Raw genomic sequence first — 57,671 nt, 5'->3', positions numbered from 1 at the left:
TGCTGCGCCAGCGCTCCGGCGGCCCGCAGGAGAGCGGGGTAGGCCTGGGGTCCCTCCTCCCGCACCGCGCGCCCGACGTCGGCGGTGATGAGAACGGCCAGGTTCATGCCGCCTACGTGGATCTGCTCGGGCGGGTAGGTGAAGGCGGCCTGGACCGCCGCCATCGCGGCGCCCGGTTGTCGTACTTCCAGGGGGGACGGCGGGTGGCAGTCGTCGCACCTTCGCGGCTCCAAGGGAGACAGCGCGTACCAGCCGTCCGGCAAGCCGGTCACGTTCCTGAGCGCCAGCCGTACTCTCAGGCGTGAGGTCGCGACAGGTGAGCCCGGCGGCGGATCCGTGAGCGCCTCGGCGATCGCCCGGGCAGCCGACTCCGGCAAGGGCCTGGGGTCGGCCGACACGCCGCGCGGCCCCAGACCAGCGCTGCGCCAGGAGGGCAAGAGCGGCAAGGCGACGACGGCCGAGGCGCCGGGGGCGATCGTGACGCCCGCGGGATCCGGGACGAGGGTGAGCCCATGGCCGGGCGCACGTTCGGCCAGGGCTCCCATGAGGTGCCCGGCTTCCAGCTCGGCCAGGGCCTCGGCGAGCGAGCCGTAGCCGGCGGGCAGCCGGTCCGGACGGCGCCGCAGATCCAGCCTGACCCTCCGGGCGGGGCGCGGCGAGCCGGGACCGGCCAGGGTGCGCCGGACCAGGTCGACGCGCCAGGCACTGATGCCGATCCGCAGCCAGGGCTCGATCAGGTAGGCGGCGCGCGGCGAGGGGTAGGCGCGGTGGTCGTTGAACGGGTTGTGCGGCTCCCAGCGGGTCGGGGTGAGCACGTCCGTCAGGAGCCTGGCCAGGGCGGCGCCGAAGTCACCCCAGGCCGCGAGAGAGCTCAGCGGGGTGCCTGGAACGGCGGGCGGCTCGGGCCGTACCGGGCCCTCGGAGTGCGGGCCCTTGCCCGGCCCGTGCTCGTAGACGGTGGCCAGGACGGCGGCGATGCTGTCGGCTGGTACGTCGATGCCGTCGGCCGACGGGGCAGGGGACTCCGCCACGAGAGGCTCCGTCACGGGAATGGGTGGGGTGGCAGGCGGTCGGGTCCACGTGTGGGGCGGCGGCCCAGGAGGGCGGGGACGCTCCAGAGCCGGTCCAGGCCGCGCAGGCGCCGGTTGGCGTGGCCGAAGGTCATCGGCAGCGTGCCCGGCACGATCACCTTCGCCGCACGCAGGCCCAGACGGTCGCGGATGACGGGATGGCTCTGGTCCACGGCGGCGAGCTCCAGGCCGAGCCCACGCAGATGGCCGACGTAGTGGTCGAGAACCGCCCACAGGTCGCCGCCGGGTGGAGCGGGGGCGGGCACCGGTTCCGGAGCGTCCTCCAGGAGGAACGCGTACTTCCCTGCCGCCTCCGGCAGGCCGTACACGGCGACGTGGTCCTCCATGGTGCGGATCCGGTCCGGGTCGTCGAGCAGGCGCAGCAGCCGCTCCCTCGTGTAGTCGCCCGGCGCCTGCCTGGCCCGGTCGGCGGCGGATTCGACGTCCACGGCGATCTCCGCGGCGGCCGAGACCATCGCGGCCACCGGATCGGGATGCGCTCCTGCGGCGAAGAAGGCCGCGGGCTGCCTGCCGTCCCTTCGCCGGGCCATCGCCAGGGCGACGGGGACGCCGAGATCGTTCGTGGCGTCGAGGAATTCCAGGACGTACCCACGGTGGTCGAGGCGGTCGACCAGGTGGGGCAGCAGGAGATGATCGTCCGGTACGGCGAGGCGGGGCAGCGGGGTGCCCGCGTACCAGGCCATCAGGAACGCGTCGCGCTCCGCGACCTCGAAGAAGCCGTGCAGCACCGCCTCGGCCAGGCTGTTGCCCAGCCCGCAACCGCTGGAGGTCTCAGCCACGAACCTGGCCGCGTCGCTTCGTGGCAGCCCCCAGTAGGCGACGTGCTCGGGGACGAGGAGGGGCGTGGAGCGGGTGAAGGACCAACCTTGAGCCCAGGTGGTCGGCACGTCGGGGGTGTAGGGGACCAGGGTGCGGTGGGGGTCGGTCCGGTACCGGTCGGGCTCGTGCAGGCCCAGCGTGGCGGGATCGACCGCGCGGTCCGGGCCCAGGTCGGCGAAGGCCGCCCACACCGCACCGCCTGCGCCATCCGCCCGCGCCACCCTGCCCGCGCCACCTGTGCCGGCCGCGCCGGCCAGGCCGCCGTGCGGGCGCATGCCGCTGAGTCGCTCGACCGCCTCGAACAGGGCCACCCGCTCCGACTGCGCGAAGTCCCCCGTCCGGCCGAACCCGGCCACCTGCCCGTCCGGGTCACCGGCCAGCATCGCGGCCACCGTGGGCAGGGCCAGGGAGCCGCTGCGTCTGAGACCTGCCACTGGGCCGTACCGCGAGTCGATGAGCGTGTCGTGCAGGCGTGAGCCCTCGGTCTTCGGGTTGTGGGTCCGGAAGGTGCCCGCGACGGCTGGCAGCGGTGCTCGGGCAGCGGATTCTGCGGTGGGGGACGACGTCTGTGCGACGGCCGTCGCAGCTGGGGGCGATGGCTGGGCGATGGGCTCCTCCGTCGGCCGCGGTGCGCATGTCGGGCATCCCTCGGTGCGGGGCATGACGGTGTGGTGGGTCATGGAGCCGTGGTCGGTCCGCAGGGCGTAGACGACGTCCGCGTGCTGCTCGGCGTCGGCGAGCATCGTGGCCGCCAGCTCCAGCAGAGCGGGCTGGAAAGCGGGTGATGCCACACCTCGCAGGGTGAGCCGCGGGTCGCCCACCGGGACGGCGGTCCCGAACGCGGCCAGCCGCTGGGTCTCGGCGCAGGCCAGGCAGACGCCGCCTTGGGGGCCCTGGACCGGGCCGATCAGGACCAGTGCGCCCTCGTGGCAGATCGGCAGTAACGGATGCCGTCTGCTCTTGGTGCGGGCGGCGAGCTCCTCCAGCTCGGCCAGGCGGTACCGGGTCAGGAAGAGCGCCTCGGCGTCCGTGTCGCGTAGCTCTGTCGCGCAGGAGCGGATCTTCATTGGGCGCGTCCGAGGTCGAGCGGCCGCGCCGCGCGGGCAGGGGGTATCCGGACCGCGACCAGACCCGAAATCGCCCACGGCCCGCCGACCCCGGCTTCGTCTGCTACGGGTGCAGCCGGCCTGAGCGCGGTGGCCCCGATTTCAGTGGCCTCGGCTCCAGGGGTCTCATGCTCGCCGGCCAGGGCTGCGAGGACCTGCTGAAAGCGGGCCTCGCCTTCGCGGGAACCAGACGGCCAAGCATGGTCCCGGTACCCCCAGGGAAGCGGCTGGGGCGAGGGCTGCCATGCCGGGGTCGCGCCGCAGACCGGTGGACCTTCGGCGATCGACCGGCCCGCTCGGCGCGCCTGTTCCCTCGCCGTCGCCGCGAGCAGGGCGAAGGCCGCCGCCTCGCCTGCTTCGGCTTCCACCGCCCAGCCGAGGACGCACCCGCGTGCACTCACCTGGGCATGCACCACGCCGGCCGCGAGCCGTACCACCTCGATGCTCGCCGGTACGGCCAGGCGTAGGGTCAGCGCTTTCCACCAGCGGCGCGCCGCGGGATCGTCGGCCCACTCCGCCTCCTCCACGAGCTCCACGGCCTCCACCGGTTCCAGCCGGTTGCGATGGGTGGCCAGGCGCAGGGCCAGGCCGCGGGCGTGCAGGTGATCCATGCCGATGGCCACGTCGGAGGGCCGGGCGACCGCGGACAGGGCGGCATGCAGGCGGGCGGCGTTCAGTGTGGTGCCGTAGCCCACCATCTCGCCACAGGCGGCCAGGTTGACGGGGAGCTGGGGCAGATCCTGCGCCTGTGGGGTGGGCACCAGGCCCAGCTCAGGATCGCCGAGGACGTCGAGTGCCGCCATGGCCTCCTCCCAGGAGAGCGCCTCGCGGGGTGGCTCGGCGTCGGGCCAGGGGTGATAGGCCATCCTGAGCGGGTCGAGGCGGGCGACCAGGACCGCGTGGTGCGGTGTGGGGGTCTCGCGCCCTTCCCGGGAGGGGTCGGGCAGCCCGGCCGCCGCGCACAGCAACCGGTGCACCGCAGCCCCGGCCACCAGTGCGCAAAGGACCTCGGGCGGCTCCGCGGCGGGCCCGTTCGACAGGCGGGGGGTCGCGCCGGCGGATGCCTCATTCGCCGATGCCTCGGTGGACCCGCCCGACAGGTGGTGGGCCACGGCGGCGGCCTGCGCTGCCGCCGTGTCGGCGGAGCCCGGGGGTACGGCGTAGCCGACCTCTCCCAGGCACCCGGCCACCACGGCGAGCCGGTCTGACGCCTCCAGCGTCAGCGTGGAGGCCGGCCCCGGTACGCGGCGGTAGCGCATCCCCGCTGCGGCCAGGGCGCGCTCGGCGGCGGCGGCCGGTGCGCCTGCGCCGCAGACCGTGAACACCGTCCCGGCGAGCCGGTGCCACGCGGCGGCGGGGTCGGCCGCCGAGGACTCAAGCCAGGCGGCCACCGCGATCGGCGGCAGGTCGGGGCCCGGTTCTCCCCACCCCTGCGGCACGGCCACGAGCATGTCGTGCTCGCGCAGCTGGCCGATGATCAGCTCGATGGCGCGGGCGACCGGTTCCGGGGTGCCGGATGGGGCGGCCAGCTCGGGGGCGGGCACGCCGCCCGCCAGGGCCGCGGCGAGCTGCTCCCACAGCCGCCACAGCCCGGCCCCGCCCTTGACGGTGAAGCTCGACGTCCACCCGCGTACGTGCACCCCGTCGGCGGTGGGGGCGGCGTGGACGACCGGGCGCAGCCGGAGCACCTCCGTCATCGCGCCACCGACCCGAGGGGCGCCCCGAGCTGTTCGCGCCAGCTGGTGCCCGTCACCTGCTGGACCGCGCGGGCCATCATCGAGGCGGCCAGGTACCGCTCCATGGGCGTGACGTCGCAGACGGCCAGGAGCTGGTAGAGCATGTTGGTGCCGAACCGGTAAACGGTGAAGCTACGGCCGAGCGGAGGCCGGGTGAAGTCCACCGAGCGCAGCGCCCGGTGGTATTCACTGACCTCGCGCGGGGCGCCCGGGTCCCAGCGCCGGGCGGTGCGCGGATCGTCGAGCAGGGCGGCGCGTGCGGCGTAGCCGGGTCCGAGCTCCATCACCAGGACGCCGTCGTCGTAGGCCTGCCCGGCCTCGGCGCGGGCCGCCGCGCTCCAGGCCCGCCAGGCCGACACGGCGGCGGAGGGTCGGTGTCCTTCGGCGATGCGTGCCACGAGGTCGACGGTCGCCTCGCGGTTGCGTTCCCAGGCGGTGTCGAGACCATGCCGAACCCGGCCGTCCGGGTCGTGCCAGGTGAGGAAATCCTCCACGTGCGACAGGAAGGAGTGGTAGCCGTGCTGCAGGCCGTGCGGGTACTCGTCGGCGTGCACGGTCATCGCGGTGATCGCCAGGGCGATTCGGCCGGGCGCGCTGTCGCCGTCCGATGCGAGCTGGTCCAGGGCGGTACGGCACGGCGACATGCCCCGTTCGAGCACGCGCGAACGCAGCCGTACCAGCTCGGCCGAGCCCAGCAGTCCGGCGGTCGGGGCGTGGTCGGCGGGGGTGATGGTGACGGTGTTGTCGGGAAAAATGGGCTCGTACGGCCCGGCGACCAGCTCCAGGCGCCCGGCCTCGCGCGAGTGGGCGAGTAGTTCGGCGGGGGTCTGCCGGTTGGTCGAGGGGTGGCGGCTCAGGTGGCCGCGCAACCGATCGGCGACCAGCTCTGCGGCAGCGGCCAGCTCCGCCGGGCCGGCCGCTCCGAGCGCGGAGACCGGGTCCGGCGCCTCGGCGGCCATGCCGTCCACCGAGGCATCCCGGCCGTCCGTCGAGGCGGCCATGCCGTCCGCCGGGTTCGCGGCGCTCATCGTGCCTGGGCCAAGTCGGAGGCGGACGCGCAGGTGGGGGCCGTGGAGCCAGTGGCGCTCGACGTGCCCGCGTACGCCCGCCGCGACCGCCTCCCCCAGCGCGGGAAAGACGGCCTGCCTGAGCAGCCCCGCCTTGACGGGCTCGTGGTAATAGCAGACGACGTCCAACTCGCTCATGAGGCTCTCCAGCAGGATTCGACGATGAGCTCGGTCACCGGTTCGTCCACGGTCCCCGGTACGGGCAGGGCCTCCACCAGGGCGATGTCCTCGGGGTACCGCTCCAGGTGGGCGGGCAGGCAGCGCAGGTGCAGCGCGTTGCCCAGATCGACGTACTGCGGCTTGGCCGCCCGCAGCTTGCGCAGGAACCCGGCCAGCGAGTCCACGACCGTGGACGCCTCGGCGAACAGGTGCTCGGGCAGCCCGTGGCGGGCCCGGAGGCGGGCGGCGGCGACGGCGGGATGCTCGCTCCTGAAGGCTTCGCGCAGCGCGGTGGCCGCGTCGTCGGCGAACTTCCACTTGCGGCGCTGCAGCACGACCCCGTCGTGGGTCAGCCGTCCCAGCTCCGTCACCCCGCCCGTCTCGCGCCTGCCCGCGAGGCCGGACAGTGCCGGATGCCCGCACACCAGGTCCGCGGTGAGGGGCGCGGTGCGGTCCGGTAGCGAGTAGGGCACGAGGAAGCCGAGGTAGAGCACGCTCAGGGGGCGTCCGGTGGCGCGGTCGACGACCCGGACGAGCTCGGTGTCCTCGTCGTGGAGGAGGTCGAGCTCCTCGGGCTGGAGGTCGGCCCAGCGCGGGTCCTCGCCCACCTCGCGGGCGGTGACCATGGGGTGCAGGTTGGCGTTGAAGCCCAGCACCGGGCGGTATTGCACGGTGTCGGGGCCCAGGACGCGGTGCAGCCATTCCGTCACGGCCGCCGTGGCCGAGGGGTCGAGCTGGGGCAGGAAGCGGCTGGTGAACCTGGCGAACCCGGCGTAGACGTGGTTGACCGCGAGCCCGCCGCCGGGGACGGGCTGGACGAAGTAGGAGTAGGAGACCGGCCGGGCGTGCACCCAGGCGGGCAGCAGGTCTGCGGCGGCGTCGACGGCTTCCCTGGGGATCTCGCGGTCGAGCGAGTGCGGGTCGCCGGCGGCGGAGATCAGCTCGCGCACCTGCTCGCGGGCGGCCTCGATGCCGGGGTCGCGCTGCCTGTTGCCGAGCACCTGGCTCCAGACCTGCGACATCAGCTCTGTGCAGGCGGACAGGGGCACGCGGGCGCCGCTGCCGTACAGGTCGACGAACCGCTCGGTGACCAGGCGGCGGACGAACAGGTGGTGGTCGAAGAGCATGGTCAGCGGGGTGAGCCGGGCCAGCGCGGGCAGGTCGGCGCGGCCGTGCCCGGCGCCCAGGGGCAGGGGGCGGGGGAGGGTGACGTCCTCCATGAGAACCGGCACCCCGGCCAGGTCGGCGCCCACGAGCTCGCCCGTCTCCCGCCAGTCGTCGGCCAGCGCGGCGAGCGCGGCAGGGCGGGCGGCGGCGGGCAGGCTGGAGAAGGCCGCGGTGCGCTCTCGCAGGCTCGCCAGCCGCCCGGCCAGCGAGCCGCCCGCGACCAGAAGATCAGCGACCACGCCGTCTGAAACCACGCCGCCGGCGGCCGGGGCGGTCTCCAGCCAGCGTGCCAGGGAGCCCAGCACGTCCGGGTCCTGCGGGTCGACCGGCCACGCCGGCACGATGAGCCCGACGTCGATCATCTGTCCCACGTACGCGCCCGCCGCCTGCGCGGCCGCCGGGCTGGCGATGTTGCGCGCCAGCAGTTCGGCCAGTTCCCGAGGGGTGCGTTCCCCCTGGCGCAGGTGCCGGAGGAGGAAGGCGATCGGCCCGGTGAGGGCGAGTTCGACCCGTTCCTCTCGGGCCGCGTGCACGTGGGTGGCGTCGGCCTGGGGGATGTCGCGCTGGTACACCACCCGCCCGTCGCGCTCCCGCAGGGCGGGTGCGAGCCGGTGCGGCAGGTTCACGCGTCTGCCCGGGTCTCCGAGGAGGGCGTTCAGCAGCCGTGTGACCAGGACGTGGTTGACCTGCGAGCAGGCGCGCGGCTGGGGGTCGCCGCCAGGGCGCCCGTCCCACCAGCCGAGGCCGACCGAGGTGTACCAGGACAGCGGGCTGGTCTTGGAGGTGGCGCGCAGCGCGTAGCGCAGCACGGTGGGCTCGGCCTGGCGGGCGCGCTTGTCGGGGCGCCCGGCGCACGCGGCCGTGCGGTCCACGCCGTACAGCAGGTCGCGCCCGGTGAGGGTGACGGCCTGGCGCAGTGGCTCCGCCGTACAGATGCCGGCCAGGACCTCGCGTTCCGCCGTCAGCGCGTCGCCCCATCCGGCCGCGAGCTCCTGCTCCAGCCGGGCGCGTGCGCGGGCGGCGGCCAGCCACCCGGCCAGTCCGGGCACCCTTTCTGGCAGGTCGCCGAGCCGGGCCACGAGGGACTCGCGCGGCACCCGGCCGTTGTGGACGTCGCGCCGCAGCGGCAGCACCACGGCGCGGTGGAAGTCGAGGGAGTGGCGGGCGGCACTGGCCGCGAGCGCGTCGGCCAGGCCGGGCGCGGCCGCCTCCATGGTGCGCAGCAGTCCGGCCAGCTCACGCAGGGCCGCACGCCACGGCTCGGCCGACTGGGGACGTTCGGGGTACGGCAGGGCCGCGCGCCTGACCACCGCGAAGGGCGCCAGTTCAGCGCTCGCCGTACCGCTGCCTGACGGCCTGTCCAATGTGCTGGTCATCACGCATCCTCTGTGGGTGGTCCCCCGGCCACCCGTGAGCGGCCGGGGGGTGTGAGCGGCTTCCTAGATCGGGTCGATGGAGCAGCAGGAGCTGCACGACATCGACAGGTTGGAGCAGCTGATGCCGGAGGCGCCGGTCTCGGGAAGCGCGACGCTGTCACGCATCGCCGTCACCGACAGCTCCTCCAGAGACAGCTCATCGACCTGGAAGGCGAAACTGGGCATGGCACCTTCTCTCACTCAGGTGGGTTGGATGCACGAGCAGCACGAGGAGGTGGTCAGGCACCCGGAGGCGGCGGTCTCGGGGAGGGCGACGCTGTCGCGCATCGCCGTCACCGACAGCTCCTCCAGGCTCAGATCCGTCACCTCGAAGGGGAAAGCGGTCATCGCACGCTCCCTACTGGATGACGATGCAGCAGCAGGACGAGGATGTGGCGATCGAGGTGAACGCGCTGCAGGCGGAGGCGCCGGTCTCGGGAAGCGCGACGCCGTCGCGCATCGCGGTGACCGACAGCTCCTCCAGAGCCAGGTCCTCCAGGTTGAAGGTCAGGTTCGGCATGGGGTTTCATTCCTTTCCGTACATGTGCGAGTGCGGCTGGCGGGTGGAAGGGAAGCGGCGGGCACCTCCTTCAGTCCAGGGCGCGGCGGCCGAAACCGAGCGCGCCTGCGACCGCGAACCCCGCGCCGGCCACCGCCATGACCAGCAGGCAGAGCCAGAACGCGAGGTGCGGGATCTGGGGGACCATGACCGCGCGCATGGCCTCGCTGACGTAGGTGAGCGGGTTGAGCGCGCAGACGACCTGAAACCACGGCAGCCGCTCCAGCTGCGGCCAGGGGAACTGGGTGGCCCCGGTGAACATCAGCGGCGTCAGCACCATCGCGAAGACGGTGTTGATGCCCCGGGGCGAGACCGCGGTGCCCAGGGTCATCCCGATCGCCGAGCCCACGAAGGCCCCCAGGGCCATGACGAGCAGGGCGGGCGGCACGGAGGCGAGGGCGATCTCGGTGCCCGGCAGGACGAGCAGGCCCAGCGGGATCATGACCGCTCCGGCGAGCAGGCCGCGAACCGTGCCGAAGAGCATCTTCTCGACGGCCACCAGCCAGATCGGCAGCGGCGCCAGCAGCCGGTCCTCGATCTCCCTGCTGTAGGAGAAGTCCAGCGTCAGCGGCAGCGCGGTGTTCTGCAGCCCTCCGATGAAGGCGTTGAGCGCGATGACTCCAGGCAGCAGCACCGCTCCGAAGTCGCCGCCGACGTAGCCCAGGTCGCCCAGGACCGTGCCGAAGACGAACAGGATGAACAGCGGCTGCAGCACCACCTGGGTCAGGAAGGCGGGCAGCTCGCGCCAGGTGACGACGAGGTCGCGCGTGAGGATGGCGGCGAAGGAGCGCGCCACGGGCGGCCGGGGGGTCGCGGCCCTGGCCTCGTCGATGGTGGTCATCGCAGTTCCCGTCCGGTGAGGCGGAGGAAGACGTCCTCCAGGCCGAGGCGGGCGAACTCCACCCCGGCGAGCGTGAGGTCGTGGCCGGCCAGCGCCTTGACCACGGTGGGCAGCACCTCACCGGGATCGTGCGAGGTGTACAGGCGTACGCGCCCGCCCGGCAGCTCCTCCACGCGTTCGACGGTCTCGACGGCGGCGAGCGCCGCGGCCGCCGCGCCCTCGGCCGAGTCCAGCGCGAGCGTGAGGGTGTTGCTGCCCGGCAGCTCCCTGACCAGGGCGCCGGGGGTGTCCAGCGCCAGCACCTTGCCGTGGTCCAGGATGGCGACCCGGTCGCAGAGCTTGGCCGCCTCGTCCATCTGGTGCGTCGTCAGCACCACGGTCACGCCGCGCTCGCGCAGCTCGGCGATGCGCTCGTGCACGAACAGCCGTGACTGCGGGTCCAGCCCGCCGGACGGCTCGTCCAGGAACAGCACGCGCGGCTCGTGCATGAGCGCCCTGGCGATCATCACGCGCTGCGCCTGACCGCCGGAGAGCCGGTCGGTGCGGTCGCCCGCGCGGTCGGCCAGGCCCATGCGCTCCAGCAGCTCGTCGGCCCTCCTGCGCCGTTCGGCGCGGGGCACCGCGTGGTAGGCGGCGTGGCACTGCAGGACCTGCCGGATGCTCAGCGAGCGGTCCAGGTTGGTCCGCTGCGGCACCACGGCCAGCACCTGCCTGGCCCGCGTCGCTTCCCGCAGCACGTCGAGGCCCTCGACGACCACCCGGCCGCCGCTGGGACGCACCCGCGTGGTCAGCACGCCGACCGTGGTGGTCTTGCCGGCCCCGTTCGGGCCGAGCATGCCGAAGACCTCTCCGTGGCGTACCTCGAAGCTGATCCCGTCGACCGCGGCACGGGGATTTCCCCGGTAATTCTTGGTGAGATTCTCGACCTCGACAGCGTTCATTTCTTCACCGATACCGATCGCGTCGTGGAAACGGGCGAAGCGTATTCACGTGGGCTCCCGACAGTCAAGGTCCGAAAATTGGCCGACCGCTGTCGGTACACTTTTCCGACGGCATGGTCAAGACAGCAGAAAAGCTGTCAGGTGATCGCGGCGGGACGCGGCCCATACTCCGGGAGTCGAACTCCAGCACCTGGGAGGTGAATCATGTCCCCTGCGATCATTACCGCCGACTTCGGCCTCGCCGACCTGGATCTGTCCAGTCTGCAGGTGACGGCCATGCGTGACGCCGTCGCCCTGCCCGAGACCGGCGCCTCGTCAGGATCGTCGAGCTGCGGCGGTTGCTCCACCTGCGGCTCGTCGTCCTGCTGCGGCGGTACCGAGATCGAATGATTTGCCGGCCGGGACGCCGCTTCCGCCGGAACTGCGCCCCGGCCATTCAAGAATCCTTTTGCGCGCTTGGACGGGTACGTATGATCGACGTTGTCTGCCATTATTACGAGGACTTCAAGGCGCCGTTGTTACGGCAATTCCTCATTCCGCTCGCGCGGTCTTTTCCCGGCAGCGTCCACCTCGATCGGCATTGGTTGCGCGGGCCGCACGTCCTCCTCCGCTTCCACGGTCCTGGCGATCACGCCCGGGCCGCGGAGGAGGCCGCCGACGCCTGCCGACGCCACCTGGCGGCCTTCCCCTCCACCGCCGTGGTGGATCCGGCCGAGCTGGTACGGCAGGCGGAACTGGCCGGGCGCGCCGAGCTCGTGCCCGGGCCGTACGCACCCCTCCACCCTGACAACTCGGTGCTGGTGCGCCCTGCCGACCTGGCTCCCCTGGCCGACCTGCTGGGCTCGCGGGCCGCCGTGCTCGAGCGGTGCGAGCTGCTGGCCCTCGGCCTGGGCGCGGTGGAGCGGTCACTCGAGCTGGCCGGCGACCCCGGCTCCCGCGTCACCCTCGCCCTGGTCGCGATGACCGCCCATGCCGCCGGCTATCCGACCGGGCTGGGAGCGGGCTACCAGTCCTTCCTGTCGCACGTGGCCGACCATCTGGCCTACGAGGATCCCGACGGCAGCCTGGAGGCGGCCTTCGAGCGCCAGTGGGCCGAGCGCGGCGCGGGGGTGACCGAGCTGGTCCGCACCGTCGCGGAAGGCGGGGTGCTGCCCGGCCGGCTGGAGGGCGTCGCGGCGGCCTGGCGCGCCTGGTCGCGTGACGCGTCCGCGCACGCCGACGCCGCTCTCGACACCGCCGCCCTGGTCCGCGACCGTAACGGGTACGCCGCCGTCGCCGCCCGTTTCGGCGGCGACACCGAGATCCGGTGGGACTTCACCCGCCGCCACTACAGCGAATACCACCAGCTGCTCAACCGGTCCGGGTTCGAGAAGGTGGCGTTGAGCAGGCCCTTCGGGCTCTACCGTTTCGGCACCAACGTGCTCTACCGCCTGCTGGCGCTGTGCGACCTGCGGCCTGTGGAGCGTTACCTGGCCGCCTACCTGTTCAGTGAGGCGGTCGAGCGCATCACCGGGCGGACGTGGCGCGAGCGGCTGGGCGGAGTTCCGGCGTGAGCGCGGAGACGGTCCTGCGGCTGCGCCCTGTGGTGCGGGCCGGTCGCCTGCCCGCGGGTGTGCACCTGCGGTCGTGGAGCGGCGCGGTCAGCCTGGAGGGGGCGGCCGGGCTGTGGCCGCTGTGGCAGCGGCTGGCGCCGTTGCTCGCAAAGGGGGTGAGCGAGCGCGATCTCGACGCGCTGTGCCCGGAGCCGGCTCTGCGGGAGGCCGTGCGGATGCTGCTCGATCGGCTGCGGGAGCACGACCTGGTGGTGGCGGTACGGCCCGGCGACGGCATGCCGCCGGCCGTACGAGGATGGCTGGAATCGGCGGCGCCCGACCCGGACGCGGCGTGGCGCTCGCTGGGCGCGGCCACCGTGACGGTGCGGGGCGAGGGGCGGCTGGCGGAGGCGGCGCGTGACGCGCTGGCCCGCTGCCATATCGGTGCCCGCACGGCACCCGCCTCGGACGGCCTCACGCTCATCGCGGGCGTACTGGTGGTCCGCGCCGCCGGCCTGGGCCCGACGGGGTTCGTCACGCCCGCCCTGCCCCCCGCCCAGGCCGCCGCCCTGGCCGACGCCCTGACCACCCGCCTCGCGGGCCCCCCGGCCACCACTCACCTGCCCGACGCCCCGGCCACCCCTCACCTGCCCGGCGCGGGCCACGGGCTCGCGCCCGATGCGATGCTGGCCGAGCTGCTGGGAGCCGCGGCGGCCGACCGGATGGCGAGGGCGATCGCCGGATGGCCCGCCAGGTCCGGCGAGGTCCTGCTCGCCAAGGCCGACCCGCTGGAGGCCTCCTACCGCCCCTGGCCTCCGGCCGCCCCGGTCTCGCCCGCCCACCGCGTCACGCTGGAGGAGGCGCTCCGGCGGGCCGCGCTGCTCACCGACCCCGACCTCGGAGCGCTGCCCCCCGCCATCCCGGACGGCCACCCCCAGCTCCCCCTCGGCCTGGTCGTCTGCCCGCTGCCCGGCCGCGAGGTCACCGGAGCCGGTCCCACCACCGACACCGCCCATCTGGCGGCCGTTCAGGCCGCCGCCCAGGCGCTCACCGGCGAGGACCCGGCGCGCACGGCCGTGGGCGCGGACGAGCTGCACGCCTGCGGCGTCCTCCTGCGCCACCTGGCCGACCGCCTGGCCGCCGGGCTCGCCCCGTGGCGCGGCCCGGTCCCCGGCAGCCACTGGTGGCGCGTCCTGACCCGCCGTCTGGGCCGCGCCGTGCGGCTGTGCCTGCGCGACCTGGACGGCGCCTGGCACGCCGAGATCGTCGACAGCGGCGGCTCCCGCCTGGGCTGGGCGGTCGAGCGCGACCGTGATGAGGCGGCGGCCATGGCCGCCATGGCCGCAGTCGGCACGCTCCTGGCACCGGGACCGGTCACGCCGGTCTGCGGAGCCATACCCTGCCCCGATCTCACCCCGGAGGAGCGCGACGGCGATCTGGGCCGGTGGTTGTGGCCCGCCGCGCTCTCCGCGCACGAGGAGGAGCTGCAGGCCCGCCTGAGCGAACTGACCGGCTGCCTGCCTCACCGCGACGAACGGCCCTGCGCGGTGAGCGCCGCGGGCTTCCAGATCTGGCGGAGCTGAGCATGGACTTCGACGTCGTCGTCCTCGACACCTGGACCCTGGAATCGATCACCGAGCTGGCCGCCCGCGCCGTGGACGGCGGGCCCGCCGTCCTTCCGGTGCGCTGCGACGGCGGCCTGGTGCTGGTCGGCCCGCTCACCGGACCGGGAACGAGCGCGTGCGTGGCCTGCGCCGAGCACGCCAGGATCCACGCCCTGCCCGGCCATTCCCCGCACACCGGCCAGGTCATGGGCGGCTCGGTCCCGCCGACGGTCGCCGCCCTGGTCGAGCGCCTGGCGAAGCGACCGCAGGACGGCGTCATGTGGGCGATCAGGGGCGAAAGTCTGGAGGTCTCCACCCACCGGGTGCGGCCCTTCGGCGGCTGCCGGGTCTGCGCACCACTGCCCGACGACTCCCCGCGCCCGATCACGATCGCCTCGCACCCGGTCACCGGCACCGGCCTGCGCGAGGCCAACCCCCGCACGGCCGGCGCGGGCGGGCTGCGTGAGGTCCTGCTGGACTGGCGGGTCGGCCCGGTGCTGCGGCTGTTCCGCTGGGGCTCACGCAGCCTGCCCCTGGCCAGCGCCGAGTTGCCGGGCGCCGCCGACTCCTCCGAGGCGGGGTACGGCAGGGCGGAGGACTTCGCCGACGCCGAGCGGGTGGCGTTGTTCGAGGCGCTGGAGCGGCTGACCGGCATGACGCCGCGCGGCAGCCGTACCGTCGTGCGCGCCGCCCACGCCGAGCTCGACCCGCACGTCGCGGTCGATCCGGCCACCCTCGGCCTGCACGAGCCGGAGTTGACGGACCATCCGGCCTTCCGCCTGACGCCCTACGCTGCCGGCCTGCCGCTCGCCTGGGTCCACGGCTGGTCGCTGACCCACGGGCGCGACCGGCTGGTGCCCGAGGAGCTGGTGTACTGGCGGCTGCGCGGCAGGCGCTCGATCTACGACTCCTCCAACGGCTGCGGGCTCGGCTCCAGCCTGGCCGAGGCGATTCTGTACGGACTGTTCGAGGTCGCCGAGCGCGACGCCTTCCTGATGGCCTGGTACGCCCGCACCCCGCTGCGGCGGATCGCCACCCCGATGGAGGACCCGCAGATCTGCCGCCTGGCCGACCGGCTCGGCTCGCTCGGGCACGATCTGCTGCTGTTCGACGCCACCAACGACTTCGGCGTGCCGGCCGTCCTCAGCATGATCCGCCGACGCGTGCCGGATCCGCGGCGGCCGAACGCCCTGTTCGCGGCCGGGGCCCACCATGACCCGCTCACCGCCGTCAGGTCGGCCGTCGTCGAGGTCTACATCAACGCCAGGAACGCCGCGGATCCGCGCATCGTCTCCTTCGACCCCGACCGGCTGCAGCCCATGCTGGAGGATCCCACGCTGGTCCGCACGGTCGACGACCACGTCTTCGTCAACGCTCTGGCCGAGGCCGCCCCCTGGCACTCCTTCCTGAGCGGCGAGGAGACCCCCGTGTCCTGGCGCGAGGTGTGGCCCCGCCGCCCCGCCGTACCCGACCTGGGCGAGTACCTGTCGGAGTGGGTGGCGCAGCTGGCGGCGCGGGGCCTGGAGGTGATAGCGGTCGACCAGAGCGAGCCGGTCACCCGCGAGCGGCTCGGGCTGCACGCCGCCAAGGTGATCGTGCCGGGGTCGCTGCCGATGACCTTCGGCCACGTCTACCGCCGCACCCGCGGCCTGCCCCGGCTGCTGGAGGTGCCCGCGAGGCTGAGCCGCCTGCCCGCGCCGCCGCGCTACGACGACCTGCCCTTCCACCCCCATCCCTTCCCCTGACGTGAGGACCGCCGTGGACACCTGGACGAGCCTGCATTGCTTCGTGCACTGGTCCGTGGAGCGGACCGACGATTTCCTCACCGGTGTCCTGGGCCCGCTCATGGCCGCCCGCCGCACGTCCGGTTGGTTCTTCATCAGGTACTGGGAGGGCGGGCCGCACCTGCGCGTGCGCGCCCTCGGCGTCGGCGACCCGGCGGAGCTGGAGCGGGCGGTGGCGGACGCGGTGGCGGACGCCCTGCCCGCCGACCTGCCCGCCGACGCCGGCTGGACGCCGCACGGGATCGTGAAGTCGATCGCCTACGAGCCGGAGACCGGCAGGTACGGCGAAGCCGAGGGCATCGGCGTGGCCGAGCGGGTCTTCTGCCGCTCCACCGAGACCGCCGTGGAGGCGTTGTCAGGGCGCTTCCCGCAAGGACGGATGAGCGCCGCCATCCGCCTCGTCCGCGCCACCACGCTGGGACTCGGCCTGGACGAGCGGGCCGCGGCGGCCTGGCTGCGCAGGCACGCGGCGAGCTGGCGGTACACCGGCGAGGTCGAGCTCCTGCCGCCCGCCGTGCCCCTGGCGCGCACCGCCAGGCTCGTGGCCGGCCAGGGCGAGGCGCTGCGCCACCTGCTGGCCGCCGCCGAGGACGACGATCTGTGCGTCCGCTGGAGCCGTACGGTGGCCGAGGCGGACGGCGAGCTGGCCGCGCGCGGGCTCGACGAGGTGCGCCGGCTGTGGATCTGGGCGTCGCAGCTGCACATGCTCTGCAACCGTCTGGGCGTCCAGCCCGACGAGGAGCGCGCGGTGTGCTGGCTGGTCGCCGCGCTGTTGGCCGCCGACGCGGGAACCGACCAGCGCTACCTGGAGGAGTCGAAGTACCCGCCGGGGATCCTGCCGTCGCTGCCCGACGACTCCCACGGCGAGCCGTCCCAGGACCGGCCGCCGATGCCCGGACTGCCCGAGGTGCGCCTGCCGGAGGGCCCGCCGCTCAGCCTGCCGCTGGGCGAGGCCCTGAACCGCCGGGCCTCCTGCCGTACCTTCACCGGCCCGGTGGGCGCCGCGGAGCTGGGCTCGCTGCTGGGCCTGGCGTTCGGCGCCAGGGCCGACCGCACGCTGCGCTTCGGCGACGGCCCCGCCCATGCCTACCGGCGCCGCCCGTTCCCCGGCGCAGGAGCCAGGTACGGCACGCGCCTGCGTCTGGTCGTGCGCAAGGTCGAAGGGCTGGACCCGGGCACCTACCACGTCGGCGAGGACGGCCGCGCCCTGCGACGGCTCGGAGCGCCGCCGGCGGACGACGAACTGGCGGCCACCTCGATGTGGCTGACCTCGGCGCAGGTGGACGAGCGGCTCGGCCTGATCGACGTCACCCGCGTGCCCGCCGTCCTGCTGCTGACCGCCAACCTCGACACCCACCGGCCCAGGTACGGCACGCGGGCCCTGCGCTTCGCCCTGCTGGAGGCAGGCCACGTCGCGCAGAACCTGACCCTGGCGGCGACCGCGCTGGGGCTGGGCACGATCACCCTCGGCGGTTTCTACGACGACCTGGTGCACGAGCTGTTCGGGCTCGACGGGGTCGCCGAGAGCGCGCTGTACCTGCTGCCGGTCGGCCTTCCCGGCTGAGCCGTCAGCCGAGCAGGCCGTCCTCACGGGCGCAGCGAGCCAGGTCCACCTTGGTGTAGGCGCTGCGCCCGCAGTCGGCGTACTTGCGTTTGATACGTTCCAGGTACTTCTTGGCCGTGGACGGCTGGATGCCCGCCCGGCGCGCGGCGGTCTCCAGCGTGAGCCCGGAGGCGTAGCCGAGCAGCACCGCCCGTTCCTGGCCCGACAGCTGCGGGCCGACCCCCAGCAAGGTGCGGATGGCGGGCGCGAGCCGGCCGGGCGCGAGAGCGGACTGCGCGGGCGCCTCCACGAGGGTGGCGTCCTCGCCGAGCGCGAAGGCGCGGTGGCCCGCGGCGCGCAGGAGCCGGAGGGTCTCGGCGCCGTCGGGCGGCCCGGCCAGGGCGGCGTCCACGACGATCACGTCCGCCCGGTCCCCCTGCCGCTCGGTCAGCTCGGGGAGGCCGCCGGCCCTGGCCAGAAGCCTGCAGCCGGGGTCGGCCGCCAGCGAGGCGATGGCGATGACCAGCAGATCGGGATTGTCGATGATCAGGGACACGGAGATCATGGGCGCTCCAGGCGGGGAGGGGTGCGGTCCCGGTGGCGGATCCGGCGGTGGATCCGCCACGGAGGCTAGACCACCCGAATGGATCACGACTGGACGCCGAATGGATCACCGTCAGCCGGTGGCTCCGGCGACGAGCGTCTCGATCTCTCCCATCTCATGCCGGTTGCCGATCCTCCCGTACAGTCCCCTGGCCTCCTCCCACGCCGCCAGGGCCTGCGCGTTCTCGCCCAGCATGACGTGGGCGATGCCGAGGGCCTTCAGCACCATGGCCTGGAGGTGCAGCACCCCCAGCTCGCGGAAGACCCGCAGGGAGAACAGCAGACGCTCGCGCGCCTGCTCGAAGTGGCCGTTCACCAGGTCCCTGGTGGCCAGGCTCCGCGAGACGATGGCGCGGGTGATCTCGCCGGCCATCTCCTCGCTGAGCTCCTCGGCCGTGTCGAGGAAGGAGTCGGCGTCCGGCTGCCCGGTGAGCACCCCGCTCTCGCCGAGCACGACCAGCGCCAGCAGCTCCTTCAGCCGCACTCCGAGGCTCCTGCTGAGCCGCAGGCCCTGCAGCAGCGCCTCGCGGCTCTCGTCGTAGCGGCCCTGGTAGTGGCGGACCATGCCGAGCGAGCGGAGCGCCGTCAGGTGCAGCCGGTTCACCTTGCGATCCCTGGCCCGCTCGACCACCTGCTCGAGGTGCGCCGAGGCGAGTTCCAGCTCGCCGCGCTCGCGGTAGGAGAAACCCAGGCCCGCGTGGACGAAGTCGAAGCCCGCATCGTGGCCGTGCTCCCTGGTCAGCCGTTGCGCCAGGTGCATCAGCTCCAGACCCTCCTCGCCGTGCCCCTCGGCGAGCACCGCGGTGCCCAGCATCGCGAGCGCATGGATCTCGCCGCGGACGTCTCCCACCGAGCGGAACAGGTCGAGCGCGATCTGGGCGTGCTCGTGCATCGCGAGCGGCTGGATCATCGGCACGCTGAACAGGTAGGCGAGGTTGCGGGCCATCACCGCCCGCCCACGCGGAACGTCCTCGCCACACGCCGCCATCGCGACCGCGTGCACCGCCTGGCTCTCCTCCAGCAGGTCGCGCATCTCGTGGAAGCCCACGCACGCCTCGGCCAGGTTCCACGCCAGGTCAGCTCGTCCCTCGCGAGCGCTCTGCGTGATCACGACCGCCAGGTTCGCCCGCTCGCTCTGGAACCATTTCACCGGATCGTCCAGCAGCAGGCCGGTGTGCTCCGCCGGCAGCCTCCTGCGGGGCGCCGGACCGCGCAGCGCGGGCAGGGTCCGGTAGGCCAGTTCCGTGTCCGCCTGCTCGGCGAGCGAGAGCCAGGTCGCGTAGGCCCTGACCCTGGCCTCCTCCCGCGCGGCCTCGTCGTCCTCCAGCGCCGCCCGCTCTGCCGCGTACAGCTTGATCAGGTCGTGCATGCGGTAACGCGGCTCGCCCGTCTCGTCCTCGTCGGCGACCGACACCAGCTGCACGTCGATGAGCTGGTCGAGAAGGCGCTCCGCCTGCTCCTGCGGCTCGTCCAGGAGGGCCGCCAGGGTCCAGTCGGCGAAGTCGGCGACGTCCAGCAGCCCCAGGACGCGGAAGGCCCGCCGTACGGCTGGCGGCAGCGCGTCGTAGCTCAGCCCGAAGGTCGCTCGCACCGCCAGGTCACCGGCCGACAGGTGGTCCAGCCTGCGGCGCTCGTTGCTCAGCTGCCTGCGAAAACGTTCCAGGCTCAGCTGGGGCTGGGCGGCCAGGCGGGCGCCCGCCACGCGGACGGCCAGCGGGATGTGGCCGCACGCCTCCAGGATCGCGCGGGCGGCGTCGCCCTCACCCCTCACCCGCTGCTCGCCGATCAGGTGCACGAGCACGTCCATCGCCTCGTCGGCGGTGAAGACGTCGAGGTGGAGCCGGTGCGCGCCGCTCAATCCCATGAGCCGCGACCGGCTGGTGACCACCGTGGCGCAGGTGGCGGCGCCGGGCAGCAACGGGCGCACCTGGCTCTCCTCCACGGCGTTGTCCAGCACCAGCAGCACCCGGCGGCCCGCCATCCTGCTGCGGTACAGCGCCACCCGGTCGTCGAGCTCCTTGGGGATGACAGACCCGTTCACGCCCATGGACATCAGCAGCCGGTGCAGCACCGCCGCGGGATCGGCGGCGGGCCGGTCGGTGCCGTGCAGGTCGACGAAGAGCTGGCCGTCGGGGAAGTTCTCCCGCACCAGATGCCCCAGATGCACGGCCAGGGTGGTCTTGCCGACGCCGCCCAGCCCGCTGACCACCGCCGTCGGCATCGCCGTACGACCGTCGGCCGGGGAGCCGAGGATGCGCGACAGCGCCGAGAGCTGGCCGAGCCGGCCCGAGAAGTCGCTGATGTCGGGAGGGAGCTGGGCAGGGACGGGTAATCTTCCCCACCCCGGCGCGACCGGCTGCCGGCCCGCCTGCGGCTTGGCGGCCTGCTGCTTGCCCGGCTGGAGCGTGTCGGCGTGCAGGGCGAGCTCGTGGGCGGCACCGAGCTGCGCACCCGGCCGCACGCCGAGTTCCTCGTCGAGCCTGCGGCTGATGTCGCGGTAGTGCATCAGCGCCTCGGCCCGCCTGCCGGTGGCCAGGTAGAGCTCAATGAGGACGCTGTGAACGCGCTCGTCCAGCGGCGCCATGCGGCCTATCTCCTCGGCCAGGGGCAGCACGTCGACCGCGTGCCCGTTCAGGACGGCCGATTCGGCAAAGGTCTCCAGGGCGACGATCAGCTCCTGGGCCAGTCCCGCCAGCAGCGGATGCCCCACCAGGGGGCGCAGCTCGGCCAGCGGCCGGCCGCGCCAGAGCGCCACCGCCCGCCGCACCGGATCCTGACCGCCACCCTGCCTGGCCAGGGCGCGAAACTCCCAGAGGTCCACCTCGACCTCGTCGGTGCTGAGCAGGTAGCCGTCGCCGACGCGCGGGAGCAGGCGGCTGGCCACGCGGCTGGGGCGATCGGGTTCGAGGATGCGCCGCAGCCGTTTGACGTAGGTGTGCAGGACATTGACGGCCGTGGCGGGCGATCTCTCGCCCCACAGGATGTCGACCAGCTCTGACATCGGCGCGCAGCGTCCCTCGGCCAGGGCCAGCACGGCCAGGACGCTTCGCTGCTGGGCCGGCCCGAGGTCGAGTTCCGCCTGCCCGCGATGAGCACGGAGGGAGCCGAGGATCTCTATCCGCAACGTCACCCACGGCAGTATGGAGGCAATCGTGACCAAGATCCAGGGCCCCCACGGGCGTGGGGTGCCCGGTGACAGCCAGGAGCAGGGGAGCGGAGCCGCCATCGCCGTCGGGGCACTGCTCGACGGGGTCCCCGAGTCCGGAATCTTGGCAGAGCCGTTCTCTGTGCAGTCCCTTGGGGAACACGCTTCATGGTGAGGCATCGGAAGGCCCCGCCAGGAACTGCACGAATGAGGCTGCCTGGTCCGCCGTCGCGGACCCACGTGCGTTGTCGACCCTGCAGTTCCAAAAACGCTCCTCCTGTGAGGAGAGTTCGACCCCTCCTATCGGAGCGGCGCTCGCCCAGTTGGCCGGTCCGACCGCAAGGCCGAGCACCGTGGAACTGCCCGCGGTGACGGACAAGGAGTACTCCTGGGTCTGACGCGGCCCGCCGGACCGAGCATCGGCTATCGGGACCTCGGCAGTACCCACGAACATCCAACGGACATCCAACAGGCCTGGCTGCGGCCTGCGGTGATTCACCAGAAGGAGGTCACGGAGTGCGACGTCGGGTGACAGGGCCGGCGTCGACGGTGATGCGGGCGGATGTCTCTTCGCCCAGACGGACGTAGCGGCCAAGTCCGGCCAGGTGCTGGTGGCGGCGCTTGGCCTGCGCTCGGGCGCGGTGCAGTCGGCCTCGGCGAAGTGCTGCAGGGCGCTGTGGCGGAACTGGTGCAGGGGCCGGTCCTCACCGTGCAGATCCAGCTCGGGGGAAGCGGTCTTGAACAAGTGCTCGGCGCAGCGGTTCATGGGCCCCGGAAATCTACCGCGCCAGGTGGAGTTCTCCGATCGGCGTACCGCGGTGGATAGAGGCAGAATCTCAAGCCCTGGATGGACGACCGTGAATCTGTTGATCGTTATCGTGACATCGAATGTCGGATCAGGTAACGCGCGAGAGTAAATGACAGCGAGGCGTCATGTTCGCTGGTCATGCCGTCTTTGTGATCGCCCGAAGGAACGTCCCGAGGTTCGAGTCGATGCTGCGGTAAGGCCCCATGGGCGCGTCGCCTGCCGGGCGGTGAAGGCCACCGCAGGTCCCCCACGATCACAACCGAGCAACCGTCCCCTTGGGGACTGCGATCTGTATTGCCGAGGAGGAAAAGCTCATGGGATTACGGGGTGCGGCCATCGCCGTCCCGCTGATAATGGTGGCCGCGAGCGTGCTGACCATATCGGCTCCCGGTGAAAAACCGGCTGCGGCCGCGACAACGGCGTCGGGATCCACGCCGACCTCCCTGTCGATCATCCCGACGTCGTATCCCATTCCGTCGGATGCGATATTCGTGGCTCCCACAGGAAAGGACACCGACGCGGGCACGAAGGAGGCCCCGCTCCGGACCCCGGAAGCGGCCGCGGCCAGGGCTGCGGCGGGCAGGATGACCACGATCGTGCTGCGGGCGGGGGAATATCGCGAACGGCTGGGCAACGTCGCGGCTCCGGTCACTCTGCAGCCGTACCCGGGCGAGAAGGTCTGGTTCAAGGGCAGTCAGGAGATCCCGCTGAGCCAGTTGGTGGTCGACGGCAACGCCTGGCGGCTGGACGGCTGGAACCCGGGCAGTGTGTGCAGGTCGACGCCCCCGGCCTACGACGAGTGCATGAATCCCCAGCACTTCAATGATGACAACCCGGTCGGCGGGGACCCGCAGATGGTGTTCCTCGACGGTGAGCCGCTGCGCCAGGTGGCCACCCGCGAGGAGTTGAAGGCCGGCACCTTCTTCCACGATGGGACGACGGACAAGACGTACATCGGCAGTGACCCGACGGGGCGCAGACTCGAGATCACGGCCAAGAAGAGCGCCATGCACTTCTTCGCCGGCGCGGACGGTTCGGTCGTCCGCGGGCTCGGCTTCGCGCAGTACGGCACCAGCCAGAACCAGAGCAAGGAGCCGGCCGCGCTGATCGCGCAGGCCAAGGGCATGGTGTTCGAGAAGAACACGATCCTCCACAATGCGGCTGCCGGTCTGCTGGTCAACGCCGACGACGTCCGCGTGAGCGGCAACGTGATCGCGGAGAACGGGTACACCGGTATCACGGCTCACAAGTCAGGCAATCTGACGGTCGAGGGCAACCGGGTCCTGCGCAACAACACCGAGCAACTCGGCTTCTCCCTGGGGTACAACCTGTCGGGGGGCGGCATGGTCGCCACCCGAATCGCCAACGCCAGCGTGCGGGACAACGTCTTCGAGGCCAACCAGGGTGTGGGCTTCTGGTGCGACCTGTCCTGCTACAACCTGACGGTCGTACGCAACCTCATCCGCGCCAACTCACGCCATGGCCTGCAGTACAAGGTGTCGGGGCAGGCTCTGATCGCCTCCAACGTCCTGGCCGGCAACGGCATGACGGGCCTGAGCATCCTGGGCTCCAACAAGGTGCGGATCATCAACAACACCTCCGTCGGCAACGGGCAGGCCATCGCCGTGCAGGAGGACCCGCGGCCGACATGCCCCGGCGACGAGGACAACTGCCCGACCGACGCGGAGAAGGCGCTGGGCATCACCTGGGACACCGCGGAAACCACGCTGATGAACAACATCATCGCCGCCGGTGACAGCGCCGCGCCGCTGGTGAACACCACCGACAACAACTCCGTCGCGTCCGGGCGCCGGGTCGGCGGCGACGGCATGATCCCGGCCGCGAGCATGCATCACAACGGGTATTCGCGCACCGCCGCCGACACTCCTGGCACGCTCGTGCAGTGGTCGCGGGTGACCGGGGTGAGTCTGCACTACACGTCGCTGGCGGAGTTCCAGGCTGCGACCGGGCGCGACGCCGGCTCTCGCTATCAGGAGGCCGGCTATGTGGTCAACGCGGCGGCAGGCGACTATCGCCTGGTACCCGGCAGCCCGGCGGAGACGGCGGGCGCGGCGCTGCCTGCCGACGTCGCGGCGGCGATCGGCGTATCGGCGAGCGGACCGGTCAGGCTCGGCGCGCTGTCGTGGCCTGATGAGCCGGCCACGACCGAGCTGGTGCGCAACGGGACGATGGACGCCTCCCAGCCGCTTCCGTGGTGGTCGGCGGGAAACCCCGCGCTCGCCGTCGAGAACGGGGAACTACGGGCCACGGTCGCCGGTGGCGCAGCCGACGCGGAGGACGCCGTGGTCGTGCAGCGCACCGCGCCCCTGATCAGCGGTCACACCTACACGTTGTCCTTCGACGTCCGGGCCTCGGCCGACGTGGCGGTGCAGGTGGCCGTGCGGGAAGGAGAGGCACCGTACAACGACGCGTTCGCCCGCACCGTCGAGCTGGAGACGGCCGCCCAGCGTTTCTCCTTCCCGTTCACCTCCACCGTCGACACGAGCGTGGCGGAGGTCGCGTTCCAGCTCGGGGGCGCGGGCGCGTTCACGGCCCACCTCGACAACGTGTCGCTGGTGGAGAACACCTGGAGTGTGGCCAAGGAGCTCAAGCAGAGCGAGGCGGAGGCGCTCGCGGCCGCGGCGGCGAGCGGACAGCTGGTGGAGGTGCTGTCGGAACGCGGCGAGACCCGTGAGGTTTACGCTACCCCTGACGGCGGCTTCACCTCCAAGGAGCACTTCCAGCCGGTACGGGTGGTCAAGGACGGCGCCTGGGTGGCCGTCGACACCAAGCTGAGCAAGCAGGCCGACGGCTCGATCGTGCCCAACGCCACAACGACGCCGATCCGGCTGTCCGGCGGCGGCACCGGCCCGCTGGTGACGATCGAGCGGGCAGGCCGGCCGATGTCGCTGACCTGGGCGACGGCACTGCCCAAACCCTGGCTCGACGGAGACTCCGCCGTCTATCCCGGCGTTCTCCCCGACGTGGATCTCCGGGTCCGGGTGGAGCCTGACGGCTTCTCGCACATCCTGGTCGTGAAGACCGCCGCGGCGGCGAAGGATCCCCGCCTGGCCACCATCAAGCTGGGGCTCTCCGCGCCCGGCCTGACCGTACGCACCGCGGAGGACGGCACCCAGCAGGCGGTGGACGACGCGAGCGGCGGCGTCGTTTACGAGGCCCCGGTGCCGATCATGTGGGACTCCACGCAGCCCGCCGCTGCCGCGCGGTCGCTGACGGCTGACGGCGACACGGACCCCTCGTCGGAGGACCAGGGGGAAGGCGCCATCACGGAGGCCACGGCCGTCCAGCCCGGAGACACCTCCAAGATCGCCACGGTGGCCACGACCGTGAGCGGCGGGGAGATCGCGCTCAAGCCGGATCAGGACCTGCTCACCGGCGCCGACACCACCTTCCCGCTCTACATCGACCCGATGTGGGACACCCCCAGGGCCTCAGCCCGGCTGATGGTCTCCAGCGCGGGATGGTCGAAGTACAACTTCACCAAGAACGAGGGCATGGGCCGCTGCCCGCGGGACTACCCGCCCGCCGGGCGTTACTGCAACGGCTGGTACGAGAAGCGGCTGTTCTACCGCGTCCCGACCGCCCGGTTCGCGCACAAGGAGATCATCTCCGCCGAGTTCCACGCGCAGGAGACCTTCTCGACCTCGTGCAGGAAGCGGGTCGTGGACATCTACCTGGCCAAGGCCTTCGGGTCGGGCTCCACGTGGAACTCCACGTCGGACAACTGGGTGCGCCGCCTGGACAGCAGGAACGTGGCCAAGGGCTGGAGCTCCGGCTGTCCCGGGGGTGACGTGCTGTTCAACGTGACCAGCGCGGTGCGGCAGGCCGCCAAGGAGGGCTGGTCGAACACCACGTTCGGGCTGCGCGCCCGAGACGGCGGCGACCAGCTCGCCTGGAAGCGGTTCGACCGCAACGCGTTCGTCCGGGTGCACTACAACAGCCCGCCGCCGCAACCGAAGATGAGCCAGCTCTCCTCCAGCCCGGGCGGCCCGTGCCGCGGGCCGGACAGTCCGGCCACGTTCAACCAGCTCCCGACCCTCTACGCGAAGAACCTCACCGACCCCGACAACAAGGGCGTGGAGGGGGAGAAACTCAAGGCGCAGTTTCAGGTGAGCTGGAAGGAGAACGGCGTCACGAAGACCAAGAACCTCGGCACCGTCACGAAGATGTCCGCCAGCGGGGCGCGTAAGTCCTCCTTCAGCGTGAAGATCGCGACCGGCGTGGTCCCGCAGGGCGTCGTCGCCGGCTGGGGGGTGCGCGCTTACGACGGGCGGGCGTGGAGTCCGTGGAGCTGGGCGGGCAACGCGACGGCCTGCTACTTCATGTACGACGCGAGGGCACTGCCAGGGCCGAAGATCACCTCTGCCGGCGCCGACGGGTACCCGGCGCTCGATCCCGCCAACCCCGATCAGGTCCCCACTGATGGAGTCGGCAGGTACGGCACGTTCACCATCGCCCTCGATACCCGGGTGGCCAAGTACGCCTGGGCGATGAACACCGACCCCTCCGCGGGTTCGGCGAAGGCCAAGACCGCTGCCACCGAGTCGATCCAGGCGATGCCCACGTACTCGGGGCTGAACACGCTGTACGTGACGGCCTGGGACGCGGCCAACAACTGGTCGACAGGGACCTACGAGTTCTGGGTCGCCGACGGCAGGGGCCCGAAGGCGCACTGGAAGCTCGACGATGCGGAGGGGGCGACCAGCCTGGCCGACGCCCGGGGAGCCTATCCCGCCACGCCGCAGGGCGGCGCCGCCCTCGGCGCTTCCGGCGCGCTGGGCACGGCGATGCGGCTGAACGGCACCAGCTCCTACGCAGCCACCGGCGGCCCGGTGGTGGACACCACCAAGAACCTGGCCGTGTCGGCGTGGGTGAAGATGCCCGCCACGTTGCCCACCGCCCCCTTCGTCGTGGCCAGCCAGGCCGCGACGCAGAATTCGCCCTTCTACCTGAAGTACGACCCGGGCGACAAGAAATGGAAGTTCTGGCGGGTCCAGGCCGACACCAGCACCGCCGGAGCCGGCACCGCGTACTCCAAGGACCCGGCCAAGCCCGGCGTGTGGACCCACCTGGTCGGCGTGCAGGACGTGGTGGCCAAGAAGATGCGGCTCTACGTCAACGGTGTGGAAGGCGTGCCCGGCGACATGGGCGCGGCCTGGGCGAGCGGCAACGCCTTCCAGATCGGCCGTGGCCTGTACGCCGGGAAGTTCGCCGACTACACGCCGGGCATCGTGGACGACGTCAGGGTCTTCGACCGGGTGGTGACGGCCGACGAAGTGCACGACCTGTTCACGATCAAACCTCTGGTCGAGAGCAAGTGGCATCTCAACAGCGCGTCGGGCACCCCGGCGAGCAGCCCGGACACCGGTCAGGGAGTGGCGTACCCGCTGACGCTCAACGGCTCCGCCAAGATCACCAAGGACCCGTCCAAGGTGCTGGTGCAGTCGCCGGCCGGGACCACCGGCGGCGCGCTGGAACTGCCGGGCGGCAACAACGACTACGCCGCGGCGAACGGGGCGGTGATCGACACCCGGGACAGCTTCACCGTCTCCGTGTGGGTCTCCACCCCGGGCACACCCAGCCGTTCGATGGCCGTGCTGGCACTGGCGGGGTCGTACAACAGCGCGATCACTGTCAGGTATGACCCTGGCAAGCAGCGCTACGTGCTGGACGTACCCGACAAGGACGGCACCGGCGCGACCACGGCCAGCGTGGAGCACTCCACGTTCCACCAGGGCAACTTCGGAGACTGGGATCACCTCGCCGTCACCTACGACGCCACGGAGGGAACGGTCACCCTCTGGGTGAACGGGACGAGAGAGGCCGCGGCCGAAGCGGACAACCTGTCCTTCCGCCACCGCACCCGGCCGTTCGGCCCCATCGCCTCGCTGCAGGTGGGCCGGAGCCTTTCCGGCGGCGCCTATCCAGCGGGCAAGTCCTGGGCCGGTCTGGTCGATGACGTGTGGGTGCTGCGCGGAGTGGCCTCCCAGCAGCTCATCGACACGCTGACCGTGCCCACGGAGATCGGCTCGATTCCCGGCTGAACCGTCGCCGGCCGGTGGCGGCGAGCGCCACCGGCCGGCTCTCTCCGCCTGACTCCACGACCTGCTCGGAGGATTACGCATGACTGTCCGCGGTGTCTCGGCGCGGCTGGGAACCGGAAGGATTCACCGTTTCCTGCGCTTAGGACTCACGGCCGCGCTCACGGCGGGGCTCCTCACCGCCATGCCGGCCTACGGTACGGCACAGACCGGCCCAGAAACCCTCAAACCGGTTGACCGCGAGCCTGTGGTGGCCGGCAAATCACTGAAAGCCACGTCACGCAAGACCGCCCCACGTGCCCCGGAACCGGTCGTGCGCTGGCCGGACGCCGGTGAGGCCGTAGTGACGCTGGGAGGCGAACCCGGCGCCCCGGCGGTCACGGCGGAGAGCGGAACCCGCGCGCGACAGGCGGGGAACCTGCCGATCTGGGTCTCCACGCCGAAGGCGCAGGCCAAGGACACCACACCCGGCAAGGTCCGGGTGCGGATGCTGGACCGGTCGGCCACGGCCCGAGCCGGCGTCACGGGCGTGGTGTTCACCCTGGGCCAGGAGGGCGGCGCACCGGGCACGGTGGGCCTGCGCCTGAACTACTCCGGGTTCGCCGAGGCCTTCGGCGGCTCGTTCGGATCGCGGATGCGCCTGGTGACACTGCCCGCGTGCGCGCTGAGCACGCCGGACAGGCCGGAGTGCCGGACCACGACCCCGGTCCCCGCAGCCAACGACGCACGGGCCGGGACGATCACGGCCGAGGTCGAGGCGGCCGCCGAACCGGTCGTGTTCGCGGCCACCGCCGCCGCCGACAGCGCCAAGGGCGACTACAAGGCCACCGAGCTGGCGGCCTCGGCCACCTGGCAGGTCGGAACCCAGACCGGCGACTTCACCTGGGCGTATCCGCTGCGGATGCCTCCGGTGCCCGGCGGGCTCACCCCTGAGCTGGCCGTGTCCTACTCCTCGTCGTCCATCGACGGACGTACCTCCAGCTCCAACAACCAGGGCTCGCAGGTCGGAGACGGCTTCGACCTGTGGCCCGGCTACATCGAGCGTAGATACCGCTCCTGCGAGGACGACGGCGTCCCCAAGGACAGCACCTACGACGTCCACCCGATGGACCAGTGCTGGGGCTACGACAACGCCGTGCTGACGCTGGGCGGCAAGGGCGGCGAGCTGGTGCAGTCCGGCACCAACGAGTGGAGGCTGCGCAGGGACGACGGCACCCGGATCCAGAAGTTCGCAGGGTCCGACGCCGACACCGGCAACGGCGATGACAACAACGAGTACTGGCTGGTGACCGCCCCGGACGGGAAACGCTACTACTTCGGCAAGAACCGGCTGACCGGCTGGGCTTCCGGCAAGGCGGAGACCAAGTCCACGTGGACCGTGCCGGTCTTCGGTGACGATGCCGGCGAGCCCTGCCACGGCGACACCTTCGCCAAGTCGTGGTGCCAGCAGGCCTGGCGCTGGAATCTCGACTACGTCGAGGACCCCAACGGCAACGCGATCGTCTACTACTACGAGCAGGAGGGCAACCGCTACGGGCGTAACCTGCGGGCCGAAGACGACACGCCCTACGTGCGTGGCGGCTATCTGAAGAGCGTCGAGTACGGCCTGCGCAGCGACAACCTGTATCCGGCCAAGGCCCCGGCCCGGGTGGCGTTCACGGTGGGGGAGCGCTGCCTGCGCTCGGCCGCCGACTGCGCCGAGTCCAACATCGACGCCCACCCGGACTACTGGGAGGACGTTCCCTGGGACCTCAACTGCAAGGCCGACACCAAGTGCCAGGACTACAAGGGGGCCTCGGCGCCCACGTTCTGGACGCGCAAGCGGATCGTCGAGGCGGTCACAATGGTCGTCAAGAGCGACGGCAGCGGCCACCGGACGGTGGACTCCTGGTCGTTCTCGCACGACTGGGGCACGGCGGACGTGGACCGTCAGCTGCTGCTGAAGTCGATCGTCCACAAGGGGCACGTGGGACCGTCCGTCGTGACGATGCCGCCGGTGACCTTCGCCTACACCCAGCTGCCCAACCGGGTGGACGCCCTCGGCGACGACGTCGGGCCGTTCATCAAGAACCGGATCGGCTCCATCGGCAACGAGACCGGCGGCGTGCTGGACGTCAACTACGCCACGGCGGACTGCCGCGTCGGCGACACGCCGAGCCCGCCGACCAACCATCGCCGCTGTTTCCCGGTCTTCTGGGAGAAGACCAGCGGTGACGCCAAGCCGACGCTGGACTGGTTCCACAAATACGTGGTGACCCAGATCGCCCAGACCGACCTCACGGGCGGCTCACCGGACATGGTCACCGGCTACGACTACAGCATCGGCAGCCCCGCCTGGCGTTTCACCGACGACGACGGGCTCACCAAGGAGAAGTACCGTACCTGGTCCCAGTGGCAGGGCTACGACAAGGTACGCGTGCGTAGCGGCGTCACCAGTGCCGCGCCCGGCCAGACCGACTACTGGTTCTTCCAAGGCATGGACGGCGACCGGCTGAACGCCGACGGCGGCGTCAAACAGGTCGAGGTCAGTGACGGCGAGGGCGGCTCGTACACCGATCACGAGTCGTTTCAGGGCATGACCGTCAAGACGATCACCTACAACCGGGCAGGCGGCGATGCGGTCGTCAAGGCGGTGAACAAGCCCTGGCACCACCAGACCGCCTCCCGCACGCGCACGATCGACAAGGGCACCATCACCGTCACCGCCAACCTCACCGGCGTCGCGGGCATGCGTGCGATGAAGCAGGTCGGCGGCGGCTGGCAGACGACCAGGCAGAGCGTGAACTCCTTCAACCTCACCACCGGCGCGCCGGCCGTGGTGGACGACGAGGGCGACATCGCGCTCGCCGGTGACGAGAAGTGCGTCACCACGACGTTCACCGAGAACGGCGCCCGCGTCCTGGCCATACCGGCCCAGGTCAGAACCGTGGCCGGGCGCTGCGCCGACACCCCGGACCTGTCCAAGGACCTGATCTCCGAGGAACGCACGTACTACGACAACGGCGCCTTCAAGGCCGCACCGACCCGTGGCAACGCCACCCTGGTCGAGAAGGCGAAGGAGGCCACCGCGACGACGGTGACCCCTCTGGCCGTGACGCGTACCGCCTACGACCGGTACGGGCGCGCGGAGACCGTCACTGACGCCGCGGGCAGGACCACGACCATGAAGTACACCGAGACGCAGGGCCTGACCACGAAGGTTGAGGTGATCAGCCCACCGGCCATGGCCGGTGACGCCATCACGGCGCACACCACCAGCAAGGTCCTGGACCCGGCGTGGGGCAGCCCGATCAGCGACACTGACGCGGGCGGCAAGACCACCACCATCAACTACAACGCGCTCGGCCATCTGATCAAGGTGTGGACCGGCGGTCGTCCCGACACCGCCGTGCCTGACAAGGAGTTCGGCTACCTGATCCAGCCGAACGCGATCGTCGCCGTCGCCACCAGGTCCATCACCGCCGAGGGCGGTCAGGAACTGTCCTACACCCTGTTCGACGGCTGGCTGCGGGAGCGGCAGGTGCAAGCGGCCGGACGGGACGGCACGACCAAGGGACGGCTGGTCTCCGACACCTTCTACAACGCCGCGGGCGCGGTGGATCGTACCTACGAGAGCTACTACGCCGACGGCGAGCCGAAGCCGGAGCTGTTCGGGGTGGCCGACCCTGGCAAGATCGAGACCCAGCACGTCTACGAGTACGACGGCCAGGGCCGCAAGACGGCCGATCGGCTGCTGATCGGCAGCAGCGATGCGCAGGAGAGGTGGCGCACCCGCTACGAGTACGGCGGGAACTGGACCAAGGTGATCCCCCCGCCGGGCGGCACCCCGGTCACCACCTACACCGACGCGCTCGACCGCAAGACCGAGATCCGCGAGCACCGGACGACCGGCTACATCGCCACGACCTTCCGCTACGACCACCGCGGCCTGGAGTCCTCGGTCACCGGCCCCGGTAACCACGTCTGGACCACCCGGTACGACCTGCGCGGCCGCAAGATCGAGACCACCGATCCTGACAAGGGCCTCACCAAGTTCAGCTACAACGACCTGGATCAGCTCGTCCTGACGGAGGACGCGCGGGGCAAGAAGATCGGCGTCACCTACGACGGGCTCGGCCGCAAGACCGGCATGTACGACGCCACGTCCGCAACCCCCGGCACCAAGATCGCCGAGTGGGTCTACGACACGGTACGCAAGGGACAGCTCACCAGCTCCACGCGCATCGTGGACACGGCGCGGTACACCACCCAGATCGACTTCTACGACAACCTGAACCGGCCGACCCGCAAGCGGTACGTGCTTCCGAGCACCGAGGGAGCCCTGGCCCCCGTAGGGGGTTACGTCTTCGACACCACCTACAACCTGGACGGGAGCGTGAAGGCCTCCAGCAGTCCGGCGGCCGGTGACCTGCCGGCGGAGAACACCGCCTTCACCTACGACGGCCTCGGCCGTCTGGCAGCGCTGGGCTCCAACCTGTCGACCTATCTGGTGGGCGTCGACTACACCAAGACGGGCAAGGTCGTCGGCCAGCGCCTGTCGATCGGCGCCGCGGGCAAGCAGGTGGACCAGATCTTCTCCTACGAGTACGGCACCCAGCGCCTGAGCAAGGCCACCACGGCGCACGCCGGCACGTCGGGAACCGACCGCAGCATGGAGTACCGATACTCCGACTCCGGCAACCTGCTCCAGGCGACCGACACCTCCAGAGACGGCGTGGACAACCAGTGTTTCCGCTATGACGACCTGCAGCGGCTGACCGACGCCTGGACCCAGCAGACGGCCGCGGGAACCGCCACCACCTGCGCGGCCGACCCGAAGCAGGCCACGATCGGCGGGCCTGCGCCGTACCGGGTCGGCTACACCTACGACGACGTCGGCAACCGCACCGGTGAGACCCAGTACGGCGCCGGCCCCTCCGGCGGCACGCAGACCGCCACCCGCGGTTACCGCTACGCGGGCGGCTCCGGCGTCGACCCGAAGTACAAGGGACACCAGCTCTCCGAAGTGACGGGCAGCCCCGCGACCTACGACTACGACCCGAACGGCAACACCACGGCACGCAGGACGCCCTCCGGCAACCAGACGCTCCATTGGGACGCCGAGGGCGAACTGGTCAAGGTCGTGGACGACAAGAAGGGGGAGACCACCTTCCTCTACACCGCCGACGGTGACCGGCTGCTGCGCCGCGACCCGGCAGGCACCACGCTCTACCTGCCCGACATGGAGGTGCGGCTGCAGAAGGGCCAGACCACGGCCACGACCGCCCGGTACAACCAGTACGCCATGCGTACGAGCGCCGGTGTCACCTTCCTGGTCAACGACCACCACGGCACCGCCGAACTGGCGATCAACGCCACCGACGGCTCCATGAGCCGTCGCCGCTACACCCCCTTCGGCCAGGTACGGGCGAGCGCGGGCCAGTGGCCGGCCGGCGACGAGCAGGGATTCGTCGGCGGCGTCGTCGACTCCTCCACCGATCTCACGACACTCGGCGACCGCGGCTACGACCCGGACACCGGCCGGTTCATCTCGGTGGACCCGGAGATCGAGATGGGCCGTTCACAGCAGATGAACGGCTACAACTACGCCGACAACAACCCGACCACCCTGTCCGACCCGGACGGCCGGTTCCCCATCGTCAACCTCTACCTCCTCGGCTATCGGCAGTTCTGGTTCAACACAGCCAGCTACCGTTACCTCGTCCGGCAGAACATCTATCTGGTCCACATCCAGCTGAACATCTTCACCAGCTACTACCGCATTGCGGTGAGCAACTGGTACATCGCCGCGCGGCAGGCCATCCTCCAGGGCCCGGTCATGCCCGGGGCGAGACCTCCATGGCGGCTGCCCGGCACCCCCGACCCGGCCTCCCGTCCTGCCGCGCCGCCCAAACCCAAGGTGCCGAGCAAGCCGAAGAAGGGCCTGCTCGGCCTGTGCTTCGGCGTCAGGGGCGCCCTCGGCATCTCACTCGGCGTCGAAGCATGTCTGACCGGCGACCGCAAGGGCCCCGGTATCGCCACCACCGTCAAGGGCGGATTGTCCACCTCGATCGGTGGCGGATGGTACGGCGGCCTCATGTACGCGCCCAACGCCAACACCGAGGACCTGAACACCACGCCCGGCACGACGGACACCTACACCACCTTCAGCTACGAGAATGAAAAGAGGACGAAGGGCCTGGATCTCGACATGTATGGGGCGACCAACAGCCAGGGCCAGTTCACAGCCGCCGGCGTAGAAGTCGGCCGAGGCGTGAACATCGGCCTGGATGTCCCAGGCGAAAGGCAACCACCCTTGAAGAAAACGGTGCCGGGCCTCAGCGGCTCCCACGAACGGGGCGTCACCAAAGCTTGGCGGCTCCGCCACCCGGTGAAGTGGTACACCGAGAAATGGTGGAACGTCGTCCGCAGCACCGGCAATTACGGGTGAGCCTCAGCCCGGGGCCGCACGAGGCCGAGCCGATCACTCGGCCCCGGCCGGCACCGGTCACGCACGGGGCAACCGCGCGGACTGTCGACGAAGCATGATTCTCTGATCGGGCCCCACCCGCCCTCACGCGGGTGGGGCCGCTGTCCATACGTCGGTGGTCAACCGGCTGCGGTACGCGCCCGCGCGACTGCCACTCAGGTTATAACCGCGCTCAGCCTCGCGAGTGATGAGCCGCCCAGCCCGCCGTCGGCCGGCTGGAGACCGTCCCCGGCGGCACTCATCCGGCCTGTCCTCGACCGTGAGCGGGCCGCCGGTCCTCGCCGCCTTCCCTCTCGCGTCCGCAGGGGGACCGTCCACCGGAACGAAGAGCGCGCCCCTGCCCTCGACCCCGGGGCCGTCGCCGCTGCCGGTGTCAGGTCGTTGCTGATTTGGCCGATTCCAGGGAGATCTGGCCAAGCAGGTGGCCAGTCCGCGGAGATGTGGCCACGATGATCGAGTGATGTCCTTTCCAGCTGAACGTGTCGGCGTTCGAGTCTTCTTGCTGGCGCGGGTGTCGGTGTTCGGGGTTTGTTGTCGGAACCTGCCCCGCGTGTTGAACGCGGGGTCTTCGCCGGTGGAAACGCGGACTCAACGCCAATGGCTCGCGCGGACTTGATGTCAGTCGTACGTCGTCGTACGACCGGGGGCGGACATTGGGGGGTATGGGTGGGGAGGGGATCGTTGTCGCGGGCAGAAAGTGTCTGATCTTGGTGGCAGGGTGTGGGGGAAATGCTCCCGTCAGGAAGGAAACGCCCCGGGGATGGATGCGAACGACAAGCCGCAGACCCTGTACCCGCTGAAGGATCTGGAGCTTCCCGCGCTGCTTCCCTTGGATCCGGTCGAGCCGGTGCCGGCGGAGGTCGAGCCAGGGTTGGAGGCGTACCGGAACGGAGACCTGGACGACGCGATGAACGCATTGCGGGAGATCGCCGGGAAGGGTCGCACAGCCGTGGCCGGGCACGCGGCGGCGGCGCTGGCAGGGATCGAACTCGGCGCGGGCCTGCCCTGCTGGGAGTCGTTGGAGCAGGTGGCAGCGGGTGAGGACCCGTGGCTGGGGCCGCTGGCCGGTGTGCTGATCGCGGAGCTGGAGCCGGAGGAAGACGGGCACTCGCTGCTACGCGGGGTCACCGCGCAGCTCACCGGGGACGAGGAGGCAGCACGGGCGCTCTACGCGGAGGCGGACGAGGAACTCGCCATCGTCCTGACCGGCAATCTGCTGATCGTCAGCGGCGATCTGGTGGCGGCGGAGGAGCCACTGACGCGGGCGCTGAGATCGGACAACGACATGATCGCCGCGTATGCCGGGCACCTGCTGGGCCACATCCTCATCGCGCGAAACGAACTGGAGGAGGCCGGGAACGTGCTGAGCGACGCGTTCTGGCGGTCCCACCCGCGCGGAACGGGCCCGGAGGAGCTGGTGCCCTGGGTCGGCGTCCGGATCGGTGAACTGCTGGCCGGGACGTTCGAGCTCGACGTGGTCGCACGCCTGATGGAGGAGAGCCGCATGGACGAGCTGTACTTCACACGGGACTTCTTCGAGAACGCGGCGTTCTTCACCAAGTACAGCGAGCCGTCGCTCACCAAGATCGGGTTGCACCTGTTCCCGGGCGACTTCGACATCGTTCAGGGCGCGCTGGAGCGGCTACGCGTGTGGAGCGGCGAGCGTTACGAGAGGGGTCGGGCGCTGGCTGTTCTGCTGGGCAGGCGGCTGCTCGAAGAGAGGAACTCCTGGTCCGACGGTTACCGGCCCTTGCGAGAGTTTGTCGCGGACGTCGGCGGCGTCTGAGGCTGAGGCCGTCCGAGGAGAGCGGGCCCGGCGCCGGCGTGGGTGATCGGAGGGCGTTACGTCAGCCCGACCGCTAATACTGCAACGGCACTTGTGCAGCTCGTCTCGTTTGGCGATCATTTGTGTCTCGTGGCAGTGATGGACCTTCAGACGTGGTCGGCAGGGCTGGCGGAGCTGCATCAGCGGATCGCGGGACGGTTTGCCCGCTCGGAGCCGCGTGAGCGAGTGCTGGCCTACATCCGGGGCCTGCTGGCAGGGCTGGAGCGCAAGAACGGCTGGACTTTGGCCGAGTTCGCCGGTCAGATCAGCCCGGACGGCATGCAGCGGCTGGTACGCACCGCGGACTGGGATGCCGACGCGGTGCGCGATGACCTTCGCGACTATGCGATGGATCATCTCGCAGACCGTGACGGTGTGCTGATCATCGACGACACGGGGTTCCTCAAGAAAGGCGTGCGCTCCGCCGGCGTCCAACGACAGTACTCCGGTACGGCGGGCCGAACCGAGAACTGCCAGATCGGCGTGTTCCTCGCCTACGCCTCCTCGCGGGGGCGGGCGTTGATCGACCGGGAGCTGTACCTGCCCGCTTCCTGGACCGACGATCGTGCCCGCTGCCGGCAGGCCGGTATCGACGATCACGTGCGATTCGCCACCAAGCACCAGCTGGCCAAGGCGATGCTCACCCGGGCGTTGCAAGCCGAGGTGCCCTTCACGTGGTTCACCGCCGACGAAGCCTACGGCCAGGCCAAATCCCTGCGCGTGTGGCTGGAGCAGCGCGATGTCTTCCACGTGCCGGCCACCCGGCGCGACGACACCGTCGTCAGCATGCAGCTGCAGCAGCGGCGGGTCGATGACCTGGTGGCCTCCTTACCCGCGCAGGCCTGGCGACGCCGCTCGTGCGGTGACGGCGCTCACGGCCAGCGCCTCTACGCCTGGGCGCGAGTACCGATCCGACCGCTGCGTGTGGCCGGTCGCGGCCACTGGGTTCTGGCCCGCCGCTCCCTGACCAACTCCGACGACATCGCCTGCTACGTGTGCTACGGGCCCGCTCGCACCAGCCTGGACCAGCTGCTACGGGTCGCCGGATCGCGCTGGGCCATCGAAGAGTGCTTCCAGGCGGCCAAGAACGAGGCCGGCATGGACCACTACCAGGTACGCAGCTACACCGGCTGGTACCGGCACATCACCTTGTCGATGCTGGCCCACGCTTTTCTGGCAGTCACCGCGACTCAGGCAAACGGGATCGGGCCTGCGCCGACACCCCACCAGAAGATCATGATCTCATCCCCTTGACCGTCAACGAGACACGGCGTCTGCTGGTCCACCTTCTCCTGCAGCCCCGGCATGCACCCCACCACGTCCTCGCCTGGTCACGATGGCGCCGCCGCCGACAAGCCCAAGCCCGCCGCTCCCACTACCGCAGACGCGGCCATCCGCCCCCACAAGCGCCGTTGCAGTAATAAGGACACATCCGGGAGCAGGACGCCTTCACGGACGCCGGTGACGCATGGTCCCCATGCTCGTCAAGACGCTGATGGTATTGCCGGACCGCCCTGTTATGGCCGCCTTAAGTGGCATTGTCACGCTCCAACGCCGGACGATTGGATCAAGAGGTGATCTTCTCCGGCGCGTCACAGGCGGGTTTCGGATGCGCCCCCATGTCGCCGCCTGTCCCGCCCGGCCGCTCCTCTTGCCGCGGGTGGGTCATCGGCCCGCGCCGTCCTTCACGAAAAGGGAGTCGTGACCATGACCATGCTGACCTACACCGTCCTCACCGACCCGGCGCCCCTGGAAGCGTCAGCGGCCGGGCGGCCGTCCACGGGGACGGTGTACCTGCTCGTCACCAACACCGGGCAGCAGCCGGCGTACTGGTCCACGATCACGGTGGAGGTGCCCGTCGGCAACGGCGCCGGCGACCTCACCTCGAACTTGAACAAGATCAAGCCAAAGGGCGAGTACCGCACATGGCCGGGCACCCGGCCGGGCACATGGACGGGCCCACCGCCGGGCACCCGGTCGTCGGTGAACGTCCAGCGGCAGGGCTCCAACGCCTTCCAGGCCACCCAGGCCACCACCCCTGGCGGTAGAACCCCTTTCGCCCCCGGCGACTACATGGTGCTGACGCTGGAGAACGTCGCCCTCGCCGCCACCTCCGGGCTGGCCGTGCTGGCGGTGACCGAGAAGGCCAGCAGAACCAAGACCGGGGGTCTGAGCACCAGCCACGCGGCGGTGGCGCTGGCGAAGACCGCGCCACAGGAGCTCCCGGCGCCGCACAGCTTCCATCCGGACAAGGCCATGGTGAACCCCGGTGACACGCTCACGCTGAGCTGGCAGGGGTCCACCGGCTTCAGCTACGCGATCATGTACCCGGGCGCGCCGCAGTTCGTCCCCGTCTCCGGGGGCAGCTGGTCACCGCCCACCGCCCCGAAGCGGGCCATCACCTACATCCTCAGGGCCACCGACCCCACCACGCAGCAGCAGCACTTCCTCACCACGACCGTTCAGGTGCGCGATCCCGAACTCGACACGCTCACCGCCACCACCGAGATCAAGACACCCAGGGTTCAGGGGACCAAGACCAACTGGGGCCTCACCATCGCCGGCACAGGGGCGGAGATCTCCGACAGCTCCGGCGTGAAGGGGACGTTGACGGCCGACAAGGCCGTGTTCGACGGCGTGCTCACCGGGTATGTGGAGGGGCCCAACAGCGGCGAGGGAGTCATCACCTTCCCCCAGGGCGGGGTGAAGGTCTGGAGCACAGGCGGCTCCAGCGAGCTGGGCACCCTGTACGTCAGCGGCATCAGAACCGATTACGTGAGCGGACCTAATGACGGCGATGGAGACATCAGGTTCCTCCCAGGCGGAATGAAAATCTGGAGCGCACTCGGCTCCAACGACCCGGGCACCCTGTACGTCAGCGGCATCAGAACCGATTACGTGAGCGGACCTAATGACGGTGACGGAGACATCAGGTTCCTCCCAGGCGGAATGAAAATCTGGAGCGCACTCGGCTCCAACGACCCGGGCACCCTGTACGCCCGCAACGTCAACGGAGTGGCCTCAGGACGGAGCACCCCTAGGTCTGGCTGGAGGCCGACAGGAGGGTATTACTACGACATCACCGTCGATACCTCCGGAGCCGGGTTCACCAGCTGCCCCATTTACCTCATCGCTCTCGGAGGTGACTTTTACGGCGAGCATGACCTCCGCACCACTGCCATCTACAACGCCACTGCCACCAGCTTCAGTGTTGTCCTCAGATGGCGCGACGGCGTACCCATGACGCTCGACGATGCCGAGCGGCTCGGCTGGCACATCGACTGGGTCGGCTACGAAACTTCCTGACTTCACCACCGCTCGTGCAAACAACCCCTGCACACGACATGGTCCCGAAGGATGCTCCGCGCCCATGTCGTCGTGGAGCTGATGCAGGTAAGACGCGTTGATCACCAGTGCCCTGGCAAGCGCGTCGCGCCTGGCCCGCTCCAGCGGCTCGTGCGCCCCCTCACCGGACCCAGGAGGGGAGAGCCGCCCCGGCCGCGACCGACGGTGATCATGGACATGGGACGCCGTCGGCCAAAAATGGCACCGGCGGCGAGCCCTCCCGGGGTGGAGGAACGGCGAAACAGCCGGTGGCGGTAAGCCGCTCCATCCGCGAAAGGCCTGTGCACGGCGACGGCGGGCAGGAGTGAGCGTCAGTGCCTCGCCTGATCGACGTGGCGCGGCCGGGTGAGGGGGTTGCTCGCGGTCCTGATGTATGCCGACGACCTGCAGCCGGTGGGCGCGGCCGAAGGCGCTGTCGGGCGCCTGGGATCAGGCGATGGTGAGCGGCCCGTCGACCAGGTACGCCGCCAGCGGACCGGTCATCTGGTCCCGTGCCGGCGGATGCGAGTCCAGCCCATTGGTGTAGGTGGCGAAGTGGCCGACCTCTTCCGAGGCCGTGGAACCGAGGTCGCCGAGCAGGTCGACCGCGCGGGACCACCCGGGAGAGGCTGTCCTGCACGCAGTACCGGACATACAGCGAGTGGGCGAGCGTCGACTCGTCCGGGCCGCCGTCGTCGATCCGGCGGGCGAGGCCCTCCGCGGCCGACATCGCGCCCTCGGTCTCCACCAGCAGCCGGAGTCCTCGCCGGCGTCCAGCAGGGCGGTGGCCACGCTGTGGCGGATGCCGTGGATGGACAAGCCGCCGGGCGTCGGGCGCACCGACGCCCGGCGGCGAACGCTCCCCGTCCCCGAGGGGCAGGCCGCCCTGTTCGCCGTGTCGTTTTCGCCGTCTGTGGGCTCGTCGTGCTGCGGGCCGGGAAAGCAACCGCGGCCCTTCGTCTCCGGGGCGGCAGATGATCGGGGATTGTGCGGACTTTCCGGCCTTGGGTGGGTGATAGTGGCGGGGTGAGCGCTGAGGAGCACCAGGAGCACCAGGGGGAGGGGCGGGAGGTTCGGTCGGAGCTGATGCGGGCCGGGGTGCGGGCCCGGGTGGCGCGGCTGGCCCGCACCCCGGTCTCCGGAGCGCGCCGCTGGTCGTCTCCGGCGTTGCTGGCGCTGCTGTCGGCGGGGGCGTTCGGGGCGTTCCTGGAGCCGGGTGAGGCCACGGCGGGGGCCGCGATGCTCGGAGCGGCCACCGCGGTCGGCGGCAACCTGCTGACCGACATCGTCAAAACGGGCATCGCCCGCCTGGGTGAGAACGGCGGCGACGGTGCCGGCGGTGGTGAGTCGCCGCGGCAGGCGCTGGAGGCGGAGCTGGAGCGGCGTATCCAGCGGATCCTGGAGAGCGGCGGGCCCGAGGCGAAGGAGTTGCGTGCGGAGATCGCGCATCTGCTGGAGGAGGTCGGCGCGGTCGGCGCCGCGATCGAGGCGACGATCCAGGCCGGGGACCGCGACCTGCAGGAGCATCTGACCCGTGGCCTGGCCGGCCTGGGCCGGGAGTTCGCCGAGTTCGCCTTCACGCTGGCCGCCGTCGAAGATCAGCTGCGGGTGCTGCGCGACGGCCAGGACGTGCAGGGGGCGCAGCTGGGCCTGGTGGTGGATCTGCAGTACCGGCAGGCGACCGACATCCGGCTGCTGCTGCAGCTGGTGTCGGAGCTTCCCCGGCAGCACCCCGGCGGCGCACCCGGCGCCGCCCGGGCGCGCTGGAGGGACAAGTGCCCGTATCGGGGGCTGGTGCCCTTCGGCGAGGCCGACGCCGAGGTCTTCCACGGCCGGGAGGTGACCACCGCGCAACTGCTCACCACCGTCTCCCGGCGGCTGGCCGCCCCGGGACTGGTGGTGGTGACCGGCGCCTCGGGGGCGGGCAAGTCCTCACTGCTGCGCGCGGGCCTGCTGCCGGCGATCGGCCGGGGCGAGCTGACGGCGGCGGCCCGCCACTGGCCGGTGCAGGTCCTGGAGCCGGCCGGCTCCCCGCTGGTCGCTTTGGCGGCCGCGCTGGCCGCGCTGGCGGGTGTTTCGGCCCCTGAGGTGGTGCGCGGCCTGCGCGAGGATCCCGGGCAGGCGCCGCTGCTGGTGCGCCAGGCGGTCGAGGCCGATGCCCGCCGCCGCACCTTGCCGTCGTCGGCCGTGGCCGGGGGCAGGCTGGTGCTGGTCGTCGACCAGTTCGAGGAGATCTTCACCCTCGTCTCCGACGCCGATGAGCGGGCCGTGGGGGAGCGGGAGGCGTTCGTCGCCGCGCTGCACGCGGCCGCGACCGTCCCGGGCGGGCCGCACGGCGCCGCGGCGGCGCTGGTGGTGCTCGCGGTGCGCGGCGACGTCGTCGACCGCTGCGCCGCCCACCCGCACCTGGCCGCGGCCCTGCGGGACGGGGCGTTCGTCGTCGGCCCGATGACGCAGCCGGATCTGCGGCGGGCGATCACCGGCCCCGCCGACGCCGCCGGTCTGGCCATCGAGTCCGGCCTGGTCGATGTCATCCTCAGCGAGCTGCGCGCCGCGGGCGGCGGGTATGAGGCGGGGGCGTTGCCGCTGCTGTCGCAGACCATGCTGACCGTCTGGGAACACCGCGAGGACGGCCGGCTCACAAGCCGGGGGTACGCCCGTACCGGCGGGGTGACCAAGGCGGTGGCCTCCAGCGCCGATGCCGTCTACACCGATCTGGCCCCGGATCGGAAGGAGACGGCGCGGCGGGTGTTCGAGCGGTTGACGGCCGTCACCGGTGACGGTGCGCTGGCCCGCCGTACCGTCGAGCGCGCCGCCTTGCACACCGGCCGCCCCCCGGGCGGGCGCGCCGCGGTCGATGAGGTGCTGGAGGTCTTCGCCCGAAGGCGGCTCGTCGTCGTCGACGCCGGCCGCGTCCAGATCGCCCATGACGTGCTGCTGGGCTCCTGGCCGCGGCTGCGCGGCTGGCTGGCCGACGAGCGCGCCGACCGCGTTCTGCACACCGAGATCCTGCAGGACGCTGATGAGTGGGATCGGCGCGGCCGGGATGCGTCGTTTTTGTACGGCGGGATTCGCCTGCAGGCCGCCGAGGAGGCCGTCGCGCGTTGGCGGGCCGACCCGGACCGCTACGACGGGTTCGACCTACCCGGCCCCGCCGCGGCCTTCCTGCACGCCGGCACTCTCTCCGCCACCCGGGCCCGGCGCCGCCAGCGGCTCCGGTTCACGGTGCTGGCGGGGCTGCTGGTGGTCGCGATCATCACCGCGGTGGCCGCGGTGCGCTCCGGCCAAGCGGCCAAACAGCAGAGCGCCTTGGCGCTGGCCCGCAGCGCCCAGGCCGCCTCCCGGGAGGCGGCCGCCTACAGCCAAGTCCTGCCCGACGACCCGGAGACCTCGGCGCGCCTCGCCGTTGCGGCGCAGGCCATCGCCGACACCGGCGAGGCGCGGGTGAGCCTGGCCGCACTTCTCAGCAGACCGGCACGTGCTGTCCTGGCCGGACACACCGGCCCGGTGGCCTCGGTGGCGTTCAGTCCGGACGGCACCCGCCTGGCCTCCGCCGGAGAGGACGGCACGGTGCGGCTGTGGGATGTGGCCGCCGGAAAGCAGGTCGGCGCGCCCCTCGCCGGAAGCGCCAGTCCGGTGGCCTCGGTGGCGTTCAGTCCGGACGGCAAACGCCTGGCCTCCGACGGATATGACGACACGGTGCGGCTGTGGGATGTGGTCACTGGAAAGCAGGTCGGTGCCCCCCTCACTGGACACACCGGCATAGTGGCCTCGGTGGCGTTCAGTCCGGACGGCGAACGCGTGGCCTCCGCCGGAGAGGACGGCACGGTGCGGTTGTGGGATGTGGTCACTGGAAAGCAGGTCGGTGCCCCCCTCACTGGACACACCGGCATAGTGGCCTCGGTGGCGTTCAGCCCGGACGGCACCCGCCTGGCCTCCGCCGGAGAGGACGGCACGGTGCGGCTGTGGGATGTGGCCACTGGAAAGCAGGTCGGCGCTCCCTTCATCGGACATACCGACGGGGTGCGCTCGGTGGCGTTCAGCCCGGACGGCAAACGCGTGGCCTCCGCCGGAGTCGACGACACGGTGCGGATCTGGAATGTCGGACTGCCGTACGACCTTCAGGGTCTCCTGCGAGCGGCGTGCGACATCGCGGGCCGGCCGTTCACTCCCGAGGAGTGGCGGCGATACATCCCCGATGAGCGGTACCGTCAGCCCAACTGCCCGGCCGTTCGATGAGGTCAGCCGAGGCCCACCCCGGCGCGGGGAATCCATCCGCACCGTCGCCGCCTGGGTGAAGGTCTCCGTCGGTGTCGTCCACAAAACCCTCGCAGCCGCTGCTGAGGGCAACCCCACTGACCATGATGGGGGCTTGTACTCTGATCAACTGTTCGGGCCAAGCGCGATGGCGGGAGACGGGGCATGACTTCGAGGCTGGCCGGTGACGTGGTCGGCAGGCGCTACAGGCTTGCCACCGAACTGGGATCCGGTGGTTTCGGGCGGGTCTGGCGGGCTCGCGACGAGACCCTCGACGTAGACGTTGCAATCAAGGAACTGCAACTGCCGCCGGAGATGCCGGAAACCGAACGAGCCGAGCGGCTGGCGCGGGCCACGCGTGAGGCCCGCAATGCCGCACGGTTGCGCAAACACGACGGCATCGTCGCGGTTCACGACGTCGTCATCGATGACGGTCTTCCCTGGATCGTCATGGAACTGATCGACGGCTGCTCGCTGAGCGAGCACATCAAGCAGCACGGCCCTCTTCCGGTGGACAGGGTCATCGCAGTCGCTGTGGCACTGCTGACGGCAATCGGCGCAGCGCACCGGGAAGGCGTCGTGCACCGCGACATCAAACCGGCCAACGTCATGCTCTCCCAGAACGGGAAGATCCTGCTCACCGACTTCGGGACAGCGATCCACCACACTGACTCCGCGCTGACCGCCACCGGGATGTTCATCGGCTCGGCGGAGTACATGGCACCCGAGCGGTTGCGCGGCATTGACGGCCTTCCCGCCGGGGACCTGTTCTCCCTCGGCGTGACTCTCTACCAGGCCGTCGAGGGGTTCTCGCCGTTCCGCCGCGATACCCAGGAAGCGACTTTGGCCGCGGTACTCCTGGAGGAGGCGCCAGCGCCGCAACGAGCCGGGCCGCTCACGCGGCTCATCACCCGACTGCTGGACAAGGACCCGGGCGGCAGGCCGACGGTCGACGAAGCACTGGCTATGGCAGGAGACATTGCAGGTGAGCAGCCCGCAACCACCGTCCATGTGCGGCGCGACACCAAGATCCTGCCGGTCTGGCCGAAGAAGCGGCAGCCGGTCGTGGTTACCGCGCTGATGGGGGTCATGACAGCGTTGGCGGTCATCACGGCACTCGCCGTCGCCGGACTTCCCGATGCCGGTGAAACATGGGGGGAATTCGAGCATCTCGAGGGCGCCGTCGTGCTCAGCGTTGCCGATGTCGTTCTGGCTGGCTTGGTGTGCGCCAGTCTCGCGCGATTCATGCCGGTGAACTTCGGCAAGATCGTCATCGCTGTGGTCGGTGTCGCCGGGCTCGTCTTCGGCTGTGGCGCGACTGCTTTCGCCTTCCACGGCGCCGGCGAAATCTTCCGGAACGAGATGAATCTATTGCCCCAAGAGTCCGCGACGATGTCGCTGGCCTTGATCAGCATCGTCGTCCTCGTCGCTGTCGGGTCGGCCTTGAGCTCGCAACTCCTCGTTCGATGCGAAACGATCAAAAGTCGAACACGATCATGATCACCCCGTCAGCTGGCGCGCCGGCTCTGCACCGCCTGGTCGGCAAAGCCCTCGCGGCCGTCTTCGGCGACGAGGTCATCGGCCCCGCATGATGATCGGGACTTTCCCGGGCCGCTACTGAGGGGCCCTCCGCTCGGGTTCGTGCCACCAGCCGCAAAGTAGCTGTGAGCGGCCCATAGCCCAAGTACGGCTGGAAGGGACAGCCGGTTGACATAAAGCTTGATATCAAGCAGCCCGGCCTGCGGAAACGCCCCCGTGACCGCTATCGCGCCGGACTTATCCCGCCATGTTCGAGCCGTAATCCTCGCGCACACACCCGCCGTGACCAGGAGACTGTCCCTTTCGGCGTTACTTGGTCTGCGCCCCCTGTCCGGTCCGCGCCCCGGCGCGGCCCGTTTCTGCCATATTCCAGTGGCCCCTCTTTTGGAATCATCGACACCGACCGGCGAAGATCTCGACGAGAATGAGCCACTATGACCGACCCCCTACGCGACGGCGACCCGGCTCACATCGGCTCCTACCGGCTGCACGCAAGGCTCGGCGGGGGCGGGATGGGAGAGGTGTTCCTGGGCCGTTCCCCCGGTGGGCGCCTGGTCGCCGTCAAAGTGGTGCGCCCGGAACTGGCCGGCAACAGCGACTTCCGGCGCCGCTTCGCTTCCGAGGTGGACGCCGCCCGCAAGGTCGGCGGGTTCTATACCGCCCAGGTCGTGGACGCCGACACCGACGCCGTCCGGCCGTGGCTGGCCACCGCCTACATCCCCGGCCCCTCCCTGCACCAAGCCGTCGACGAGCACGGGCCGCTTCCCCTGGAGTCGGCCGCGGTATTGGGAGCCGGGCTGGCCGAAGGACTCGCCGCCGTGCACGCCTGCGGGATGGTGCACCGCGACCTCAAACCCGGCAACGTCATCCTCTCCGACGACGGGCCCCGCCTGATCGACTTCGGCATCGCCCGCGCCCTGGACGCCACCAGCCACACTCAGACCTCCACCGTGCTGGGCACCGCCGCGTTCATGTCCCCCGAACAGGCCATGGGCCGGGACGTCGGGCCGCCCTCGGATGTGTTCTCGCTCGGCTGCGTGCTCGCCTTCACCGTGACCGGCCACAGCCCCTTCGGGACGGGGCCCGTCCACGCGGTCGTCTTCCGCGTGGTGCACGCCGACCCCGATCTTCAGGGAGTGCCCGCCTCCCTGGCCGCTCTGGTGGCGGCCTGCCTGGCCAAGGACCCCGCCGCCCGGCCCAGCCTGGAGCAGGTGCTGACCCGGCTCACCGCGCTCGCTTCGCCCGACCAGGGGCGGTGGCTGCCTGAGGCGCTCACCCAGGTCATCGCCGACCGCCGGACCCTGGCGCTGACCGCTCTTCACGACCTGGCCACCGCGACCGACGGTGGCGGCCCCCGAACGATGGCACCGCCACCGTCCGGCCACGCGAATCCGCCGGGGGCACCCCAGCCCTTGCTGGTCAACGAACGCCGCCATATGCGCGGCCGTGACCCCCTGCACTCCGCCACCGGCTACCAGATCGCCGCCCATGTGCTGCTTGCCCTCTTCACCCTGGTTTCTGTGAGCACGGTGGTTCACCAGTTCTACGTCTTCGACGAAGCCGGATCGCGGTACCCCGAGGAGTCGGACCTCATCCGCTTGTTCGATGCCTACGAGTGGGATGCCACCATCATGTGGCTGGCTCAGATCGTCTCCGGCCTGGGGCTGGCGGCGGCGTGGCTGCTGTGGTTCCACCGGGTACGCGTCGTCGCCGAACGGCTCGCACCCGGCCGGCTGCGTTACGGGCCCTCCATGGCCGTGTATGGCTGGCTCATCCCGATCGCCAACCTGTGGCTGCCCAAGCAGATCGCCGACGACGTCTGGCACGCCTCCAGCCCCCCGGGACGGGACGGGACGACCGTCCCGGCCGGTCTCCTGCGCGCATGGTGGATCTTCTGCTTGATCACTTTCCTGACCTGGCCCCTGTTCTGGATCAAGTGGACGACACTCCTCGATACGGACTCCGTCCGCTACAGGTACCAATACACGTGGGAGACCTGGGCCAGCGTGGCCGTGCACATGCTGGTCGTACCGACGGCGATCGTCACCGCCCGGTTCGTGCGGCGGCTGGGCGCCATGCAGGCGGCCAGACTCGACAGCTGACGGCCGAGCCCCGCACGTCGGCTGTCGAGCGTCCCGAATCGAAGATTCTGGGGCGTTCCTGTGGTGGTGCTTACAGGCCCATATGGTGTTGATTGCGGCTCTCCGCTCGGGTCCGTGCGATGAGCCCCAATCATCGCTGGAGCGCGGCCGTCAGCGTTGCCGGCAGGCCGGAGCGCTGACGTGGAGCTCCAGGCTGCGGGCAATCCGGCGGCCGCTTGGGGCGTCCTACGTCTGTTTGCATCCCCCCGAACTCCCAGGGAGACCTTTGTGCTCAGACGTCTGCTTGCCACCGCCGCTGTGGCCGGTGCCATGCTCCTCACCCCGTCCGTGGCCGGCCTGGCCCCGGCCGCCGACGCCTCCAGCGCCGTGGCGACCGCCTGCACCTACCAGCGGTCCGGCAACCACTGGAACTGCGTCACGCCGGGCGCGTACTGTCCGAAGGCCGCGCACGGCAAGGCAGGGTATGCGAAGGTTACCGGCCGCCGTTACACCTGCGCCCGCTACAGCAACGGCCAGTGGCGGTAGAAGCGGGCCTGAGCGAGCGCCAAGCGTCCCTTTCCGCCGTGGCCCGGCCGGGAAGGGGGCGCTGTCATCGCAGGCGCGCGGGGGGCGTCGTCTCATCCGTCGTCGTTGACGATGCGTTACCGCTGAGGGCGTGTTGATCTTTAGGGTGGGGCTTGTGGGTGAGGTCAGGGTCGGTGAGTGGACGCGGCTGGGGGAGCTGGACGGGCCGGCGGGGTTCTTGACGGTCCGTGGTCACCGGTACCGCTACCCGGATGGCCGCGAGGACACATGGGACATCCTGGTGGGCGGTGCGACCGTCGCGGTCGTCGCGGTGACCGAGGACGAGCAGGTGGTGCTGGCCCGTCAGTACCGGCCGGGGCCGGGGAAGGTCCTGATGGAGTTGCCGGGCGGAAACGCTGACGGCGATGAGCCGGTCGAGGTCGCGGCGGCCCGGGAGCTGCTGGAGGAGACCGGCTATGAGGCGGCGACGCTCGAGGTGGTCATGCAGACCTTTCTGGCGTCCTACGCCTCGCATCGCCGCCACGCGGTCCTGGCCCGCGGATGCCGGAGAGTCGCTGAGCCGGACCCGGGTGACGGCGAGTTCGTCGAGACGGTGCTGATTCCGGTCGGCGAGTTCGTCCGGCATGTGCTCGGCGGGCAGCTGACCGACGCCGACATCGCCTTCACGGGACTGACCGCCGCCGGATACCTGAAGCCGACCGTTTGACCCTACGCGCACCTGCCGCTGAGCATGGCCGTGAGGTGTCCGGTGGTGAGAGGATCGGTTTCGAGGCGGAGACCCTCAACTGCTGACAGCGGCTCTGCACCGTGGCCGGGAGCGCCGAAGATCAGGAGCGGCGCGGGTCGTAGTTCCGCAACTCGGTCAGGCGGACGCCGCTGTGCGGCAGCAGGGGTACCCCGCTGCCGCAGTCCAATACCACGCTTCTTCTGTGCACCGTTGAACGCGTTATCTGCAGGACAGAGGGCATTCTGCCAATGGATCAAGGGTGTGATCGACAGGGGTAAACCTCGGTGCCGGTAAAGCGGGGGGACGGGGACACCGACGGCTGGGTCGTGGTGCTCATCGCTCCCCTCGACGACCCGCAGCACGAGGTTGACCTGACCTGCATCCGTCAGGGGGCGGATCTGCGGGTCCTCAACGGGCAGGTACCGCCCTGGCCGGAGGCGCAGGAAGCCATGGAAACCGGCACCGCCCTGGCAGAACACTTCAGCATGCCCTTCCACTTCGCCAGCCCATACTGGCCTTCCTTGCCGCCGTCGACGCGCGCCTGGACCGACTCGGCGTACCTCCGCGCCCGATCCGGAAGCGATCCGCCGAGGACCGCGCCGCCGGCTCAGTGCTCCACCGCGCGGGCTTCGTCTCCGCCGTAGCGGTCGGCGGTGAGCCTTACTACCGGCTTCCCTCGGCCATGACCGACCCGGCCGAACAGCGGCGGGTGGTGACCCGGGCCTTCGACATACTCCAGGCCGAGGGCTTCTACCCCACCTGTGACCCGGCGCTCTTGGACTCCAGCCTCCCGCTGGCCCGGTCTCACGAGATGGGCCCCGGCGACCATCTCGGTGACCTGGCTCGATCCGTCCGGTGTCGGTCACCTCTTGTCGCGGTTCGCGTTGAGCGCGGCCACGGTCACGGCGATGACATCGGCTGCTGAGGACATGGTCCGGTGCTTCGAGGAGGCGCTCGGGCTGCCGGGCGTCGAGCAGTGGCCCTTCGAGGTAGGCCGTGCTCATCTGGCGTACGGCGAGAGGCTGCGCCGTCAGGGGCTGGAGGTCGCCAGGCTGGCGGCGACGGGGCTGTCGAACCCGCAGATCGCGTCGCGTCTGTTCCTTTCGCCGCGGACCGTGTCGTCGCATCTCTACCGTGTGTTCCCGAAGCTGGGGATCACGTCGCGGGCCGGGCTCCGCGACGCTCTGGAGGCGCTGCCTCCCGAGCCTCCGGCCACCCGGCTGTGAGAGCTACCGGTCGGGTCTCAGCACTGCCCCGGTACTGACGTAAGCGAGCCGTCGGCCGGATGTCAGTCAGCTGACGGAGGCTGTCAGCACGGTGGCCGAGCCATTCTCGTGGAGACATCGAATCGGCCCGGTACCCGGGCGAGACCACGAGGAGCGGACCATGCCGTTCGTCACCACCGGCGACGGAGTCGAGATCTTCTACAAGGACTGGGGCTCGGGCCGGCCGGTCATGTTCCACCACGGCTGGCCGCTGAGCTCGGACGACTGGGACGCCCAGTTGCTGTTCCTCGTCCGGTGGGGCTACCGCGTCGTCGCCCACGACCGCCGCGGGCACGGGCGTTCCGCCCAGGTCGGTCACGGGCACGACATGGACCGCTACGCGGCGGACGCCGCCGCCGTGGTGGCGCACCTCGGCCTGCGCGACGTCGTCCACGTCGGCCACTGCGCCGGTGGCGGAGAGGTCGCCCGGTACGTTGCCAGGCACGGTGCCGGCCGGGTTGCCAAGGCCGTCCTCATCGCAGCGGTCCCGCCGCTCATGGTCCAAACGGAATCCAACCCCGCAGGGCTGCCGGTGGAGGTCTTCGACGGCTTCCGCGAGGGCGTGGCCACCGACCGCTCCCAGTTCTACCTCGACATCGCCTCCGGGCCGTTCTACGGGTTCAACCGTCCGGGCGCGGACGTCTCCCCGGGCATCATCCAGAACTGGTGGCGCCAGGGGATGGCCGGCAGCGCGCAGGCGCACTACGAGGGGATCAGAGCGTTCTCGGAGACGGACTTCACCGACGACCTCCGGGCGATCGACGTGCCCACGCTCCTCTTGCACGGCGACGACGACCAGATCGTCCCGATCGCCAACTCCGCCCGGCCGGCGGTCACGTTGGTCGAGCACGCGGACCTGAAGGTCTACCCGGGCCTGTCGCACGGCATGTGCACCGTCAACGCCGACACCGTCAACGCCGACCTCCTTGACTTCATCAAGAGCTGACCCGGCTCGGTACCGACACACAGCCCGTCAGCACGGAACACAACTCGGAACAGAAAAGGAATCACCATGACCGCAACACCCACCGGCTACGTGACCATCGTCTGGGACGCGAAAGCGAAGGCGGGCAGGGAGGACGACCTCAAGGCGTTCATCACCGCCGCCGTCACCCCCTCGCGCAACGACCCCGGCAACATCGACTACGAGTCCCACGAAGTCGAGGGCCGACCCGGCGAGTTCGTCATCTACGAACGCTGGGAGACACGCGCCCACCTCGACGCACACCTCGCCGCGCCCCGGATGCGGGAACTCGTCCCGCAGATGCTCGAACTGATCGACGGATCCATCGAGGACGGCATCCGCCTGCTGCGTCCGTTCCGCCCCGCCCACTAGAGCAGGACGCCCGCCGACGTCGGCGTCGACGCCGACGGAGCGCACCGCCACGAACCAATCCCGCGGGTGCTCCCGGTGACCGCTTTCCGGGAGCACCCGCTCCGACGACACGCACAGGAGAGACACGACGTGACCACCACATTGATCACCGGCGGCAACAGGGGCCTCGGCCACGAGATCGCGCGCCGACTCGTCCAGGCCGGCCAGACGGTCTGGATCGGAGCCCGGGACGCCGGGAACGGCCGCAAGGCCGCCGACCGGCTCGGCGCCGGCTTCGTCCAGCTGGACGTGACCGACGACGCGTCGGTCGGCGCGGCGGTCGAGACGCTGCGCACGCGGGCCGGCCACCTGGACATCCTCGTCAACAACGCCGGGATCCTCGGCGAAGTGACCGCACCCGAGGACATGACGGCCGACCAGATCCGCCGCATCTACGAAACCAACGTCTTCGGCCTGGTGCGCGTCACGCACGCGTTCCTGCCCCTGCTGCGGAAGGCGGCCGCCCCGTCCGTCGTCAACGTCACCAGCGGTCTGGGGTCATTCACGCTGACCCACGACCCGGAGCGGGTCGAGTCGCAGTATCCGCTCGCCGCCTACGGCTCGTCGAAGAGCGCGGTCACCATGCTGACCATGCAGTACGCCAGGACGATCCCCGACGTCCGCTTCAACGCGGTAGACCCCGGCCAGACCGCGACCGAGCTCACCGGCCACATCGGGCAGAGCGTCGAGGAGGGCGCGGAGGCGGCGGTGCGTATCGCCACCCTGGGGCCCGACACCCCCACCGGCACGGTGACCGACCGCGCCGGCGCACTCCCCTGGTGACGGCGGCAGGCCCCACCCCGCGACAGTCCTGGCAACCACACCCCACCCGGCGCACCGGTGAGGGCCCACGGGCCCTCACCGAGAGAAGCAGGACTCAGTCGCCAAGCCCCTGAGACCACCTTGTCCGGCACGGGGAACACCCCCGGATCGGACCACCAGCCCCGCGTCGATCTCGCGGTCGCAGCGATCGGTACCCCACGAGAAGGAAGATCACGATGGACGAACGACTCAAGGAACTCGGCGCCCTACAGGCGGCCTTCGCCGGGCGCGCACAGATACAGCAGTGGGCGCAGGGGGCCGAGCTGCTCGCTCTGCTGCAGGCGGCATCGGAGACGAAAACGCTCGACCTTCTGACCCGGCCCATCACCGCGGAGGCCCTCGCCACCGTCAGTGACATCACTACCGACCGGGCCCGCCGGATCATCGAGGTACTCCAGGCTGCCGGGGTGGTCCGAAAGGCCGACGACTCCTCGCCCGCCTTCGTGCTGAGTCCGGAGTTCGGCGCTCTGCACGCCGGCGCCTCCGGGGTGGAACTGGCGACCGTGCTGGAGGCATCGAACGCGGCACTCGACCGGGTGCATTCCGCCTTCTCCCCGCCCACCGCGTACGACTGGGAGTCAGACGCGCTGGTCATCGCCCGCGACTGGGGCGTCCGGCCCACCGCGGCCGCGCGCAGCATGTTCGTGATGGCCTACGACGCGCTCCCGGCGTACCGTGACCGGCTGGCCGCGGGCGGCCCCCTGCTGGACGTCGGCAGCGGGGTCGGCGGAGCCGTGCTGAGTGCGCTGGTGGAGTACCCCGCCCTCCATGCTGTCACCGTCGAGCGTGCTTCCGACGTCGTCGAGGAACTGCGGCAACGTGCCCAGGCCGCCGGTGTGGCCCCACGCCTGGACATCCGGCACTCCAATGCCCAGGAGCTCGATGACGATGCGGTCTACGGTGTTTGCTACTGGGCCCAGGCATTCTTCCCGAGCCACACCCGCGAGTCCACCCTGGCCGCCATCCGGCGCGCACTCGCCCCGGGCGGTCTGCTTCTCGCACAGGAACTCGCCGCGCCGGCCGACGACTCGACGTCCGCCCGCCTGGGCGCATCCCTCGACGCGCTCGTCGCCGACTGCCGCGGGGTCCCGCCTGTTGTGAGCTCGGAGGACCTGGCCGCGGAGCTGCGGGCCGGCGGCTTCACCGGCGTGGAGGTCGTGCCCACCCCGGTCGGTCGGCTCGTACTCGGCCGTCGCGGGCAGTGAGAACCACCGAGTTGGTGGAACACGAAGCAGGGACGTCGACCACCAGATCCACCTTGTGGTCGACGGGTTACCCGCTATCCGGGCATCATCCACCACTTCTTCATGCTCAACGCCCTGCGCGACACCGACGCCACCCAGGCCGCCATCACCCTCCACACCGCCTGAACCCACGCCACGACGACGCCCGGGGAGCGGGCCCACCGCTCACCCCGCCACCGGAACGTGTCGCGCTGCTCCGTATCGCCGGAGACGATTACGCAAGGAGAACCGCCGTATGACAGTCATGAAGAGCACGATTCCCGATACGGCCCGTCAGGTCGCCGGGAGCGCGCTGCAGAACACCCTCGTGGATCTCCTCGGGATCTCGCTGATCGGGAAGCAGGCGCACTGGAACATCGTGGGGCATCGCTTCCGCTCCCTCCACCTGCAGCTCGACGAACTGGTGACGGTGATCCGCGAGGCCGCCGACACGGTCGCCGAACGGGCCGCGACGCTCGGTCTCCCGCCGGACGGCCGGCCGGAGACGATCGCCTCGGCGTTCGCGCTGCCCGGCCCGAAGGACGGCTGGATACGCGACGACGACGCCGTCGAGATGATGGTCGAGACCTTGGGGGCCGCCGCCACACGGCTGCGCGAGCGCATCGACGCCACCGAGAGGGCCGACCCGGTCACCCAGGACCTCCTGATCTCGATCACCGCCGAACTCGAGAAGCAGCGCTGGATGTTCGCGGCCGAGGACGCCTCTCAGACGGACTGAACGGCGGACCACGCCCACCATCCGCAACACGCCCAAAAAGGGGGGGCCCGTGACGACACCCCCTATCCCGACACGCCAGGGACTTCGCCCACCGGGCAGCGCGTGTTCCCGATCCGCAGAGACGGCACACGGGCCCGAGCGGCGAGGGCCCCCGGATGATGCGCACAAGGCATCGGTACAGTCACGTCGCAAACAGTCGTGGAGAGCCGTGCCGGTGAAGCCCCGGCCAGGTCCGTCGCCCGGTGGGCGGACGCCTTCTCACCCTAGCGCCACGGTGCGCAGGAGTTCCGCCGTCCGGTCGCCTTCCTCACCCTCGGATGCGCAATCATCTGCTGGCGACGCCTGAAGTCATTCCGATAGGAGTTCTTAGAGTGCGGAACGTGAGCTCTTGTCCGTTTCGTGGTTGAGGTTGGGGAAGGACCGCTGGTCGTGGGTGGGGGGCCCTCAGGCATCGGGGCGGGCGAACAAGCCGGGTTCGGGTTCGATGAGGATGCCCCGGCTGACCAGGCGTTTCAGTTTGGAGCGGATGCCTTCGGTGTTCTTGGGGAGGATCGGCAGGTCGAGGGCCTGGCAGAGGTCGCGGGCGCGCATCGGCCGGCTCGTGTCAGCTAGGGCGGTGAGGATCTGCTGGTAGGCGGGGCGGTCCGGCCCGGTGGCGGGTGAGGGCAGCGGGAGGGTGAGGAGGGTCTTGCGGGTGATGCGCAGGTCCTCGCTTTCCGCGGCGAGTTCGCCGAGCTGCCGGGTGAGTTCTTCGATGCGGACCCGGAACTGCTCGGCCTGGTCGGCCAGTTCGCGCTCGCGGGCTTCGAGGTGTTCCAGGATGGCTTTGACCTGCGGGTTCTCGCTCATGCGGTCCTCCAGGAGGCGATGGTGGCTCCGGTGAGGCGGCGGCTCATGACGGAGGTCATCGCCCAGAAGACGCGGGAGCGGGAGGAGTCGGGCCGGTGTTCGTAGTCGCGTACGAGACGGCGGTAGAACATCAGGATCCCGTTCGTCTGTTCCACGACCCACCGCTTGGCCTGCGGAACGAAGCCCTTGTCGTCCGGGATGCGCTCGACGATCTCGACGTCGATACCGTGTTTCTTGCCGTGCTCGACGACCCTCTTCTTGAAGCCCTGGTCGACCAGGGACTTCTTCACGCTGCCGCTCTGCCCGGCGACCTGGTCCAGCAGGGCGATGCCGGCGGTGTTCTCGTGCGTGGAGGCCGCGAGCACGACGACCGCGACGACGAGCCCCAACACGTCCACGGCCAGGCATCTCTTCCTGCCCGGCACCCTTTTCGCGGCGTCCCGGCCCGTCGTCGTGGCCGGGACGCCGACGGCCACGTGGATGCTCTGCGTGTCCAGGACCACCAGGCTCGGGTCGGCTAGTGCGGTGACCATGAACGTTCACCGGGCGGACAACGCGCCAGCTTGACCGCGCTCACGTTGATCCATGCGGTTGCCGATCTCGTTGTTGTATGGTCTGAAATCCACAAATATCGGGGGAGAGCAAGGCTGTGGAGCGCGAAACACTGCTCGGTTACCTGGACTCGCAGCGCAAGCACGTCCTGGGCATCCTGGACGGCCTTGGCGAGGGGGACCTACGCAAGGCGGTGCTGCCGTCCGGTTGGTCACCCCGCGACCTGGTGCACCATTTGACCTGGTCCGAGGCGCTTTGGTTCCGTGGAGCGATGGCCGCCGATCGCCAGGTCATCGACACGCTCGTGGCCGGCGAGTTCGGTTGGAAGGTCCCCGAGGAGTTCTCCGGCGCGGACGTGCTCGCACGGTATCGACAGACGATCGAGCAGTCGAACAGGGTCATCGGGGCGACGGCGATCGATGCCGTGCTGGCCTGGTGGCCGACGAAGATGTTCGGTTCGGGGTCATGGCGGCTGGGGTCTTTGCGCGAAGTGCTGATGCACGTGATCGTCGACACTGCGACGCACGCCGGACAGCTCGACGCGGTCCGGGAGCTGATCGACGGGCGGCAGTGGCTGGTCAACGACGACCGACCGGCCGCAGATCACTGAACTCGGTGAACGCTAGTGCGCTCACCGGGGTTGATCATGCCGCTGCTCGGCGTGGTCGGCCCCAGCGTTGCTGGCGTTCGCTGCGGATGCGGGCGCGTTCGCGGCGTTGGGCGGCCAGGACGTCGGGGTGGCGGGCGTTGGCGTTACGCCAGCGCAGGTAGTCCTGCAGTTTCCGGGCCAGGACGGTGTGGTTGGGGTGGTCGCTGTTGCCCATCACGAAGTTCCGCAAGGGCCCGAACTGGGCCTCGATGGGGTTGGCCCATGAGGCGCTGGTGGGTGTGAAACACAGCTCGACCTTGTGTTTTTTCGCCCACGCGCGGATCGCGGGGGTCTTGTTGGACGACAGATTGTCCATGATCGCGTAGATGGGTGCGCCGTCGGGTTTGCGGGCCCGGATCGTCTTCAACGCCGCGAGGGTGTTCTCCCCGCCCTTGCGCTCCCGGTTGACGCCCCAGAGATGGTCGTCACTCAGGGAGTAGCAGCCGTGGAAGTACCGGACGCCATGAGTGCGGTGGTAGGTCGCCGGCAGTCGGTCGGGCTTACCCTCCGGCGCCCAGGACGTGCCGTGGCAGGGCCGGATCGACAGGGGCCCGAACTGGTCGAAGGCGAAGCACCGGTCCAGGTAGTGCGTGGTGACGTGTTCGATCCGGTCGAGTTTGGCGTCCTTGTCGGGGTCGCGTGATTCCTTCCAGGTCCGCGTCCGCTGGAAGGAGATCTTGTGTTCATGCAGCAGCAGACGCAGCCGTTCCCGCCCGACCCGCATCGGCCGGTCGGGGCAGATGGCGAGGTAGTCGACGAGTTTGCGGATACTCCAGTGCGTGAACGGACGGCCCAGACTGGCCGGGCGCATCTTGGCCGTCGCGATGACGAATGCTTCGTCGTCGCTGGTCAGCAGGCGGGGACGGCCTCCCGCCCAGTTAGGGTCCAGTGCTGACAGACCCCGCTCGTTGAAGGCGTGGATGACGTCCCGCACCGTGTCCTCATCGGCCGCCACCAGCCGGGCGATCGCCGGGGCCGGGGTCCGGACGCCGACGCCATGATGATCAACGCCCTACGGACTTTGATCGATCCGTGTTTGCCCCGCCGGACGATGCGTTGCAGGTACTGCCCCTCGTGATCGTCCAGCCGTCGAGCCCTTACCGGCTCTGCCACCCGCCACCTCCGCAGACTCGATCCCTACAGGGTGGAGTCTGGAAGCAGAACCCGCCCGAACCCGGCAAGCCCGACGGCGTGTCACCCACCCGGTGATCATTTCCGGTCAACGCACTAGGAGCTGTTTGAGGTTCGGATCATGTGGTTGAGGTGAGGAGCTTCAGCCACATGATCGAGCCTCGGAGATGGAGCCCGGCCTCGTAGTTCTCCGGGGTTTCGTCGTAGCGGGTAGCCAGGCCGCGCCAGGTCTTGATCTTCTGGAAACAGCGTTCGACGGTGTTGCGCCGCCGGTAGCGCCCGGGATCGAAGGTGACGGGCCGCCCGCCTGCTGACC

General features: G+C 70.7%; 39 protein-coding genes and 2 pseudogenes (1 of these 41 running past the window's edge). 22 read left to right on the top strand and 19 right to left on the bottom strand.

All coding sequences use genetic code 11. The features are described from left to right. The 10 genes from IEZ10_RS29935 to IEZ10_RS29890 all read right to left on the bottom strand — a co-directional run. Positions 1-1,031 carry the 5' portion of a hypothetical protein gene (locus tag IEZ10_RS29935; protein WP_189249875.1) on the bottom strand. Its footprint begins 190 nt before the window's first position, so 1,031 of the gene's 1,221 nt are visible here — the first part of the coding sequence; the start codon lies at positions 1,029-1,031; the stop codon falls past the left edge of the window. A gap of 11 nt (positions 1,032-1,042) precedes the next feature. After that, entirely contained in the window at positions 1,043-2,977 is a 1,935-nt protein-coding gene (locus tag IEZ10_RS29930) for a TOMM precursor leader peptide-binding protein (protein WP_189249874.1), read from the bottom strand. Next, positions 2,974-4,713: a hypothetical protein gene (locus IEZ10_RS29925; RefSeq protein WP_189249873.1), complete on the bottom strand. Its 1,740-nt coding sequence runs from the start codon at positions 4,711-4,713 to the stop codon at positions 2,974-2,976. The genes IEZ10_RS29930 and IEZ10_RS29925 overlap by 4 nt, the downstream gene beginning before the upstream one ends. Then, positions 4,710-5,957: a lantibiotic dehydratase C-terminal domain-containing protein gene (locus tag IEZ10_RS29920; RefSeq protein WP_189249872.1), complete on the bottom strand. Its 1,248-nt coding sequence runs from the start codon at positions 5,955-5,957 to the stop codon at positions 4,710-4,712. The genes IEZ10_RS29925 and IEZ10_RS29920 overlap by 4 nt, the downstream gene beginning before the upstream one ends. After that, the gene (locus IEZ10_RS29915; RefSeq protein WP_189249871.1) at positions 5,954-8,521 is read right to left on the bottom strand and encodes a lantibiotic dehydratase; all 2,568 of its coding nucleotides are present in this window, start codon (positions 8,519-8,521) and stop codon (positions 5,954-5,956) included. Before IEZ10_RS29915 ends, IEZ10_RS29920 begins: the two co-directional genes overlap by 4 nt. Positions 8,522-8,584: 63 nt before the next feature. Further along, positions 8,585-8,746, bottom strand: a complete 162-nt coding sequence (locus IEZ10_RS29910) for a thiazolylpeptide-type bacteriocin (protein WP_189249870.1) — start codon at positions 8,744-8,746, stop codon at positions 8,585-8,587. Positions 8,747-8,761: 15 nt separating this feature from the next. Next, entirely contained in the window at positions 8,762-8,908 is a 147-nt protein-coding gene (locus IEZ10_RS29905; protein ID WP_189249869.1) for a thiazolylpeptide-type bacteriocin, read from the bottom strand. 10 nt (positions 8,909-8,918) lie between these two features. Further along, positions 8,919-9,080, bottom strand: a complete 162-nt coding sequence (locus tag IEZ10_RS29900; protein ID WP_189249868.1) for a thiazolylpeptide-type bacteriocin — start codon at positions 9,078-9,080, stop codon at positions 8,919-8,921. 70 nt (positions 9,081-9,150) lie between these two features. Further along, positions 9,151-9,960 (bottom strand): ABC transporter permease, encoded by an 810-nt coding sequence (locus IEZ10_RS29895; protein WP_189249867.1) that lies wholly within the window; start codon positions 9,958-9,960, stop codon positions 9,151-9,153. Beyond that, complete coding sequence (locus tag IEZ10_RS29890) at positions 9,957-10,901, bottom strand: ABC transporter ATP-binding protein (protein WP_189249866.1); 945 nt, start codon at positions 10,899-10,901, stop codon at positions 9,957-9,959. Before IEZ10_RS29890 ends, IEZ10_RS29895 begins: the two co-directional genes overlap by 4 nt. Positions 10,902-11,105: 204 nt before the next feature. On the opposite strand from IEZ10_RS29890, the gene IEZ10_RS29885 reads away from it, so the two are divergent. From IEZ10_RS29885 to IEZ10_RS29865, 5 genes are all read left to right on the top strand, one after another. Further along, positions 11,106-11,291 (top strand): thiazolylpeptide-type bacteriocin, encoded by a 186-nt coding sequence (locus IEZ10_RS29885; protein ID WP_189249865.1) that lies wholly within the window; start codon positions 11,106-11,108, stop codon positions 11,289-11,291. Between the two features lie 80 nt (positions 11,292-11,371). Then, positions 11,372-12,454: a lantibiotic dehydratase C-terminal domain-containing protein gene (locus tag IEZ10_RS29880; protein WP_189249864.1), complete on the top strand. Its 1,083-nt coding sequence runs from the start codon at positions 11,372-11,374 to the stop codon at positions 12,452-12,454. Next, positions 12,451-14,016: a hypothetical protein gene (locus IEZ10_RS29875; RefSeq protein WP_189249863.1), complete on the top strand. Its 1,566-nt coding sequence runs from the start codon at positions 12,451-12,453 to the stop codon at positions 14,014-14,016. The genes IEZ10_RS29880 and IEZ10_RS29875 overlap by 4 nt, the downstream gene beginning before the upstream one ends. A gap of 2 nt (positions 14,017-14,018) precedes the next feature. Continuing rightward, positions 14,019-15,782 carry a TOMM precursor leader peptide-binding protein gene (locus tag IEZ10_RS29870; RefSeq protein ID WP_189249862.1) on the top strand — a complete coding sequence of 588 codons (1,764 nt, stop codon included), beginning with the start codon at positions 14,019-14,021 and terminating at the stop codon, positions 15,780-15,782. A gap of 13 nt (positions 15,783-15,795) precedes the next feature. Next, a complete protein-coding gene (locus IEZ10_RS29865) occupies positions 15,796-17,385 on the top strand; it encodes a thiopeptide-type bacteriocin biosynthesis protein (RefSeq protein ID WP_189249861.1) in 1,590 nt (529 codons plus the stop codon). Positions 17,386-17,389: 4 nt separating this feature from the next. On the opposite strand, the gene IEZ10_RS29860 is transcribed toward IEZ10_RS29865, so the two are convergent. The 4 genes from IEZ10_RS29860 to IEZ10_RS29845 form a co-directional block, all read right to left on the bottom strand. Further along, positions 17,390-17,929 (bottom strand): response regulator transcription factor, encoded by a 540-nt coding sequence (locus IEZ10_RS29860; RefSeq protein WP_189249860.1) that lies wholly within the window; start codon positions 17,927-17,929, stop codon positions 17,390-17,392. Positions 17,930-18,040: 111 nt separating this feature from the next. After that, on the bottom strand, positions 18,041-21,097 hold the full coding sequence (locus tag IEZ10_RS29855) for an AfsR/SARP family transcriptional regulator (protein ID WP_189249859.1): 3,057 nt from the start codon (positions 21,095-21,097) through the stop codon (positions 18,041-18,043). A gap of 181 nt (positions 21,098-21,278) precedes the next feature. After that, complete coding sequence (locus IEZ10_RS29850; protein ID WP_189249858.1) at positions 21,279-21,878, bottom strand: hypothetical protein; 600 nt, start codon at positions 21,876-21,878, stop codon at positions 21,279-21,281. Positions 21,879-22,173: 295 nt separating this feature from the next. Then, the gene (locus IEZ10_RS29845) at positions 22,174-22,374 is read right to left on the bottom strand and encodes a hypothetical protein (RefSeq protein WP_189249857.1); all 201 of its coding nucleotides are present in this window, start codon (positions 22,372-22,374) and stop codon (positions 22,174-22,176) included. Positions 22,375-22,411: 37 nt separating this feature from the next. On the opposite strand from IEZ10_RS29845, the gene IEZ10_RS29840 reads away from it, so the two are divergent. From IEZ10_RS29840 to IEZ10_RS29820, 5 genes are all read left to right on the top strand, one after another. Beyond that, a complete protein-coding gene (locus tag IEZ10_RS29840) occupies positions 22,412-27,985 on the top strand; it encodes a LamG-like jellyroll fold domain-containing protein (protein WP_189249856.1) in 5,574 nt (1,857 codons plus the stop codon). 310 nt (positions 27,986-28,295) lie between these two features. Beyond that, on the top strand, positions 28,296-34,412 hold the full coding sequence (locus IEZ10_RS29835; protein WP_189249855.1) for an RHS repeat domain-containing protein: 6,117 nt from the start codon (positions 28,296-28,298) through the stop codon (positions 34,410-34,412). A 799-nt stretch (positions 34,413-35,211) separates the two neighbouring features. Continuing rightward, the gene (locus IEZ10_RS29830) at positions 35,212-36,237 is read left to right on the top strand and encodes a hypothetical protein (protein ID WP_189249854.1); all 1,026 of its coding nucleotides are present in this window, start codon (positions 35,212-35,214) and stop codon (positions 36,235-36,237) included. A 138-nt stretch (positions 36,238-36,375) separates the two neighbouring features. After that, positions 36,376-37,530, top strand: a complete 1,155-nt coding sequence (locus IEZ10_RS29825) for an IS701 family transposase (RefSeq protein WP_189249963.1) — start codon at positions 36,376-36,378, stop codon at positions 37,528-37,530. Positions 37,531-37,983: 453 nt separating this feature from the next. Continuing rightward, positions 37,984-39,582: a hypothetical protein gene (locus IEZ10_RS29820; protein ID WP_189249853.1), complete on the top strand. Its 1,599-nt coding sequence runs from the start codon at positions 37,984-37,986 to the stop codon at positions 39,580-39,582. A 468-nt stretch (positions 39,583-40,050) separates the two neighbouring features. Here the strand turns inward: IEZ10_RS29820 and IEZ10_RS29815 are convergent, their stop codons facing one another. Continuing rightward, the gene (locus tag IEZ10_RS29815) at positions 40,051-40,254 is read right to left on the bottom strand and encodes a hypothetical protein (RefSeq protein WP_189249852.1); all 204 of its coding nucleotides are present in this window, start codon (positions 40,252-40,254) and stop codon (positions 40,051-40,053) included. A gap of 372 nt (positions 40,255-40,626) precedes the next feature. Here IEZ10_RS29815 and IEZ10_RS29810 point away from each other — a divergent pair, with 372 nt between their 5' ends. The 11 genes from IEZ10_RS29810 (at position 40,627) to IEZ10_RS29760 (ending at position 54,174) form a co-directional block, all read left to right on the top strand. Further along, positions 40,627-43,839, top strand: coding sequence for a WD40 repeat domain-containing protein (locus IEZ10_RS29810; RefSeq protein WP_189249851.1), 3,213 nt, complete (start codon positions 40,627-40,629; stop codon positions 43,837-43,839). A gap of 183 nt (positions 43,840-44,022) precedes the next feature. After that, positions 44,023-45,357 carry a serine/threonine-protein kinase gene (locus IEZ10_RS29805; RefSeq protein WP_189249850.1) on the top strand — a complete coding sequence of 445 codons (1,335 nt, stop codon included), beginning with the start codon at positions 44,023-44,025 and terminating at the stop codon, positions 45,355-45,357. A 473-nt stretch (positions 45,358-45,830) separates the two neighbouring features. Continuing rightward, on the top strand, positions 45,831-47,498 hold the full coding sequence (locus IEZ10_RS29800) for a protein kinase domain-containing protein (protein WP_189249849.1): 1,668 nt from the start codon (positions 45,831-45,833) through the stop codon (positions 47,496-47,498). A gap of 267 nt (positions 47,499-47,765) precedes the next feature. Then, positions 47,766-48,023: a hypothetical protein gene (locus tag IEZ10_RS29795; protein WP_189249848.1), complete on the top strand. Its 258-nt coding sequence runs from the start codon at positions 47,766-47,768 to the stop codon at positions 48,021-48,023. A gap of 154 nt (positions 48,024-48,177) precedes the next feature. Then, complete coding sequence (locus IEZ10_RS29790; RefSeq protein WP_189249847.1) at positions 48,178-48,729, top strand: NUDIX hydrolase; 552 nt, start codon at positions 48,178-48,180, stop codon at positions 48,727-48,729. Between the two features lie 929 nt (positions 48,730-49,658). After that, positions 49,659-49,976: a helix-turn-helix domain-containing protein gene (locus IEZ10_RS40345; RefSeq protein ID WP_308426322.1), complete on the top strand. Its 318-nt coding sequence runs from the start codon at positions 49,659-49,661 to the stop codon at positions 49,974-49,976. 160 nt (positions 49,977-50,136) lie between these two features. Beyond that, entirely contained in the window at positions 50,137-50,961 is an 825-nt protein-coding gene (locus tag IEZ10_RS29780) for an alpha/beta fold hydrolase (RefSeq protein ID WP_189249846.1), read from the top strand. A 66-nt stretch (positions 50,962-51,027) separates the two neighbouring features. After that, positions 51,028-51,351 (top strand): putative quinol monooxygenase, encoded by a 324-nt coding sequence (locus IEZ10_RS29775; RefSeq protein WP_189249845.1) that lies wholly within the window; start codon positions 51,028-51,030, stop codon positions 51,349-51,351. 129 nt (positions 51,352-51,480) lie between these two features. Then, positions 51,481-52,173, top strand: a complete 693-nt coding sequence (locus tag IEZ10_RS29770; RefSeq protein WP_189249844.1) for an SDR family NAD(P)-dependent oxidoreductase — start codon at positions 51,481-51,483, stop codon at positions 52,171-52,173. 215 nt (positions 52,174-52,388) lie between these two features. Next, on the top strand, positions 52,389-53,417 hold the full coding sequence (locus IEZ10_RS29765) for an SAM-dependent methyltransferase (RefSeq protein WP_189249843.1): 1,029 nt from the start codon (positions 52,389-52,391) through the stop codon (positions 53,415-53,417). A 274-nt stretch (positions 53,418-53,691) separates the two neighbouring features. Further along, the gene (locus IEZ10_RS29760) at positions 53,692-54,174 is read left to right on the top strand and encodes a Dps family protein (RefSeq protein ID WP_189249842.1); all 483 of its coding nucleotides are present in this window, start codon (positions 53,692-53,694) and stop codon (positions 54,172-54,174) included. 444 nt (positions 54,175-54,618) lie between these two features. Here IEZ10_RS29760 and IEZ10_RS29755 read toward each other — a convergent pair whose 3' ends face one another. Together IEZ10_RS29755 and IEZ10_RS29750 are read right to left on the bottom strand one after the other, a co-directional pair. Then, positions 54,619-55,023 (bottom strand): hypothetical protein, encoded by a 405-nt coding sequence (locus IEZ10_RS29755; RefSeq protein ID WP_189249841.1) that lies wholly within the window; start codon positions 55,021-55,023, stop codon positions 54,619-54,621. After that, positions 55,020-55,556 carry a transposase gene (locus IEZ10_RS29750; RefSeq protein WP_229811782.1) on the bottom strand — a complete coding sequence of 179 codons (537 nt, stop codon included), beginning with the start codon at positions 55,554-55,556 and terminating at the stop codon, positions 55,020-55,022. The genes IEZ10_RS29755 and IEZ10_RS29750 overlap by 4 nt, the downstream gene beginning before the upstream one ends. Before the next feature lie 116 nt (positions 55,557-55,672). Between IEZ10_RS29750 and IEZ10_RS29745 the strand changes: the two genes are divergently transcribed. Next, positions 55,673-56,185, top strand: coding sequence for a DinB family protein (locus IEZ10_RS29745; protein WP_229811781.1), 513 nt, complete (start codon positions 55,673-55,675; stop codon positions 56,183-56,185). A 34-nt stretch (positions 56,186-56,219) separates the two neighbouring features. Here IEZ10_RS29745 and IEZ10_RS29740 read toward each other — a convergent pair. Further along, positions 56,220-57,337, bottom strand: a pseudogene (locus IEZ10_RS29740) (IS630 family transposase). 137 nt (positions 57,338-57,474) lie between these two features. Continuing rightward, positions 57,475-57,671, bottom strand: a pseudogene (locus IEZ10_RS40450) (IS5-like element ISMt1 family transposase); the annotation flags it as partial.

The organism is Streptosporangium pseudovulgare (genome assembly GCF_014648055.1).
Lineage (GTDB): Bacteria > Actinomycetota > Actinomycetes > Streptosporangiales > Streptosporangiaceae > Streptosporangium > Streptosporangium pseudovulgare.
The sequence above is the reverse complement of the archived record's forward strand: the minus strand, read 5'-3'. Positions and strand labels throughout refer to the sequence as shown.

Excerpts from the sequence above, each read along its gene's own strand:
- IEZ10_RS29930 (WP_189249874.1), bottom strand. The coding sequence starts at position 2,977 with ATGAAGATCCGCTCCTGCGCGACAGAGCTACGCGACACGGACGCCGAG.
- IEZ10_RS29925 (WP_189249873.1), bottom strand. The coding sequence starts at position 4,713 with ATGACGGAGGTGCTCCGGCTGCGCCCGGTCGTCCACGCCGCCCCCACC.
- IEZ10_RS29920 (WP_189249872.1), bottom strand. The coding sequence starts at position 5,957 with ATGAGCGAGTTGGACGTCGTCTGCTATTACCACGAGCCCGTCAAGGCG.
- IEZ10_RS29915 (WP_189249871.1), bottom strand. The coding sequence starts at position 8,521 with ATGACCAGCACATTGGACAGGCCGTCAGGCAGCGGTACGGCGAGCGCT.
- IEZ10_RS29910 (WP_189249870.1), bottom strand. The coding sequence starts at position 8,746 with ATGCCCAGTTTCGCCTTCCAGGTCGATGAGCTGTCTCTGGAGGAGCTG.
- IEZ10_RS29905 (WP_189249869.1), bottom strand. The coding sequence starts at position 8,908 with ATGACCGCTTTCCCCTTCGAGGTGACGGATCTGAGCCTGGAGGAGCTG.
- IEZ10_RS29900 (WP_189249868.1), bottom strand. The coding sequence starts at position 9,080 with ATGCCGAACCTGACCTTCAACCTGGAGGACCTGGCTCTGGAGGAGCTG.
- IEZ10_RS29895 (WP_189249867.1), bottom strand. The coding sequence starts at position 9,960 with ATGACCACCATCGACGAGGCCAGGGCCGCGACCCCCCGGCCGCCCGTG.
- IEZ10_RS29890 (WP_189249866.1), bottom strand. The coding sequence starts at position 10,901 with ATGAACGCTGTCGAGGTCGAGAATCTCACCAAGAATTACCGGGGAAAT.
- IEZ10_RS29885 (WP_189249865.1), top strand. The coding sequence starts at position 11,106 with ATGTCCCCTGCGATCATTACCGCCGACTTCGGCCTCGCCGACCTGGAT.
- IEZ10_RS29880 (WP_189249864.1), top strand. The coding sequence starts at position 11,372 with ATGATCGACGTTGTCTGCCATTATTACGAGGACTTCAAGGCGCCGTTG.
- IEZ10_RS29870 (WP_189249862.1), top strand. The coding sequence starts at position 14,019 with ATGGACTTCGACGTCGTCGTCCTCGACACCTGGACCCTGGAATCGATC.
- IEZ10_RS29860 (WP_189249860.1), bottom strand. The coding sequence starts at position 17,929 with ATGATCTCCGTGTCCCTGATCATCGACAATCCCGATCTGCTGGTCATC.
- IEZ10_RS29850 (WP_189249858.1), bottom strand. The coding sequence starts at position 21,878 with ATGAACCGCTGCGCCGAGCACTTGTTCAAGACCGCTTCCCCCGAGCTG.
- IEZ10_RS29845 (WP_189249857.1), bottom strand. The coding sequence starts at position 22,374 with ATGATCGACAGGGAGGTCGGCGTGGATCCCGACGCCGTTGTCGCGGCC.
- IEZ10_RS29830 (WP_189249854.1), top strand. The coding sequence starts at position 35,212 with ATGGATGCGAACGACAAGCCGCAGACCCTGTACCCGCTGAAGGATCTG.
- IEZ10_RS29825 (WP_189249963.1), top strand. The coding sequence starts at position 36,376 with ATGGACCTTCAGACGTGGTCGGCAGGGCTGGCGGAGCTGCATCAGCGG.
- IEZ10_RS29820 (WP_189249853.1), top strand. The coding sequence starts at position 37,984 with ATGACCATGCTGACCTACACCGTCCTCACCGACCCGGCGCCCCTGGAA.
- IEZ10_RS29815 (WP_189249852.1), bottom strand. The coding sequence starts at position 40,254 with ATGTCCGGTACTGCGTGCAGGACAGCCTCTCCCGGGTGGTCCCGCGCG.
- IEZ10_RS29805 (WP_189249850.1), top strand. The coding sequence starts at position 44,023 with ATGACTTCGAGGCTGGCCGGTGACGTGGTCGGCAGGCGCTACAGGCTT.
- IEZ10_RS29800 (WP_189249849.1), top strand. The coding sequence starts at position 45,831 with ATGACCGACCCCCTACGCGACGGCGACCCGGCTCACATCGGCTCCTAC.
- IEZ10_RS40345 (WP_308426322.1), top strand. The coding sequence starts at position 49,659 with ATGACATCGGCTGCTGAGGACATGGTCCGGTGCTTCGAGGAGGCGCTC.
- IEZ10_RS29780 (WP_189249846.1), top strand. The coding sequence starts at position 50,137 with ATGCCGTTCGTCACCACCGGCGACGGAGTCGAGATCTTCTACAAGGAC.
- IEZ10_RS29775 (WP_189249845.1), top strand. The coding sequence starts at position 51,028 with ATGACCGCAACACCCACCGGCTACGTGACCATCGTCTGGGACGCGAAA.
- IEZ10_RS29765 (WP_189249843.1), top strand. The coding sequence starts at position 52,389 with ATGGACGAACGACTCAAGGAACTCGGCGCCCTACAGGCGGCCTTCGCC.
- IEZ10_RS29760 (WP_189249842.1), top strand. The coding sequence starts at position 53,692 with ATGACAGTCATGAAGAGCACGATTCCCGATACGGCCCGTCAGGTCGCC.
- IEZ10_RS29755 (WP_189249841.1), bottom strand. The coding sequence starts at position 55,023 with ATGAGCGAGAACCCGCAGGTCAAAGCCATCCTGGAACACCTCGAAGCC.
- IEZ10_RS29750 (WP_229811782.1), bottom strand. The coding sequence starts at position 55,556 with ATGGTCACCGCACTAGCCGACCCGAGCCTGGTGGTCCTGGACACGCAG.